Origin of the sequence: Streptococcus mitis (genome assembly GCF_001579045.1) — a bacterium.
In the GTDB taxonomy this organism is placed as follows: Bacteria; Bacillota; Bacilli; order Lactobacillales; family Streptococcaceae; genus Streptococcus; species Streptococcus mitis_D.
Genome location: NZ_KQ970263.1, coordinates 121853 through 168431, shown reverse-complemented (window position 1 = coordinate 168431; position 46579 = coordinate 121853). Strand labels below are relative to the sequence as shown.

At 41.4% G+C, this 46579-nt stretch carries 40 protein-coding genes, 1 pseudogene and 1 riboswitch; of the genes and pseudogenes, 35 read left to right on the top strand and 6 right to left on the bottom strand.

Annotated elements, in window-relative coordinates; all coding sequences use genetic code 11:
• Nucleotides 1-28 precede the first annotated feature (28 nt).
• Together SMIDD28_RS07025 and SMIDD28_RS07020 are read right to left on the bottom strand one after the other, a co-directional pair.
• A complete protein-coding gene (locus tag SMIDD28_RS07025) occupies nucleotides 29-769 on the bottom strand; it encodes an amino acid ABC transporter ATP-binding protein (protein WP_000189477.1) in 741 nt (246 codons plus the stop codon).
• Nucleotides 769-2334 (bottom strand): ABC transporter substrate-binding protein/permease, encoded by a 1566-nt coding sequence (locus SMIDD28_RS07020; RefSeq protein ID WP_061425415.1) that lies wholly within the window; start codon nucleotides 2332-2334, stop codon nucleotides 769-771. Before SMIDD28_RS07020 ends, SMIDD28_RS07025 begins: the two co-directional genes overlap by 1 nt.
• A 137-nt stretch (nucleotides 2335-2471) precedes the next feature.
• Here SMIDD28_RS07020 and SMIDD28_RS07015 point away from each other — a divergent pair, with 137 nt between their 5' ends.
• Complete coding sequence (locus SMIDD28_RS07015; protein ID WP_061425414.1) at nucleotides 2472-4361, top strand: DUF2207 domain-containing protein; 1890 nt, start codon at nucleotides 2472-2474, stop codon at nucleotides 4359-4361.
• Between the two features lie 61 nt (nucleotides 4362-4422).
• Nucleotides 4423-5268 (top strand): undecaprenyl-diphosphate phosphatase, encoded by an 846-nt coding sequence (locus SMIDD28_RS07010; protein ID WP_050242207.1) that lies wholly within the window; start codon nucleotides 4423-4425, stop codon nucleotides 5266-5268.
• A gap of 32 nt (nucleotides 5269-5300) precedes the next feature.
• Here SMIDD28_RS07010 and dinB read toward each other — a convergent pair whose 3' ends face one another.
• The gene (gene dinB / locus SMIDD28_RS07005) at nucleotides 5301-6362 is read right to left on the bottom strand and encodes a DNA polymerase IV (protein WP_061425413.1); all 1062 of its coding nucleotides are present in this window, start codon (nucleotides 6360-6362) and stop codon (nucleotides 5301-5303) included.
• A gap of 237 nt (nucleotides 6363-6599) precedes the next feature.
• On the opposite strand from dinB, the gene pflB reads away from it, so the two are divergent.
• Nucleotides 6600-8915, top strand: a complete 2316-nt coding sequence (gene pflB, locus SMIDD28_RS06995; protein ID WP_000260646.1) for a formate C-acetyltransferase — start codon at nucleotides 6600-6602, stop codon at nucleotides 8913-8915.
• Nucleotides 8916-9211: 296 nt separating this feature from the next.
• Here the strand turns inward: pflB and SMIDD28_RS06990 are convergent, their stop codons facing one another.
• Together SMIDD28_RS06990 and trkA are read right to left on the bottom strand one after the other, a co-directional pair.
• Complete coding sequence (locus tag SMIDD28_RS06990) at nucleotides 9212-10651, bottom strand: TrkH family potassium uptake protein (RefSeq protein ID WP_061425411.1); 1440 nt, start codon at nucleotides 10649-10651, stop codon at nucleotides 9212-9214.
• 3 nt (nucleotides 10652-10654) lie between these two features.
• Nucleotides 10655-12004, bottom strand: a complete 1350-nt coding sequence (gene trkA, locus SMIDD28_RS06985; RefSeq protein ID WP_061425410.1) for a Trk system potassium transporter TrkA — start codon at nucleotides 12002-12004, stop codon at nucleotides 10655-10657.
• 188 nt (nucleotides 12005-12192) lie between these two features.
• On the opposite strand from trkA, the gene SMIDD28_RS06980 reads away from it, so the two are divergent.
• From SMIDD28_RS06980 to SMIDD28_RS06905, 16 genes and pseudogenes are all read left to right on the top strand, one after another.
• Complete coding sequence (locus SMIDD28_RS06980) at nucleotides 12193-13041, top strand: SAM hydrolase/SAM-dependent halogenase family protein (protein WP_061425409.1); 849 nt, start codon at nucleotides 12193-12195, stop codon at nucleotides 13039-13041.
• 15 nt (nucleotides 13042-13056) lie between these two features.
• Nucleotides 13057-13602: an ECF-type riboflavin transporter substrate-binding protein gene (locus tag SMIDD28_RS06975; RefSeq protein WP_061425408.1), complete on the top strand. Its 546-nt coding sequence runs from the start codon at nucleotides 13057-13059 to the stop codon at nucleotides 13600-13602.
• 168 nt (nucleotides 13603-13770) lie between these two features.
• A complete protein-coding gene (locus tag SMIDD28_RS06970) occupies nucleotides 13771-15453 on the top strand; it encodes an ABC transporter ATP-binding protein (RefSeq protein WP_061425407.1) in 1683 nt (560 codons plus the stop codon).
• Nucleotides 15438-16268, top strand: a complete 831-nt coding sequence (locus SMIDD28_RS06965; protein WP_061425406.1) for an energy-coupling factor transporter transmembrane component T family protein — start codon at nucleotides 15438-15440, stop codon at nucleotides 16266-16268. Before SMIDD28_RS06970 ends, SMIDD28_RS06965 begins: the two co-directional genes overlap by 16 nt.
• Before the next feature lie 192 nt (nucleotides 16269-16460).
• Nucleotides 16461-16964: a tRNA (cytidine(34)-2'-O)-methyltransferase gene (locus tag SMIDD28_RS06960; protein ID WP_061425405.1), complete on the top strand. Its 504-nt coding sequence runs from the start codon at nucleotides 16461-16463 to the stop codon at nucleotides 16962-16964.
• 53 nt (nucleotides 16965-17017) lie between these two features.
• Nucleotides 17018-17236, top strand: a riboswitch (FMN riboswitch).
• 163 nt (nucleotides 17237-17399) lie between these two features.
• Nucleotides 17400-17963, top strand: a complete 564-nt coding sequence (locus SMIDD28_RS06955; protein WP_000185834.1) for an ECF transporter S component — start codon at nucleotides 17400-17402, stop codon at nucleotides 17961-17963.
• Nucleotides 17953-18603, top strand: a complete 651-nt coding sequence (locus SMIDD28_RS06950) for a phosphatase PAP2 family protein (RefSeq protein WP_061425404.1) — start codon at nucleotides 17953-17955, stop codon at nucleotides 18601-18603. The genes SMIDD28_RS06955 and SMIDD28_RS06950 overlap by 11 nt, the downstream gene beginning before the upstream one ends.
• Before the next feature lie 27 nt (nucleotides 18604-18630).
• Complete coding sequence (locus SMIDD28_RS06945) at nucleotides 18631-19050, top strand: hypothetical protein (protein ID WP_061425403.1); 420 nt, start codon at nucleotides 18631-18633, stop codon at nucleotides 19048-19050.
• A gap of 4 nt (nucleotides 19051-19054) precedes the next feature.
• Complete coding sequence (locus SMIDD28_RS06940; RefSeq protein ID WP_173276335.1) at nucleotides 19055-19504, top strand: GNAT family N-acetyltransferase; 450 nt, start codon at nucleotides 19055-19057, stop codon at nucleotides 19502-19504.
• A gap of 270 nt (nucleotides 19505-19774) precedes the next feature.
• On the top strand, nucleotides 19775-20821 hold the full coding sequence (gene pheS / locus SMIDD28_RS06935) for a phenylalanine--tRNA ligase subunit alpha (protein WP_061425588.1): 1047 nt from the start codon (nucleotides 19775-19777) through the stop codon (nucleotides 20819-20821).
• On the top strand, nucleotides 20821-21330 hold the full coding sequence (locus SMIDD28_RS06930) for a GNAT family N-acetyltransferase (RefSeq protein WP_061425401.1): 510 nt from the start codon (nucleotides 20821-20823) through the stop codon (nucleotides 21328-21330). The genes pheS and SMIDD28_RS06930 overlap by 1 nt, the downstream gene beginning before the upstream one ends.
• Nucleotides 21331-21406: 76 nt before the next feature.
• Complete coding sequence (gene pheT / locus SMIDD28_RS06925) at nucleotides 21407-23812, top strand: phenylalanine--tRNA ligase subunit beta (RefSeq protein ID WP_061425400.1); 2406 nt, start codon at nucleotides 21407-21409, stop codon at nucleotides 23810-23812.
• Nucleotides 23813-24048: 236 nt separating this feature from the next.
• Nucleotides 24049-24942 carry an ABC transporter ATP-binding protein gene (locus tag SMIDD28_RS06920; protein ID WP_061425399.1) on the top strand — a complete coding sequence of 298 codons (894 nt, stop codon included), beginning with the start codon at nucleotides 24049-24051 and terminating at the stop codon, nucleotides 24940-24942.
• Nucleotides 24939-26138: an ABC transporter permease gene (locus tag SMIDD28_RS06915; protein ID WP_061425398.1), complete on the top strand. Its 1200-nt coding sequence runs from the start codon at nucleotides 24939-24941 to the stop codon at nucleotides 26136-26138. The genes SMIDD28_RS06920 and SMIDD28_RS06915 overlap by 4 nt, the downstream gene beginning before the upstream one ends.
• 537 nt (nucleotides 26139-26675) lie before the next feature.
• Nucleotides 26676-26810: a 50S ribosomal protein L34 gene (rpmH, locus tag SMIDD28_RS06910; protein ID WP_000831905.1), complete on the top strand. Its 135-nt coding sequence runs from the start codon at nucleotides 26676-26678 to the stop codon at nucleotides 26808-26810.
• Nucleotides 26811-26948: 138 nt separating this feature from the next.
• Nucleotides 26949-28913, top strand: a pseudogene (locus tag SMIDD28_RS06905) (peptide ABC transporter substrate-binding protein).
• 91 nt (nucleotides 28914-29004) lie between these two features.
• Here the strand turns inward: SMIDD28_RS06905 and SMIDD28_RS06900 are convergent.
• Nucleotides 29005-30849, bottom strand: coding sequence for an APC family permease (locus SMIDD28_RS06900; protein WP_061425397.1), 1845 nt, complete (start codon nucleotides 30847-30849; stop codon nucleotides 29005-29007).
• Nucleotides 30850-31003: 154 nt separating this feature from the next.
• On the opposite strand from SMIDD28_RS06900, the gene SMIDD28_RS06895 reads away from it, so the two are divergent.
• From SMIDD28_RS06895 to pflA, 16 genes are all read left to right on the top strand, one after another.
• Nucleotides 31004-31774, top strand: coding sequence for a TatD family hydrolase (locus SMIDD28_RS06895; protein ID WP_061425396.1), 771 nt, complete (start codon nucleotides 31004-31006; stop codon nucleotides 31772-31774).
• Between the two features lie 2 nt (nucleotides 31775-31776).
• Entirely contained in the window at nucleotides 31777-32337 is a 561-nt protein-coding gene (rnmV, locus tag SMIDD28_RS06890) for a ribonuclease M5 (protein ID WP_061425395.1), read from the top strand.
• Between the two features lie 71 nt (nucleotides 32338-32408).
• The gene (locus SMIDD28_RS06885; protein ID WP_061425394.1) at nucleotides 32409-33320 is read left to right on the top strand and encodes a helix-turn-helix domain-containing protein; all 912 of its coding nucleotides are present in this window, start codon (nucleotides 32409-32411) and stop codon (nucleotides 33318-33320) included.
• A gap of 341 nt (nucleotides 33321-33661) precedes the next feature.
• The gene (locus SMIDD28_RS06880; protein ID WP_061425393.1) at nucleotides 33662-34141 is read left to right on the top strand and encodes a hypothetical protein; all 480 of its coding nucleotides are present in this window, start codon (nucleotides 33662-33664) and stop codon (nucleotides 34139-34141) included.
• A gap of 713 nt (nucleotides 34142-34854) precedes the next feature.
• Nucleotides 34855-36885, top strand: coding sequence for a bacteriocin-associated integral membrane family protein (locus SMIDD28_RS06875; RefSeq protein WP_061425392.1), 2031 nt, complete (start codon nucleotides 34855-34857; stop codon nucleotides 36883-36885).
• A gap of 1 nt (nucleotide 36886) precedes the next feature.
• Nucleotides 36887-37528: an ABC transporter ATP-binding protein gene (locus SMIDD28_RS06870; RefSeq protein ID WP_000565526.1), complete on the top strand. Its 642-nt coding sequence runs from the start codon at nucleotides 36887-36889 to the stop codon at nucleotides 37526-37528.
• Nucleotides 37521-37829: a hypothetical protein gene (locus SMIDD28_RS06865; protein ID WP_000333263.1), complete on the top strand. Its 309-nt coding sequence runs from the start codon at nucleotides 37521-37523 to the stop codon at nucleotides 37827-37829. Before SMIDD28_RS06870 ends, SMIDD28_RS06865 begins: the two co-directional genes overlap by 8 nt.
• A gap of 130 nt (nucleotides 37830-37959) precedes the next feature.
• Nucleotides 37960-38832, top strand: coding sequence for a 16S rRNA (adenine(1518)-N(6)/adenine(1519)-N(6))-dimethyltransferase RsmA (gene rsmA / locus SMIDD28_RS06860; RefSeq protein WP_061425391.1), 873 nt, complete (start codon nucleotides 37960-37962; stop codon nucleotides 38830-38832).
• Between the two features lies 1 nt (nucleotide 38833).
• Complete coding sequence (rsgA, locus tag SMIDD28_RS06855) at nucleotides 38834-39712, top strand: ribosome small subunit-dependent GTPase A (RefSeq protein WP_061425390.1); 879 nt, start codon at nucleotides 38834-38836, stop codon at nucleotides 39710-39712.
• Nucleotides 39713-39722: 10 nt separating this feature from the next.
• Nucleotides 39723-40379 (top strand): ribulose-phosphate 3-epimerase, encoded by a 657-nt coding sequence (rpe, locus tag SMIDD28_RS06850; protein WP_061425389.1) that lies wholly within the window; start codon nucleotides 39723-39725, stop codon nucleotides 40377-40379.
• Nucleotides 40342-41004 (top strand): thiamine diphosphokinase, encoded by a 663-nt coding sequence (locus tag SMIDD28_RS06845; RefSeq protein ID WP_061425388.1) that lies wholly within the window; start codon nucleotides 40342-40344, stop codon nucleotides 41002-41004. The genes rpe and SMIDD28_RS06845 overlap by 38 nt, the downstream gene beginning before the upstream one ends.
• Before the next feature lies 1 nt (nucleotide 41005).
• Entirely contained in the window at nucleotides 41006-42262 is a 1257-nt protein-coding gene (gene rmuC, locus SMIDD28_RS06840; RefSeq protein ID WP_061425387.1) for a DNA recombination protein RmuC, read from the top strand.
• Nucleotides 42252-43193 carry a 3'-5' exoribonuclease YhaM family protein gene (locus tag SMIDD28_RS06835; RefSeq protein WP_000703197.1) on the top strand — a complete coding sequence of 314 codons (942 nt, stop codon included), beginning with the start codon at nucleotides 42252-42254 and terminating at the stop codon, nucleotides 43191-43193. The genes rmuC and SMIDD28_RS06835 overlap by 11 nt, the downstream gene beginning before the upstream one ends.
• Before the next feature lie 105 nt (nucleotides 43194-43298).
• Complete coding sequence (gene purR / locus SMIDD28_RS06830) at nucleotides 43299-44126, top strand: pur operon repressor (protein WP_004255834.1); 828 nt, start codon at nucleotides 43299-43301, stop codon at nucleotides 44124-44126.
• Between the two features lie 66 nt (nucleotides 44127-44192).
• On the top strand, nucleotides 44193-45443 hold the full coding sequence (locus SMIDD28_RS06825; RefSeq protein WP_061425386.1) for a diaminopimelate decarboxylase: 1251 nt from the start codon (nucleotides 44193-44195) through the stop codon (nucleotides 45441-45443).
• 125 nt (nucleotides 45444-45568) lie between these two features.
• Nucleotides 45569-46363, top strand: a complete 795-nt coding sequence (pflA, locus tag SMIDD28_RS06820) for a pyruvate formate-lyase-activating protein (protein ID WP_001288288.1) — start codon at nucleotides 45569-45571, stop codon at nucleotides 46361-46363.
• The last annotated feature ends 216 nt before the right edge of the window (nucleotides 46364-46579 follow it).

Genomic DNA, 46579 nt, shown 5'->3' with positions numbered 1-46579 from the left:
TGGACTCCGGTTATGCAGCCTTTTCTTTTTATTTGAGATAGCGTTGAAGGAATTCTTTTGTTCGGTCTTCTTTAGGATTAGTGAAGAGGTCTTCTGGTTTGCCTTCTTCAGCGATCACGCCCTTATCCATAAAGATAACACGGTGAGAGACATCACGGGCGAATTCCATTTCGTGGGTTACAACAATCATGGTCAAGCCTTCCTGAGCCAGGTCCTGCATGATTTTAAGGACTTCTCCAACCATTTCTGGATCGAGAGCTGATGTTGGTTCATCAAAGAGAATAGCGTCAGGATTCATTGAAAGGGCACGAGCGATGGCCACACGTTGTTTTTGACCACCTGAGAGTTGTTTTGGTTTGGCTTGCCAGTAGCGTTCTCCCATTCCGACTTTTTCTAGGTTTTCTTTGGCAATTTTTTCAGCTTCTGTACGTTCGCGTTTAAGGACAGTCGTCTGAGCGACGATTGTGTTTTCGAGAACGTTGAGATTTTCAAAGAGGTTAAAGGATTGGAACACCATCCCCAACTTTTCACGGTATTGCGTGAGGTCATAGCCTTTTTCGAGGACGTTTTGTCCATGATAAAGGATTTGTCCATCAGTTGGTGTTTCAAGTAGGTTAATGGAGCGTAGGAAGGTTGATTTTCCGCTTCCAGAGCTTCCGATGATAGAGATGACCTCTCCCTTGTGGACGGTGAGAGAAATGTCTTTTAGCACTTCGTTTTGGCCATAGGATTTTTTGAGGTGTTTAATTTCAAGGATTGCTTGTGTCATTATTTCAATTCCTCCGTTTGCAATTGGTTAGCACCTGTAGTATAGGTATCCATGTCCATGTGGCGTTCGATGAAGCGTAGGATACGTGTTACGGTGAAGGTGAGGACAAAGTAAATCACGGCGATGATTGTAAATGTCTGGAAGTATTGATAGGTTTGAGTTGCCACGGTATTTCCTGAGAAATACAGTTCGACAACCGAGATAACGTTCAATACAGATGTATCTTTGATATTGATGACAAACTCATTACCAGTTGCTGGTAGGATGTTACGGACTACTTGAGGGAGGACAATCTTACGCATGGTTTGGTTATGAGTCATACCAAGAGCAGTCGCAGCTTCAAATTGTCCCTTGTCAACTGCTAGGATACCACCACGTACGATTTCAGTCATGTAGGCACCAGTGTTGATTGAAACGATGAAGATAGCAGCTAGTGTACGGTCAAGGTTGATACCGAAAGCTTGGGCAGTTCCATAGTAGATAACCATCGATTGAACAATCATTGGTGTACCACGGAAAATTTCAATATAGACATTGAGGATCCAGCCGACTAGTTTTTGTAGGCCATAAATGGCTTTATTTTCAGATAGAGGAGCAGTGCGGAAGACACCAATAGCAAGTCCAATAATGAGACCTATGATGGTTCCGACAATAGAGATTAAAAGAGTGATACCAGCACCACGCAAGAGTTGTTGCCAGTTTTCAGAAAGAATTTTAGCGACTTGGCTAAAAAAACTACTGCTAGTTTCTTCAGTTGTTGTAGCTTCGGCAGGTTGTTCCTTGATCATACGATCCATCAAGGCAACTTGATCGTCTTTTGAAATGGTTTCAATGCTGGCATTGATTTGGCTAATACGATTGTCATCTTTACGAAGTCCAATAGCGATAGCTGTATCTTCTTCCCCAGTTTTGAAACCTGGCTCTACTTGGACCATCTTAAACTTAGAGTTCGCAGCTTCAGCGGTCAGAGCTTCTGGTCGTTCAGAAACATAGGCATCGATGACACCAGCCTCAAGAGCTTGGCGCATTTGAGCGAAGTCTCCCATGGCTGTTTCTTTTTTAGCACCTGGGATTTGTGCAATCAAGTCGTAGAGGTAGACACCTTGTTGAGAAGTGATTTTTGCACCGTTAAAGTCATTCAAAGATTTAGCATTTGAATAAGTAGAATCTTTTTTGACAAGTAGAACTGGTTCGCTAGTGTAGTAACTGCTTGAAAAGGCAATTTCTTGTTTACGCTCGGCAGTAGGACTCATACCTGCGATAATCATGTCAATCTTACCAGAAGTAAGGGCAGGGACCAGACCTTCCCACTTGGTTTTAACAACCAAAGGTTCTTTACCTAAGTCCTTAGCGATTTTCTTGGCAATTTGGACATCGTATCCGTTAGCATACTGGTTGGTTCCATCGATTTTAACAGCTCCGTTGCTATCATCATCCTGGGTCCAGTTAAAGGGAGCATATGCTGCTTCCATCCCGATGCGTAAATATTCATCGGCTTGAGCAACATTGACAAGTCCCAGCATCAGCAAGAGACTTGTGAAAATAGATAAGTATATTTTTCTCATGATTTCTCCTATTCTAATCTATTAAAAAATAACTGTCTCCTATTTTATCGAAAAAAACTCTATTTTTCAATATAGGTAAGCCCTTACTTATGAAAAAATGATATAATGATAGCAAAGATAAAAAGGGGGCTTAGTTGATGAAAAAAACTTTTTTCTTACTAGTGTTAGGCTTGTTTTACCTTCTGCCATTCTCTGTTTTTGCCATTGATTTCAAGATAAACTCTTATCAAGGGGATTTGTATATTCATGCAGACAATACAGCAGAATTTAGACAGAAGATAGTTTACCAGTTTGAGGAGGACTTTAAGGGCCAAATAGTGGGACTTGGACGTGCTGGCAAGATGCCTAGCGGGTTTGACATTGACCCTCATCCAAAGGTTCAGGCTGCGAAAAACGGTGCTGAACTAGCAGACGTTACTAGCGAAGTGATAGAAGGAGCAGATGGTTATACTGTTAAAGTTTATAATCCAGGTCAAGAAGGCGACACAGTTGAAGTTGACCTCACCTGGAATTTAAAAAATTTGCTTTTTCTATATGATGATATCGCTGAATTAAATTGGCAGCCTTTAACAGATAGTTCAGGGGCTATTGGAAAGTTTGAATTTCATGTAAGGGGAGAGAAGGGGGCTGAAAAACTCTTTTTCCATACAGGCAAACTTTTTAGAGAGGGAACGATTGAAAAGAGTAGCCTTGATTATACTATTCGTTTGGACAATCTTCCGGCTAAGCGTGGAGTTGAATTGCATGCCTACTGGCCTCGAACTGATTTTGCTAGCGCTAGGGATCAGGGTTTGAAAGGGAATCGTTTAGAAGAGTTTAATAAGATAGAAGACTCGATTGTTAAAGAAAAAGAGAAAAGTAAACAACTCCTTACTTGGGTCTTCCCTTCGATACTTTCTATCTCCTTGTTATTGAGTGTCTGCTTTTATTTTATTTATAGAAGAAAGACCACTCCTTCGGTCAAATATGCCAAAAATCATCGTCTCTATGAACCACCAATGGAATTAGAGCCTATGGTTTTATCAGAGGCTGTCTACTCGACCTCCTTGGAAGAAGTGAGTCCTCTAACCAAAGGAGCAGGTAAATTTACCTTTGACCAACTTATTCAAGCTACCTTGTTAGATGTGATAGACCGTGGGAATGTTTCTATTATTTCAGAAGGAGATGCAGTTGGTTTGAGGCTAGTAAAAGAAGATGGTTTGTCAAGCTTTGAGAAAGACTGTCTAAATCTGGCTTTTTCAGGCAAAAAAGAAGAAACTCTTTCCAATTTGTTTGCGGATTACAAGGTATCTGATAGTCTTTATCGTAGAGCAAAAGTCTCTGATGAAAAACGGATTCAAGCAAAGGGGCGTCAGCTCAAATCTTCTTTTGAAGAAGTATTGAACCAGATGCAAGAAGGAGTGAGAAGTCGAGTTTCCTTCTGGGGGCTTCCAGATTATTATCGTCCTTTAACTGGTGGGGAAAAGGCCTTGCAGGTGGGGATGGGACTCTTGACTATCTTGCCCCTATTTATTGGATTTGGTTTGTTCTTGTACAGTTTGGACGTTTATGGCTATCTTTACCTCCTCTTGCCAATACTTGGTTTTCTAGGTTTGGTTTTGGCTGTTTTCTATTATTGGAAGCTTCGATTAGATAATCGTGATGGTGTCCTAAATGAAGCAGGAGCAGAAGTCTACTATCTCTGGACCAGTTTTGAAAATATGTTGCGTGAGATTGCACGATTGGATCAGGCTGAACTGGAAAGTATTGTGGTTTGGAATCGCCTCTTGGTCTATGCAACCCTATTTGGCTATGCGGACAAGGTCAGTCATTTGATGAAGGTTCGTCACATCCAAGTAGAAAATCCAGATATCAATCTCTATGTAGCTTATGGCTGGCATAGTATGTTTTATCATTCAACAGCACAAATGAGCCATTATGCCAGTGTCGCAAATACAGCAAGTACCTACTCCGTATCTTCTGGAAGTGGAAGTTCTGGCGGTGGCTTCTCTGGAGGCGGAGGCGGTGGCAGTATCGGCGCCTTTTAAAGAGAACTGCCATAGACTGAAAAAGTATGCTATAATGGAAGATAGAAAAAAGGAGTAATCTATGTATCTTATTGAAATTTTAAAATCTATCTTCTTCGGTATTGTTGAAGGAATTACGGAATGGCTGCCGATTTCCAGTACAGGTCACTTGATTTTAGCAGAGGAATTTATCCAATACCAAAATCAAAACGAAGCCTTTGTGTCCATGTTTAATGTCGTGATTCAGCTGGGTGCGATTTTAGCGGTTATGGTGATTTACTTTAATAAGCTCAATCCTTTCAAACCGACTAAGGACAAACAGGAAGTTCGTAAGACTTGGAGACTATGGTTGAAGGTCTTGATTGCGACCTTGCCTTTACTTGGCGTCTTTAAATTTGATGATTGGTTTGACACCCACTTCCATAACATGGTCTCTGTTGCTCTTATGTTGATTATCTATGGGATTGCCTTTATCTATTTGGAAAAGCGCAATAAAGCGCGTGCTATCGAGCCAAGTGTGACAGAGTTGGACAAGCTTCCTTACACGACAGCCTTCTATATCGGCCTCTTCCAAGTTCTTGCTCTTTTACCAGGGACCAGTCGTTCAGGTGCAACGATTGTAGGTGGTTTGTTAAATGGAACCAGTCGTTCTGTTGTGACAGAATTTACCTTCTATCTTGGAATTCCTGTTATGTTTGGAGCTAGCGCCTTAAAGATTTTCAAATTTGTAAAAGCAGGACAACTCTTGAGCTTTGGACAATTGTTCTTGCTCTTGGTTGCGATGGGAGTAGCTTTTGCGGTCAGCATGGTGGCTATTCGTTTCTTGACAAGTTATGTGAAAAAACACGACTTTACCCTTTTCGGTAAATACCGTATCGTGCTTGGTAGTGTCTTGCTACTTTATAGCTTTGTCCGTTTATTTGTATAAGAAAAACCTTGAAGGGGCAACTCTTCAAGGTTTTAAAATCCAGTCACGGTAATCCCCAACAGGCGGACACCTCTTTCTTTCTCGCTTAGTTCTTCATAGAGTTGCAGGGCTATTTGGCTTATCTGACTAGCATCCTGTGTTTTTTGATCCAGACTTTTTCGTTTAGTAAGGGTTGAAAAGTCTTCGTAGCGGATTTTCAAAATGACAATTTTTCCAGCTTTTTCTTGTTGACTGAGATTGAGAGCGACTCTTTCTGATAGAAGAGTCAGCTCTTTTTTGATATCTTCCTCAGCACGGAGAATCTTTCCATAGGTTTTCTCCTTCCCGATTGATTTACGGATGCGATTGGATTTGACGGGGGAATTGTGAATGCCACGAGCCTTTCGATAAAGATCATAGCCCAGTCTGCCAAAACGGTCTATTAGGGTCACTTCAGGGACGTCAAGTAAATCAGCGCCAGTAAAAACACCCATTTGATGAAGTCTTTCCACCGTCTTTTTTCCTACTCCATGAAACTTGGCAATATCCATTTGTTTGAGAAAATCCTCAGCTTGGTCAGGTAGAATCACTGTCAGACCATGTGGTTTTTGATAATCGCTAGCCATCTTAGCTAGGAACTTGTTGTAGGAAACACCGGCAGAAGCAGTTAGATGGAGTTCTTGCCAGATATCCTCTTGAATAAGACGAGCAATTTTGACCGCTGACTTGATACCGAGTTTATTTTCTGTCACATCCAAATAGGCTTCATCAATGCTCATGGGTTCAATCAAATCTGTATAACGCTTAAAAATCGCTCGAATCTGGAGGCCCACAGTCTTGTATTTTTCATAATTTCCTGAGATAAAGACGGCCTGGGGACAACGTTCGTAGGCTTCCTTGGAACTCATGGCAGAATGGACACCAAAAGCTCGTGCCTCATAGCTACAGGTAGAAACGACTCCCCGTCCACCTGTTTGCCGAGGGTCGCTTCCGATAATGACAGGTTTTCCTCTGAGTTTAGGATTATCCCTGATTTCCACCGCAGCAAAAAAGGCATCCATGTCAATATGGATGATTTTTCTTGACAAATCATTTAATAAGGGAAAAATCAACATGCCTAGCACCTTTTTACTGCTTATTTTCTTTTATTATACCCTTTTTTCTGAAAAAAAGAAAAAAGACTTTATTTTTTTCAAAAATATAATACAGTTTGACATAAAGAACGGTCTGTGTTATAAAAGAAAGTGTAAAAATAAGGAATTTTCGCTTGTTGAAATCGGTTACTGTATGGTATACTAGTTTCATAAATGTAACAGATGACTGTTACTAGAAAGAAAACAGAGGACATTAACATGGTTGTTAAAACAGTTGTTGAAGCACAAGATATTTTTGATAAAGCTTGGGAAGGCTTCAAAGGCGTAGATTGGAAAGAAAAAGCAAGTGTATCACGCTTCGTACAAGCTAACTACACACCTTACGATGGAGACGAAAGCTTCCTTGCAGGACCAACAGAACGTTCACTTCACATCAAAAAAATTGTAGAAGAAACTAAGGCTCACTACGAAGAAACTCGTTTCCCAATGGACACTCGTCCAACATCTATCGCTGATATCCCTGCTGGATTTATCGACAAAGAAAATGAAGTTATCTTTGGTATCCAAAATGACGAACTCTTCAAATTGAACTTCATGCCAAAAGGTGGTATCCGTATGGCTGAAACTACTTTGAAAGAAAATGGATACGAACCAGACCCAGCTGTTCACGAAATCTTCACTAAATATGTAACAACGGTTAACGACGGTATCTTCCGTGCCTACACTTCAAATATCCGTCGTGCTCGTCACGCACACACTGTAACTGGTCTTCCAGATGCCTACTCACGCGGACGTATCATCGGTGTTTACGCACGTCTTGCTCTTTACGGTGCAGATTACTTGATGCAAGAAAAAGTAAACGACTGGAATGCAGTCGAAGAAATCGATGAAGAAACAATCCGTCTTCGTGAAGAAATCAATCTTCAATACCAAGCATTGCAACAAGTTGTTCGCTTGGGTGACCTTTATGGAGTTGACGTTCGCAAACCAGCGATGAACGTTAAAGAAGCAATCCAATGGGTTAACATCGCCTTCATGTCTGTCTGCCGTGTTATCAACGGTGCTGCAACATCTCTTGGACGTGTGCCAATTGTATTGGATATCTTTGCAGAACGTGACCTTGCTCGTGGTACATTTACTGAATCAGAAATCCAAGAATTCGTTGATGATTTCGTTATGAAACTTCGTACAGTTAAATTTGCTCGTACAAAAGCTTATGACCAATTGTACTCAGGTGACCCAACTTTCATCACAACTTCTATGGCTGGTATGGGTAACGACGGTCGTCACCGTGTTACTAAGATGGACTACCGTTTCTTGAATACTCTTGACAATATCGGTAACTCTCCAGAGCCAAACTTGACAGTTCTTTGGACTGACAAATTGCCATACAACTTCCGTCGCTACTGTATGCACATGAGCCATAAACACTCTTCTATCCAATACGAAGGTGTAACAACAATGGCTAAAGATGGATATGGTGAAATGAGCTGTATCTCATGCTGTGTGTCTCCACTTGACCCAGAAAATGAAGAACAACGCCACAACATCCAGTACTTCGGTGCTCGTGTAAACGTATTGAAAGCCCTTCTTACTGGTTTGAACGGTGGTTATGACGATGTTCACAAAGACTACAAAGTATTTGACATCGAACCAATCCGTGACGAAGTTCTTGAATTTGAATCAGTTAAAGCCAACTTTGAAAAATCTCTTGACTGGTTGACTGACACTTATGTAGATGCTTTGAACATCATCCACTACATGACTGACAAGTACAACTACGAAGCTGTTCAAATGGCCTTCCTGCCAACTAAACAACGTGCTAACATGGGATTCGGTATCTGTGGATTTGCCAACACTGTTGATACATTGTCAGCTATCAAATACGCTACAGTTAAACCAATCCGTGATGAAAATGGCTACATCTACGATTACGAAACAATCGGTGAATACCCACGTTGGGGTGAAGATGACCCACGTTCAAACGAATTGGCAGAATGGTTGATCGAAGCTTACACAACTCGTCTACGTAGCCACAAACTTTACAAAGATGCTGAAGCTACTGTATCACTTTTGACAATTACATCTAACGTTGCTTACTCTAAACAAACTGGTAACTCACCAGTCCACAAAGGTGTATACCTCAACGAAGATGGTTCTGTGAACTTGTCTAAACTTGAATTCTTCTCACCAGGTGCTAACCCATCTAACAAAGCTAAAGGTGGCTGGTTGCAAAACTTGAACTCACTTTCTAGCCTTGACTTTGGTTATGCGGCTGACGGTATCTCATTGACTACTCAAGTTTCACCACGTGCTCTTGGTAAGACTCGTGACGAACAAGTTGATAACTTGGTAACAATCCTTGATGGTTACTTTGAAAACGGTGGACAACACGTTAACTTGAACGTTATGGACTTGAACGATGTTTACGAAAAGATTATGTCTGGTGAAGATGTTATCGTACGTATCTCTGGATACTGTGTAAACACTAAATACCTCACTCCAGAACAAAAGACTGAATTGACACAACGTGTCTTCCACGAAGTTCTTTCTATGGATGATGCATTGAGCTAATCAAGTTCTTGAATAATGAAAAGGAACCCTCGGTCAGTCGACTGGGGGTTGTTTTTTGGGATCTTAAATTCCTTAATACTCCGAAAATCAAAGAGCAAACTAGGAAGCTAGCAGCAGGTTACTCAAAACACTGTTTTGAGGTTGCAGATAGAGCTGACGTGGTTTGAAGAGATTTTCGAAGAGTATAAGTCAGTATCTGAAGTGTTTCGCTTTGTTTAAAAAGAGTTGGTTGAATTGAGGAGGTAGTCTGAAATAAAAACACCACACTTTGTAAGGAAACAAGGTGTGGTTGTATTTTATCTCTTAGACCAAGTCCTCTTCATAAAGAGAAGTAGGATTGGGTAGATCTCCAAGCGCCCTGCAATCATTGCAAAGGAGAGGAGAATTTTTGAGATGGGACTAAAGATTGCGAAGCTAGAAGTGGTTCCTAGGATAGGTCCGATATTATTGAAACAACTAAAAACAGCACTGGTAACAACTAGGAAATCATTGCTATCTAGGCTGACAATAAAGATAAGTGCTAGCAAAATCATAGTATAGATGACAAAGTACTTGAGAATCTTATGCTGGGTATCTTTGTCAATCACCGTTTTATTAACATGGAGGGTCAAAACACGGTGGGGCGATAGGATTGACAAAATTTGGTTTTTGGCAATTTTTGAAAGGATGAGGCCTCGAATAACCTTGAGTCCACCTGCGGTTGAACCAGCAGAACCACCGATTCCCATGAGGAAGAGAAGGATAAACTGGGAGAAGAGGGGCCAGTTGGTAATGTCTCCGTAACCAAAACCAGTAGTTGTAATGATATTGGAAACCTGGAAGAAGGCCATTTCAAAACTCTTTGAAAACCCTGGATAGAGATAGAGGGTATTGAGGCTAATCAAGCCTGTAGAAAACAGTACAATGATTAAGTAAGCTCGAAGTTCTTCATCTCCAAAGAAGGCCTTGACGCGACGGAGCATAAGGTAGTAGTAGAGATTGAAATTTACCCCAAAAACCAAAACTCCGATACTAACCAGATAGGTAATCAGTGAGCTACCATAGTGAGCAATCCCGTCGTTATAGACGGTAAAGCCTCCGGTACCTGCTGTTCCCATGGCAATGACAAAACTATCAAATAGGGGCATGCCAGCTAGATAATAGATGATGACAAAGAGGGAGAAGAGAGCTAGATAAAGGAGGTAGAGAATCTGGGCAGTGTTTTTTAGTTTGGATACAACCTTACCGAAGACGGGACCAGGAACCTCAGCCTTCATCACTTCTAGGTGGCTATTCTTGGCATTGTCCATAATAGCAAGTGCAAAAACAAGCACTCCCATTCCTCCAATCAAGTGGGTAAAACTTCGCCAAAAGAGGAGGGAACGGCTGAGAACCGAAACGTCATTCAGAATAGTTGCTCCAGTAGTTGTAAAGCCAGAGCTGATTTCAAAAAAGGCATCGATAAGGCTGGGAATTTGCTTAGCAAAAACAAAGGGGAGACCTCCAAAGAAAGACCAAAGGATCCAACAGAGGGCCACAATCAAGATTCCCTCCTTGGCATAAATCCGTTGATTTTTTGGCTTTTGTAAAATTCCTGAACCGCCTAGTAATACGAGAATCCCAATCGTTGTAAAGAGGGCTGTAAAGACTTGGCTCGATTCACGGTAATAGATAGCAACAGCCACAGGAACCAAGAGGAGAACGGCTTCAATCAAAAGTAACTTTGAAAGGAGGTAGCGAATCATACTTTTATTCATTTCTTACCTCGCGATCAAGTCATAAATCTTGGTGATGTTTGGCAACAAGGTTGTTACTAGGAGCTTGTCTCCAACTTCCAACATATCCTCCCCAGTAGGGAAAATAGTCTTGCCTTTTCGAATGATAGCTGCAATAAGAACCCCTTTTTTCAGTTTTAGTTGAGAAAGAGGTTTGGCAGTCATTTTATTAGCTTCCTTGATATGGAATTGCAGGGTTTCGATTTGGCCATTGGCTAGATGGTGCATGGCTTGAAGGTCTGAATACTGGGCATTAACACGACCACGAATAAAGTGCATAATCGTATCTACAGCGATGATTTTAGGTGTGATGATACTTGAAAAATCAGGCGCATGGATAATTTCAAGGAGACTGGTACGATTGACCTTGGTAATATTTTTCTGTACACCTACCCTGTCCAGGAACATCGAAGTAATCAGATTTTCTTCATCAACTCCTGTTAGGGTTGCTACTGCATCATAGTTTTGGGCACTTTCTTCCAGCAGGATATCTTTTGCGGTACCATCTCCTTGGACTATATGAAGATTTGGAAATTTCTCGCTAAAGAAGCTAGCGATTTCAGGATTGATTTCAATAACCTTGGTTTCGATACGACTATCTTTGAGAATACCTAGTAGATAATAGGCAATTCTACCAGCTCCAACAATAAGAAGACTCTTCACAGCACGAGACTTGAAATAATTATGGAAGAGCATCATGTCAACACGGTTACCAGTGACAAAGATTCTATCTTTATCTTGTACAGTCATGTCACCACTTGGGATGATAATTTGATGATCTCTTTCTATCGCACATACAATGACATTGCCAAATTTTTTACGAAAATCAGAAATGGGCATTTGGCAAAGACCGCTGGAAGATTTAACAGTGAATTCCATCAAGCTGACCCGTCCACCAAAGAAACGTTCGACAGAGAGGGCGTTGGGGAAGTCAATGATATTCGCGATAGCGCGAGCAGCCAAGAGCTCAGGGTTGACGATAAGAGAAAAACCGAGAATATTCTTTTCTTTGAAATAAGAGTTAGAGTATTCAGGATTGCGCACCCGAACGATGGTTTCTTTAGCTCCCATTTTCTTAGCGAGAACGGCTGCAATCATATTCACTTCATCGTACTCGGTCAGGGCGATAAAGATATCACAATCCTGGACACTTGCTTGCTCAAGGATGGTAAAATCGGCCCCGTTACCAAGGATACCCATGATATCAAAGCGATTAACAATATGATTGAGGACAGCTTCGTCTTGCTCAATCAGCAAAACATCGTGCTTTTCTGCAACCAAGGAGCGACAGAGGGCAAAACCAACTTTTCCCCCTCCGACAAGGATAATTTTCATAATAAAACCTACTTCTTCATGATGTAACTATCATACCTTTTTTCAAGAAAAAATGCACCTACTAGCTAATAACAATAGCTTTTAGTAGGAAATTTGCTATAAGGTAAAACTATACCCTAATCAATTGAAATAGCTATTAGCACCTTTCTCTGAAATATGGTATGATAAAGGATATACAAGGAGATAAAATGAATAATAATTTACTGGTATTACAATCAGACTTTGGTCTGGTTGATGGTGCGGTATCGGCTATGATTGGAGTGGCTTTAGAAGAATCTCCAACCTTAAAAATTCATCACTTGACGCACGATATCACGCCTTATAATATTTTTGAGGGGAGTTACCGTCTCTTTCAGACGGTGGATTACTGGCCTGAGGGAACGACTTTTGTATCGGTTGTTGATCCAGGTGTCGGCTCGAAACGTAAGAGTGTGGTTGCCAAGACTGCAAAAAATCAATACATTGTCACGCCAGATAATGGGACGCTTTCTTTTATCAAGAAACACGTTGGCATTGTAGCCATTCGTGAGATTTCGGAGGTGGCCAATAGGCGTCAAAACACAGAGCATTCTTATACCTTCCACGGTCGTGATGTCTATGCCTATACTGGTGCTAAACTGGCCAGCGGTCACATTAGGTTTGAGGAAGTGGGACCAGAGCTCAGTGTGGATCAGATTGTAGAGCTTCCAGTCGTAGAGACCATCATTGAAGATCATCTGGTAAAGGGAGCTATTGACATTCTGGATGTGCGTTTTGGTTCGCTTTGGACCTCTATCACGCGAGAAGAATTTTACAAGCTGGAACCAGAATTTGGTGACCGTTTTGAAGTGACTATCTATCACGCTGATATGCTGGTCTATCAAAATCAGGTTGTTTATGGCAAATCTTTTGCAGATGTGAGAATTGGGCAACCCATCCTTTACATCAATTCCCTCTATCGTTTAGGTCTGGCTATCAACCAAGGTTCCTTTGCCAAGGCCTATAATGTGGGTGTCGGTTCATCTTGGACCATTGAAATAAATAAAATAGAATCATAAAATAGGAGAATATAGATGAAAAATCAATCAATTAAACAAGTTGTTGCTATCGGTGTTGGAGCTGCGCTCTTTGTTGTTATCGGGATGATCAGCATTCCGACACCTGTTCCAAATACAAGCATCCAGCTTCAGTATGCGGTACAGAGCCTCTTGTCTATCATTTTTGGCCCTCTAGTGGGATTACTTGTTGGTTTAATTGGTCATGCAGTGAAGGACTCTCTTGCTGGCTACGGTCTTTGGTGGACTTGGATTATTGCTAGTGGTCTCTTTGGTCTAGCCGTCGGACTCTTTAGAAAATACATTCGAGTAACTCAGGGTATTTTTGAATTGAAGGATATTGTTTTCTTTAACCTCATTCAGATTGTCGCAAATGCTCTGGTTTGGGGTGTCTTGGCACCACTTGGAGACGTTGTGATTTATCAAGAAGCGGCAGAAAAAGTATTTGCCCAAGGGATTGTTGCAGGTATTGCAAACGCTGTAACTGTAGCTATCGCAGGTACCCTTCTTTTGATAGCTTATTCACGTACACAGACTCGTTCAGGAAGTTTGAAAAAGGATTAACATAAAGGAAAAGGCTGGGCAACCAGTCTTTTTCGATGTTTATAGATTAGTTAGGCAAGTAAGTTAGGATAGGAATCTTTTTGGCACTAAGATTTTAAGAGAAGAGACTGCAAGAAGGGGTAGATTTATGATAAAATAGAAGTCTAAGAAGCGAATGAAGAGAGTAAGATGAAAGAAGCTATAATTGAGTGGAAGGATTTCTCTTTCCAGTATGAAACGCAACAAGAACCGACCTTGCAAGGAGTGGACTTGACCATTTACAAGGGAGAGAAAGTCTTAATTGTTGGGCCATCTGGGTCAGGTAAGTCTACCTTGGGTCAGTGTTTGAATGGGATTATTCCCAATATTTACAAGGGTCAGACATCTGGAGAATTTTTGATCAAGGGGCAAGCAGCCTTTGATATGAGCATCTATGATAAATCTCATCTAGTCAGCACAGTTTTGCAGGATACAGATGGGCAGTTTATCGGTTTATCCGTGGCAGAGGATTTGGCTTTTGCCCTGGAAAATGATGTAACAGGTCTAGAAGAGATGAAAAATCGTGTTCATAAATGGGCTGAAAAGCTGGACCTTCTTGATTTACTAGCTCAGCGTCCCCAGGATTTGTCAGGTGGACAAAAGCAGCGGGTCAGTCTGGCTGGTGTCTTGATTGATGAAAGTCCGATTCTTTTGTTTGATGAGCCACTCGCCAATCTGGATCCCAAGTCAGGTCAGGATATTATCGAATTGATTGACCAGATTCATAAGGAAGAAGGAACGACGACTCTTATTATTGAGCACCGTTTGGAAGATGTTCTGCATCGCCCTGTGGATCGGATTGTCTTGATAAACGATGGTCGTATCCTCTTTAATGGGAGTCCTGACCAGTTACTAGCGACTGATTTATTGACTCAAAATGGAATTCGGGAACCCCTTTATCTAACTACTCTCCGTCAATTAGGTGTGGATTTAGCTAAGGAAGAACAATTAGCAAATTTGGACAACTTGTCTATCTCAAAAGGCCAGGTTCAGTTGCGGACGGAACTGGCAAAAGAGGCCCCAGAGTTGCAGTCACTCTTTAGACTAGAGGATGTGTCTTTTTCTTATGATGATAGACCGATTTTGAAATCCCTTCATCTGGATATTAAAAAGGGTGAAAAGATTGCCATTGTCGGAAAAAATGGAGCAGGGAAGTCAACCCTAGCCAAGGCCTTAAGTAGCTTTATTCAGACTGAAGGCCGCTATCTTTGGGAAGAGCAGGATATAAAAGGGGATTCGGTAGCAGAACGGGCGGAACGAGTAGGCTATGTGCTGCAAAATCCCAATCAAATGATTTCGACCAACATGATTTTTGATGAGGTGGCTCTGGGACTTCGTTTGCGAGGTGTGGGCGAGCAGGAAATTGAAACGAGAGTTTATGAAACCTTGAAAATCTGTGGTCTCTATGAATTTCGTAATTGGCCCATTTCTGCCCTGTCATTTGGTCAGAAAAAACGTGTCACTATTGCCTCGATTTTGGTTTTAGGAGCTGAAATTATCCTCTTAGATGAACCGACAGCAGGTCAAGACCAGAAGAATTATACTGAGATTATGGAATTTCTCGAAGAGTTGCATCAAAAAGGGCATACCATTGTCATGATTACCCATGATATGCAATTGATGCTGGATTATTCTGATCGTGCTCTTGTCATGGTTGATGGAGAATTGATTGCTGATACTGATCCAGCTAGTCTCTTGAGCAATCCTGAGCTGTTAGTAAAAGCCAATCTAAAAGAAACTTCAATCTTCAACTTGGCTAAAAAACTAGATGTGGATCCACTTGTTTTAACGGCATTTTACAAAGAAAGGAGAGAAGGATGCAAGCTAAATTAATTGGTTACCAGCATAGAGATACTGTGATTCATCGCTTGTCAGGAGCTGGGAAACTCCTCTTTTTCATCCTCGTGTCATTGGCGGCTATGATTAGCTATGATACCAGACTGCTCTTGCTGATTGCCATCTTTTCAGTCTTTCTCCTCTATTTATCAGAAATCCGCTTTAAAGATGTCTCCTTTGTAGCCGTTTTTGCGACGGTATTTGCCGTTTTAAACGTTTTGATGGTCTATCTCTTTTCTCCCGAGTATGGGGTTGGACTTTATGGAGAGAGAAGTGTGATTTGGCAGGGAATCGGTGTCTACACTCTAACCAGCCAGGAGCTCTTTTATCTGCTAAATCTGGCCATTAAGTACCTTTGCACGATTCCTCTGGCTATTATCTTTTTGATGACAACCCACCCTAGTCAGTTTGCTTCCAGTTTAAATCAAATCGGTGTGCCTTACAAGATTGCCTATTCAGTCAGCCTGACCTTGCGCTATATTCCAGATTTGCAGGAAGAATTCTTTACCATCAAGATGTCTCAGGAGGCGCGTGGGATGGAATTATCCAAGAAAGCTTCTCTTATGCAACGAATCAAAGGCAATCTGCGCATTATTACTCCCTTGATTTTTAGCTCGTTAGAACGTATTGATACCATCGCGACTGCCATGGAGCTTCGACGCTTTGGGAAAGAGAAAAAACGTACTTGGTATAGTTATCAGGCCTTGAAAAAAGGAGATTATATTACCTTGCTCTTGGCAGCCTTGTTTTTAGTAGCTAGTTTACTACTTATCTTGCAGAATCAGGGACGATTTTACAACCCTTGGAAATAGCTTGAAAAAATTGAAAAAATCAAGTCGTTTCTATTGACAATGATTCTGAAAGTGTTATACTAAGAAAGTAGTTTCGCTGATTTACTTCAAACCTGTTGTGAGGTAAGTTAACGATGCCTTAACCACGCTGTTTGCTGAGCTTGACTCCGGGCAGTGTGGCTATTTTTTTGCAATGGTGAAAGGAAGCAAGTCATGACAAATCACATTGTATTATTTGAACCACAAATTCCACAAAATACAGGCAATATCGCGCGTACTTGCGCTGCGACCAATTCTCCCCTCCATATCATCAAGCCAATGGGCTTTCCTATTGACGACCGCAAGATGAAGCGAGCTGGATTGGATTATTGGGATAAGCTAGAGATTTATTTTTACGAGAGTTTGAAGGATTTCATGTCTCAGATGAAGGGAAAACTCTATCTGATTTCGAAATTCGCGGAAAAAGTCTATTCTGAGGTGGATTTATCGACTAATGAGGACTATTATTTTCTCTTTGGACGTGAAGACAAGGGCTTGCCTGAGGACTTTATGCGAGAACATCCTGAGAAAGCTCTCCGCATTCCTATGAATGATGAACATGTCCGCAGTCTCAATGTGTCTAATACCGTCTGTATGATTGTCTATGAGGCTCTTCGCCAGCAGAACTTTGTAGGTCTTGAGCTTGTTCATACCTATGAAGTGGATAAATTGAAATAAAAAATGAAAATGAACAAAATGCTTGCGCTTGCAAGCGTTTTTTGTTATGATAAAAGAGTCTTCAGGGCTGGGTGTAATTCCCGACCGGCGGTAAATTTGACTATCTATTTTAGCTTTCTCGTCGTTGTCTTGTCTCGATATACTTTAAGTATTATCTTCGACTGCGACGCCTAGATAAATCTAAAATATCTTAGCCAAATAAGTCCGCGAGCGTAAGCTGATGTGGTGAGATTCCACAACCGACAGTATAGTCTGGATGGGAGAAGACGAAAGAATAGCTTTGTCTGTTCTGATAGATTTATAGCTAAACTGTAACCGCTTGCTTGAATTTCCTTAATAGAGTGAGAAGGAACTTTTGGGATATAAAAAGTGAGAATAGATAGAGGAATCCTTTCTAACTTCTTCTGATTTTATAGAAAATTGGAGGAACCTGTTATGACAAACACACGTCGACTTTCGACCATTGCAATTCTATCAGCCATCTCATTTGTGCTGATGTACTTTGACTTTCCGCTCTTGCCAGCGGCATCCTTCCTCAAGATCGAATTTAGTATCTTGCCAGTCCTTGTGGGCTTGGTGGTCATGGATTTGCCTGCTGCTCTAGGAGTTCTCTTGCTTCGATCACTCTTGAAACTGCTTCTTAATAGTCAGGGAGTGAATACCTACATTGGTTTGCCGATGAATATCGTAGCTTTGGGAGTTTTTGTCATCGTATTTGCTTTGATTTGGAAAAAGGAACGGACAACCCTTCGTTTCCTACTAGGCTCTCTAGCTGGGACTATTGGTTTAACCGTGGCAATGTTGGTTCTCAACTATGTTTATGCTGTTCCTTTGTACGCTAAGTTTGCTAACTTTGATATTGGAAAAATTTTGGGACTTTCCAACTACCTAATGACTATGGTGTTGCCTTTTAACTTGATTGAGGGTGTAATCTTTTCCGTTTCATTCTGGTTGTTGTATGTTCTCTTGAAACCAACTTTAAAACATTATGAGAGATAAACAAACATTTTTAATGAAGGGCAGTTTTGCCCTTTTACTTTTCGTTATTCTTGGCTACATGGTCAAATTTTACCCTGAAACGTTGGTAAATTTTGACCAACCGATTCAGACGGCCGTTCGAGGAGACTTACCAGATTATTTGACTATTCTTTTCCGAGCCATCACACGCCTGATTGATATCCCAGTGATTATCACTTGGGTTGTTATTACAGCTTTTGTCTTTTATCGTAAGCGATGGAAGATAGAAAGTTTCTTCATGCTGGGAAATCTGGCTTTGGCAGGTCTTTTAATCGTGACCTTTAAAAATATCTACCAGCGCCCACGACCAGATATCTTACACTTGGTTGAGGAGAAGGGATTTTCTTTCCCAAGCGGCCATTCTCTGGCTGTAACCTTGATGGTCGGCTCTCTGATTATCATTCTCAGTCAACGGATGAAAGATTCAGTCTGGAGAAAAATCGTGCAAATCGTCCTTGCTCTCTACCTAGTTAGTGTGCTGGTATCAAGAGTCTATCTGGGAGTTCATTATCCATCAGATGTCCTTGCCAGTCTCTGTGTGGGCTTGGGAGTCCTGTTTATCGAGTTTCCCTTCTATGACAAGCTCCGCTTCCAATGGCGATTTAAAGGCAAGCAGAAGTGAGTATCAAATTCCCTTGAGGAGAAAGAAATGAAAGTCAATATAGCAGATTTTCATCCGACTCAACTATACTTATCAGAAAAGAAGTTGCAAGATATTCAGATGCTTTACCAGTCGGCAGAAACAATCCAAGTCGATCCAATCAGTATTCTTGCCTTTGGAGATTACTTGCTGATTACAGATGGGCATCACAGGGCTTATCAGACTTTATTGGCAGGTCGGGAGACGATTTCTGCTGAGTTTGATAGAGACGGCGGTGATGAACTATATCATCTCTATGCGCAAGCTTGTGAGAAAAGAAAGATTTACTCTGTTCTGGATTTAAAAAATCATATCTTACCTCAAGATGAGTATGAAGCAAAATGGTATAACTGGTGTGATGGTTTTAATCAAGCAGCAACTCTTTTGTTGAAAAGGAAAGCAGATGAAACAGGCCCTACAAATAGATAATGCACTGCGTCTTGTTCCTTATTATAAGGTCAATCATTGTGAAGAAGCTTTTGCTTGGTATCAGGATGTGAACTTGGTTCACCTCGTAGATGGTGTGAAGAGACCTTATAGTCAAGAAACTTTGGAAGCTATGTATTCCCATTTGGATCAGCATGGTGAACTTTTTTGGATTGAAGTCAAGGAGAAGGGAGAATGGTTTCCAATTGGGGATGTCACACTATCTCAGGATAATCTCCCTATTGTGATTGGGAATTCCGCTTACCAACATCGAGGACTTGGGAAAAAGATTCTAAGCGCTTTGATTGAATTGGCTCGAGTAAAAGGATGGAAAGAATTGAGAGTCAAGGAAATCTACACCTACAATCATGCTTCTAGGAGGTGTTTCAAGTCGCTTGGATTTGTGGAAAATGGAGCAACAGAAAAAGGAATGAGTTTTATATTGAAATTAGTCTAATCTAACTTGTTTTTTAACTAAAAATCTGATAAACTATGTAGTAATTGAATAGAAATCTGCAAGACTAGTAGCCCAAGAGAAGTATATCAGGGAGGAGAGCCGTGACTGCAAGCTCTCTATATGAAAGCTGGGTGAATTCACTTGCGCATGGATTTAGAAATGAAGGTCTGACTCGTCAGATGAAAACGGATGGTACCGCGTGTCAACGCTCCGAGTGGAGTTTTTGGCATGTGGTTTTCTTTTTATCTACGAGAGACTGATGGAGGAATTATGTCAACTATTGAAGAACAATTAAAAGCGCTTCGTGAAGAAACGCTGGCTAGCTTGAAGCAGATTACTGCTGAAAATGAAAAAGAGATGCAAGATTTGCGTGTCTCTGTCCTTGGTAAAAAGGGTTCGCTCACTGAAATCCTCAAAGGGATGAAAGATGTTTCTGCTGAGATGCGTCCAATCATTGGGAAACACGTCAATGAAGCTCGTGATGTCTTGACAGCTGCTTTTGAAGAAACAGCTAAACTCTTGGAAGAAAAGAAAGTTGCAGCTCAACTTGCTAGCGAGAGCATCGATGTGACACTTCCAGGTCGTCCAGTTGCGACGGGTCACCGTCATGTCCTCACACAAACCAGTGAAGAAATCGAAGATATTTTCATTGGGATGGGTTACCAAGTCGTGGATGGTTTTGAAGTAGAGCAAGACTACTATAACTTTGAGCGTATGAACCTTCCCAAAGATCATCCGGCTCGTGATATGCAGGACACATTCTATATCACAGAAGAGATCTTGCTCCGTACTCATACATCTCCAGTTCAGGCGCGTGCCATGGATGCCCATGATTTCTCTAAAGGTCCTTTGAAAATGATCTCACCAGGGCGTGTCTTCCGTCGTGATACGGACGATGCAACCCACAGTCACCAGTTCCACCAAATCGAAGGCTTGGTTGTTGGGAAAAATATCTCTATGGCTGACCTTCAAGGAACCCTTCAGTTGATTGTTCAAAAAATGTTCGGTGAAGAGCGTCAAATCCGTCTGCGTCCCTCTTACTTCCCATTCACAGAGCCATCGGTTGAAGTGGACGTTTCTTGCTTCAAATGTTGTAGAGCGGGATGTAATGTCTGTAAGAAAACAGGTTGGATCGAAATTATGGGTGCCGGTATGGTTCACCCACGTGTCCTTGAAATGAGTGGTATCGATGCGACTGTTTACTCTGGATTTGCCTTTGGTCTTGGACAAGAACGTGTAGCTATGCTCCGTTACGGAATCAACGATATCCGTGGATTCTACCAAGGAGATGTCCGCTTCTCAGAACAGTTTAAATAATGATTAGAAAAGTAGAAATCGCAGATGTTGAGGTGTTGGCTAAAATAGCCAAACAAACCTTTCGTGAAACATTTGCGCATGATAATACGGAAGAGCAGTTACAGGAATACTTTGAAGAGGCTTATAGTCTGAAAACTTTGTCAACTGAGTTGGAAAATCCTGACTCCGAAACCTATTTCATTATGCATGAAGAGGAGATAGCTGGTTTTCTCAAAGTCAACTGGGGAAGTGCTCAGACTGAGAGAGAATTAGAGGATGCTTTTGAAATTCAACGCCTCTATGTGCTACAAAAATTCCAAGGATTTGGATTCGGTAAGCAACTGTTTGAATTCGCTCTTGAACTTGCTACAAAAAATAGTTTTTTCTGGGCTTGGCTAGGTGTTTGGGAACATAATACAAAAGCTCAAGCGTTTTATAATCGATATGGTTTTGAAAAATTTAGCCAACATCATTTTATGGTTGGTCAAAAAGTAGATACGGATTGGTTACTGAGAAAGAAATTAAGGTAAGAAGATGATTCTTCTATTGAAATGATAGGAAAGGAAAAGAACTAGAGTGATAACTGTCATTCTGGAAAACTAAATTATGCTTGTATCTTATAAATGGTTAAAAGAATTGGTGGACATTGATGTTCCATCACAAGAGTTGGCTGAAAAAATGTCAACTACAGGGATCGAGGTAGAGGGTGTCGAATCACCAGCTGCTGGTCTCTCAAAAATTGTCGTCGGTGAGGTCTTGTCTTGCGAAGATGTGCCAGAAACTCACCTCCATGTTTGTCAGGTTAACGTTGGCGAAGAAGAAGCCCGTCAAATCGTTTGTGGTGCCCCAAATGTGCGTGCTGGTATCAAGGTTATGGTGGCTCTTCCAGGAGCTCGCATCGCTGACAATTACAAGATCAAAAAAGGGAAAATCCGCGGTCTTGAGTCACTTGGGATGATCTGTTCACTTGGTGAATTGGGAATTTCTGACTCAGTTGTGCCTAAGGAATTCGCAGATGGCATCCAAATCTTGCCAGAAAATGCCGTTCCTGGGGATGAAGTCTTCTCATATCTAGACTTGGATGATGAAATCATCGAACTTTCTATCACACCCAACCGTGCGGACGCTCTTTCTATGCGTGGGGTGGCTCACGAAGTGGCAGCTATCTATGATAAGGCAGTCAACTTTAAAGAATTTACTCTTTCAGAAACTGACCAAGCTGCAGCAGATGCTCTTTCTGTGGGCATTGAGACAGACAAGGCACCTTACTATGCAGCTCGTATCTTGGACAATGTGACTATCGCACCAAGTCCACAATGGTTGCAAAACCTTCTCATGAATGAAGGAATCCGTCCAATCAATAACGTAGTGGACGTGACCAACTACATCCTTCTCTACTTTGGTCAACCTATGCATGCCTTTGACTTGGATACCTTTGAAGGGACTGACATCCGTGTGCGTGAAGCGCGTGCTGGTGAAAAATTGGTGACTTTAGATGGTGAAGAACGTGACTTGGACATGAATGACTTAGTTATCACTGTCGCAGACAAGCCAGTAGCTCTTGCAGGTGTCATGGGCGGTCAAGTAACAGAAATCTCTGAGAGATCTAGTCGTGTCGTCCTTGAAGCTGCAGTCTTCAATGGAAAATCTATCCGTAAGACTAGCGGTCGTCTCAATCTTCGTTCTGAATCATCTTCTCGCTTTGAAAAAGGTATCAATGTGTCAACTGTTAACGAAGCCCTTGATGCGGCGGCTAGCATGATTGCGGAACTTGCAGGTGCGACGGTGCGTAAAGGCGTCGTTTCAGCGGGTGAGCTTGACACCTCTGATGTGGAAGTTTCTTCAACCCTTGCAGACGTTAATCGTGTCCTTGGTACGGAGCTTTCATATGCTGATGTCGAAGATGTCTTCCGTCGTCTTGGCTTTGGTCTTTCTGGAAATGCAGATAGCTTTACAGTCAGCGTCCCACGCCGTCGCTGGGATATCACCATCGAGGCAGACCTCTTTGAAGAAATCGCTCGTATCTATGGATATGACCGCTTGCCAACCAGCCTTCCAAAAGACGATGGGACAGCTGGTGAATTGACTGCGACACAAAAACTTCGCCGTCAAGTTCGTACCATTGCTGAAGGAGCAGGTTTGACAGAAATCATCACCTACGCTCTGACAACTCCTGAAAAAGCAGTTGAGTTTACGGCTCAACCAAGTAACCTTACTGAACTCATGTGGCCAATGACTGTGGACCGTTCTGTCCTCCGTCAAAATATGATCTCAGGTATCCTTGATACTGTTGCCTACAACGTGGCTCGTAAGAACAAAAACTTGGCCCTTTACGAGATCGGAAAAGTCTTTGAACAAACAGGCAATCCAAAAGAAGAACTTCCAAATGAAATTAATAGCTTTGCCTTTGCCTTGACAGGCTTGGTTGCTGAAAAAGATTTCCAAACAGCAGCAGTTCCAGTTGATTTCTTCTATGCTAAAGGAATCCTTGAAGCAGTATTTACTCGCTTGGGACTAGAAGTGACCTATACAGCAACATCTGAAATCGCTAGCCTTCATCCAGGTCGTACAGCAGTCATTTCACTCGGTGACCAAGTTCTTGGTTTCCTTGGTCAAGTACACCCAGTCACTGCTAAGGCCTACGATATTCCAGAAACGTATGTGGCTGAGCTCAACCTTTCAGCCATCGAAGCTGCCCTTCGACCAGCTGCTCCATTTGTGGAAATCACGAAATTCCCAGCAGTTAGCCGTGACGTTGCCCTTCTCCTCAAGGCAGAAGTCACTCACCAAGAAGTTGTGGACGCTATCCAAGCTGCCGGTGTGAAACGCTTGACAGATATCAAACTCTTTGACGTCTTCTCAGGTGAGAAATTGGGACTTGGTATGAAGTCAATGGCCTATAGCTTGACCTTCCAAAATCCAGAAGATAGCTTAACGGACGAAGAAGTCGCACGCTATATGGAAAAAATCCAAGCGTCTCTCGAAGAAAAAGTCAATGCAGAAGTGCGTTAACTCATCAATCCATCCTCCAGGGTGGATTTTTCTTTTCACATAACAATTCAGGACCAAAAATAGACAGTTGAGGAGCAGAGTGGATAAATTAACTTTACTACTGTATAATGGATTTATCACTAAAAACGCTCCATGCCATATTTTACATAGCATTAGTCTTCTAAAAATGGACGGAAAGCATTGTAAAGGCTATCAAAAAGGAGTATAATGAGTGCAAGACATTTCGGAGGTGAAAGATGCTAGAAGTAAGAAGTCTAGAGAAAAGTTTTGGACCTAAGCAAGTTTTGTTTGGTATTGACTTTCAAGCGCGACCAGGTCGTATTTTGGGACTAGTCGGGAAAAACGGTGCTGGGAAGACAACGATTTTCCATAGTATTTTGAAGTTTTTAGAATATCAAGGAGAAATCAGTCTGGATGGTCAGGATATTCGTCAGGAGACCTACGCTCGGATTGGCTATCTACCTGAAGAACGCAGTCTCATGCCTAAATTGACAGTCCTTGAACAAGTTCGCTACTTGGCGACTCTAAAAGGTATGGACGCTAAGGAAATCAAGGAAAAACTCCCTCAATGGATGAAGAGGTTGGAAGTGAAAGGAAAGCTGACAGATAAAATTAAGAGTCTTTCAAAAGGAAATCAGCAGAAGATTCAGCTCATCATAACTCTGATTCATGAACCAGACTTGATTATCTTGGATGAGCCTTTCAGTGGATTGGACCCAGTCAATACAGAATTGCTCAAGCAAGTCATTTTTCAGGAAAAAGAGCGAGGGGCAACCATTATCTTCTCCGACCATGTCATGACCAATGTTGAGGAACTTTGTGACGATATTCTGATGATTCGAGATGGCCGTGTGGTCTTGCATGGACCAGTTCAGGATGTCCGCAATCAATACGGGAAAACGCGTCTCTTTGTTTCAAGTGAACGAAGCAAGGAAGAATTGGAAAATCTTCCTCATGTTAAACAGGTGAGCTTGACCAAGCAAGGCAGTTGGAAATTAATCCTAGATGATGAGAGTGCTGGAAGAGAACTCTTCCCAATCTTGACTCAGGGGCAATATATCGCAACCTTTGACCAGCAAGCGCCAACAATCGATGAAATCTTTAAACTAGAATCAGGGGTGGAAGTATGAGAAATATGTGGGTTGTAATGAAAGAAACCTATCTTCGACACATCAAGTCGTGGAGTTTCTTCTTTATGGTGATTTCACCATTCTTATTTATCGGTCTATCTGGGGGAATTGGCTATCTTCAAGGCTCTTCTATGGCTAAAAATGATAAAGTGGCAGTAGTGACAACAGTGCCATCTGTAGCAGAAGGACTGAAGAATGTAAATGGTGTTAACTTTGACTATAAAGACGAAGCAAGTGCCAAAGAAGCGATTAAAGATGAAAAATTAAAAGGCTATCTGACTATTGATCAAGAAGATAATGTTCTAAAGGCAGTTTATCATGGCGAAACATCGCTTGAAAATGGAATTAAATTTGCAGTTACAGGTACACTCAATGAACTGCAAAATCAGCTTAATCGTTCAACGGCCTCCTTGTCTCAAGAGCAGGAAAAACGCTTAGCGCAGACAATTCAATTCACAGAAAAGATTGATGAAGCCAAGGAAAATAAAAAGTTTATTCAAACAATGGCAGCAGGCGCCTTAGGATTCTTTCTTTATATGATTCTGATTACCTATGCGGGTGTAACAGCTCAGGAAGTTGCTAGTGAAAAAGGGACTAAAATTATGGAGGTGGTCTTCTCTAGTATCCGAGCTAGTCATTATTTCTACGCTCGCATGCTGGCTCTGCTTCTTGTGATTTTGACCCATATTGGCATTTACGTCGTGGGTGGACTTGCTGCTATTCTTCTCTTTAAAGACCTACCAATCTTGGCACAATCTGGTATTTTAAACCATATAGGAGAGGCTTTCTCGCTCAACACCTTATTGTTTGTCTTGGTTAGCCTCTTTATGTACGTTGTTTTAGCAGCCTTCCTAGGTTCTATGGTTTCTCGTCCTGAGGATGCAGGAAAAGCCTTGTCGCCTTTGATGATTTTGATTATAGGTGGTTTTTTTGGAGTGACAGCTCTAGGTGCAGCTGGTGACAATCTCATCTTGAAGATTGGTTCTTATATTCCCTTTATTTCGACTTTCTTCATGCCGTTTAGAGCTATTAATGGTTATGCAAATGGGTTAGAAGCTTGGATTTCACTTGCTATTACAGTGATTTTTGCAGTGGTAGCAACCGGATTTATCGGACGCATGTATGCTAGTCTCGTTCTTCAAACGGATGATTTAGGGATTTGGAAAACCTTTAGACGTGCCTTATCTTATAAATAGAAGAGCCTCGCGAAAGCGAGGTTTTCGAGAGGTAAAAAGAGTGGAATTAAAACTAAAAAGTTTTGTACTTTTCCTTAGACAGTAGATAAATCCTTGATACAACTGGGTTAAAGGCGTAATGTAAACTCTTTGAAAAATGTACTGTCAATCGAAAGTGATTATGTTCCCCAAAAATGGAGATATTGAGGGCAATTATTTTGATTTCATTTGACACGAGGCCCCCTTGAAGCTGTTTTGTTAGCTAAATCAAGACTAGTCTTAGCCTTGGCTCGCCAGCCTAACAGATCCAAGCCTCTTATCAAATGAAATCGAGGACTAGCTATCAGCTATAGTTGAACCATCTAATTTTTAGGAGAGCTGGGTGGCTAACTTCATTATAGAACTTTCATATCACATTCGAATCACAAAAAGCTGGAAACATTTACCTAGAGCTATTGACAAAAGTGAAAGAATCAGATAGAATAGTAAAGTATGTTTAGTAACTGATCACTTTATAGCCGGCTAAACGAATACAAAATCTATGAGGAGGTATTCATCGTGAAACGTACTTATCAACCAAGTAAACTTCGTCGTGCGCGCAAACACGGATTCCGTAACCGTATGTCAACTAAAAACGGTCGTCGCGTATTGGCAGCTCGTCGTCGTAAAGGACGCAAAGTTTTGGCTGCATAATCCAAACGAATTAGAACAAAAATCAGTAGGAACTCGAGTCTACTGATTTTTATTTTTGTAAAAAAGTTCAAAAGACTTTATATTTTTGCTCAAATGGTGTATAACATTTCACATACTGTAAAAAAATGGAGAATAATCATGAAGAAATCAAAAGTTATGCTTTTTGGAGCTATGGCTTTGACAGCAGGTCTAGCTTTAGCGGCATGTGGGTCTTCCCAATAAAGTAATGCAGACAAGACTTACTCTTATATCTTTGTCAGCAACCCTGATACCTTGGATTATATTACCTCTACACGAGATTCTACATCTAGTATCACAACCAACTTGATTGATGGGTTGTTGGAAAATGACCAGTATGGCAATCTCATCCCATCTATGGCTGAGTCATGGATAGTGTCAAAAGATGGTTTGACTTACACTTATAAGATTCGTCAGGGAGCTAAATGGTACACTTCTGAAGGAGAAGAGTATGCGGACGTAACATCTCATGACTTTGTGACTGGTCTCAAGTATGCGGCTGATAAAAAGGCTGAAAACTTGTACTTGGTACAAGACTCTATCAAGGGTCTAGCAGACTATGTTGAAGGGAAATCATCTGATTTTGGAACTGTTGGTGTGAAGGCAGTGGATGATTACACTCTACAATACACTCTCAACTGACCTGAGACTTATTGGAACTCTAAAACAACAGCAAGTATCCTTAATCCTGTAAATGAAGCCTTCTTGAAGTCTAAGGGGGATGACTTTGGAAGCGTAACACCATCAGGTATCTTGTCAAATGGCCCTTACTTGTTTAAATCTTTCTCATCAAAATCTTTGATTGAGTTTGATAAAAACCCTAATTACTGGGATAAGGACAATGTTAAAATTGAGAAAGTGAAACTTTCTTTCTTTGACGGTTCTGACCAAGACAGCATTGCAAGAGGTTTCTTGGATGGTAACTATACAGACGGCCGTATTTTTCCAACTAGCTCAGTCTTTGCTGAACTCAAGAAGTGAAATGAGGACAAGATTACCTACACACCACAAAACTCAGTTACTTTCTACTATCTTTTCAACGTCAACCGCCAAAGCTACAAGCAAACTATGAAACAGTCTGATAAGGAAAAGACAGATTCACGCGCAGCTATGCAGAATAAAGATTTCCGTAAGGCCATCAACTTTGCCTTTGACCGTCATGCTTATGCAGAACAGACAAATGGTGAAGATGGAGCAGACCGTATCTTGCGTAACACAGTTACACCAAGTAACTTTGTCCAAGTTGGCGATAAGAACTTCGGTGATATTGTCAATGAGAAAATTGTCAATTACGGTAAAGATTGGGCAAATATCAACCTAAACGATGGTAAGCAAGACTTCTTAAATCCTGACAAGGCCAAAGAGAAATTTGCTAAGGCCAAAGAAAGTCTGCAAGCACAGGGAGTAACTTTCCCAATTCATTTGGATATGCCAGTTGACCAGACTGCTAAATTAGATGTGCAACAGGCCGGCTCTTTCAAACAAACAGTGGAGGAAACCCTTGGTAAGGAGAATGTGGTTATCGATGTTATCCAACTTTCTCAAGACGAGAAGGATCAAGCTACATTCTTTGCAGATACAGCAGAGCAAAAAGACTACAATATCGACATCTCGGGATGGGGTGGAGACTACTCAGATCCTAAGACTTACCTAGCCATCCCTGATCCAGAGACAGGTTCTCAGTTGAAAAACATGGGCTTGTCTGAAGGAAAAGATAAGGAAGTGAAGGACAAGATTGGTCTTGCTGACTACAAGAAACTCTTGGATCAGGCAGACGCGGAAATCACAGATACTCAAGCTCGCTATGAAAAATATGCTGAAGCCCAAGCTTGGTTGACAGATAGCGCCCTCTTCCTACCAGTTCAAAGTGGTGGAGCCAACCCAATCTTCCGTAAGACTGTACCGTTTACAGGCCCATTTTCATTCGTTGGGAATAAAGGAAATGCTGACAACTACAAATATGTTGAATTGCAAAAAGAGGCAGTAACTGCTAAACAGTACCAGGAACTTTATGAAAAATGGCTAAAAGAAAAAGCTGAGTCAAATAAAAAAGCTCAGGAAGGTTTAGCTAACCACATTCAATAATATGCCTAGTCATGCTTTTCAGTTAAGCATAGTGATAGGATTCAGAAAAAGGCCTTACCAGACGCTTTTTGGTTCTGGTAGGGCCTTTTCTTTATTCTTTTAAGTGATAGGAGTAGCTAGCGACAACGACGTCTTGATGCCAACGAAGGGCGTATTTGAGTTTGAGACTCATCTGATTGTGCAGGATATTTTGCCAAGGTTTATTAGGGATAAACTGGGGGACGAGGACAGTAACCGTGTAGTTCTTTTTCTGGGCTTCCTCGGAAATCCGTTTGACATACTTGACGGTAGGGGTGATAATGTCGCGGTAGCTGGTCTTGATATTTTTCAGAGTAATGGTTGGGAAGTAATCGGCAAATTCTTGGAGAATTTCTTGGTCTTTTTCTGATGTTTCCTTGGTAGAAATATGCATGGCTAGGACTTCGTCACCGATACTTTGAGCGTAGTTAATGGCCCCGACGCTGACTCGGGTGACATTTCCTACTAGTACCAGAACCAGATTGCCGTCGTAAGTACGTTTTTCGATGCCTTCATAGAGTCGTAGTTGTTGGGCTACTTTTTGGTAATGACTGTGAATTGCCAAAAAGAGTAGGGTGAGTACGAGAATAATCGGGAAGAAAGGCCAGATATCACTGAGACGGAAAAAGAGCAGGATTAGCACAATCGCGTAGCAAATGATTGCTCCAAGGATATTGGCAAGAGCAGGTTTTAAGAAGTTGGCCCCTTTTTCCTTTTTCCAATGACGAATCATCCCAGTCTGAGATAGGGCGAAGGGAACGAAGACCCCGATAGTATAAAGAGGAATCAAGCGTTCTGTATTGCCATTAAAAATGAGAAGAAGAATCATAGCCCCAAAAGCCAGAGTTAAAATTCCATTGGAGTAGCCTAGGCGGTCTCCTTTTTCCATAAAGAGATGGGGCATGTATTTGTTTTTAGCCATATTGTAAGCCAGCATAGGGAAGGCCGAAAAGCCTGTATTTGCAGCTACGGCCAAAATCAAGGCTGTGGAGAATTGGAAGGTATAATAACCAAGGTGGCCTAAGAAGGAATTACCAAGGATGCCTTGAGCCATCTGTGAAAGAATAGTTTCTCCGTGTTGAGGCATAATCCCCATCCAGTAGTTTAGGAAGGTGATACCAGCAAAAAGAAAACCTAAAATCAGTGACATAATGGTCAAGGTTTGAGCGGCATTCTTTTCTTTTGGAGCCTTGAAAAAGGGAACGGCATTTGAAATAGCTTCAACCCCTGTCAGAGAGGCAGATCCGCTGGTAAAAGCTCTTAGAATGAGAACGATAGATAGGCTTGGAACAGCATGCCCGATAGGTGAAGTTGCCTGATAGCTGAGAGAACCTGTCATTAGTTGAAAGATTCCATAGAGCAAGAGAAAGACAGTACTGATGATAAAGAGATAGACAGGAATCATCAGTGAGCTGGCAGATTCTTTTAAGCCCCGTAAGTTCAGGAGCATGAGCAAGCAAACCAGAAAAATGGAGATGTGGAGGTTGTAAGGGTGAAGAGCAGGGAGAGCTGCTGTGATAGCGTCAGCTCCAGATGCAACAGATACCGCTACGGTCAACATATAGTCAACCAGAAGACTACCTCCAGCGATCAAGCCAAGTTGGGGAGATAGATTTTCTCGAGTAACCATATAGGCCCCTCCCCCTTGAGGGTAGGCGTGGATGATTTGACGGTAGGAAACGGTCAGACTAGCTAGGAGCAGGAGGACAAAGAGGCCGATAGGAAGGCTCCACCATATAGCTAGAGGAGAGAGACTAGCCAAGACCAGGACTACTTGCTCAGGTCCATAGGCGATGGAGGACAGAGCGTCGCTTGACAACATGGCCAGTGCCTGCATTTTTCCCAGTAGCCCCCCTTCGCCTTCGGTTAAGGACTTAAGAGGACGACCGATAAAGGTCTGTTTTATTTTTGTAAACATAGTTGTTTCCTTTGTTGAAAAATTCAATAAGTGTTATTATACTACTTTGGAAAAAGAGCGTCAAGAGATGGTGGGTTTTAGAATATTTTTTTCAGATGAGGAGAGAGGTCAGTTTTTTTGCTATAATAGTAGATAGAAAACGAGGTTAGAAGAGATGATTTTTGATACACATACACACTTGAATGTAGAAGAATTTGCAGGTCGTGAGGCAGAAGAAATTGCCTTGGCTGCTGAGATGGGTGTGACACAGATGAATATTGTGGGTTTTGATGAATCAACGATTGAGCGTGCTTTGGAGCTGGTAGATGAGTATGACCAACTTTACGCGACTATTGGTTGGCATCCGACAGAAGCAGGGACTTACACAGAGGAGATTGAAGACTATTTGCTTGATAAGCTCAAGCATCCAAAGGTTGTTGCTTTAGGTGAGATTGGTTTGGATTATCATTGGATGACAGCGCCAAAAGAGGTGCAGGAGCAGGTTTTTCGCCGTCAGATTCAGTTGTCTAAGGACTTGGATTTACCTTTTGTTGTCCATACCCGTGATGCGTTGGAAGATACCTATGAGATTATTAAGAGTGAGGGCGTTGGCCCTCGAGGTGGCATTATGCATTCTTTCTCAGGAACTCTTGAATGGGCAGAGAAGTTTGTCGCGCTTGGTATGACCATTTCCTTCTCAGGAGTGGTGACTTTTAAGAAAGCAACTGACATCCAAGAAGCAGCTAAAGAGTTACCTTTGGACAAGATTTTGGTGGAAACGGATGCGCCTTACTTAGCACCTGTACCCAAGCGTGGTCGTGAAAATAAAACAGCCTACACTCGCTATGTAGTGGACTTTATCGCTGACTTGCGTGGCATGACGGCAGAAGAGCTAGCGGCGGTAACGACTGCAAATGCAGAACGAATTTTTGGATTGGAAAGTTAATTATGAAAGAGAAAATTTCCCAAGTCGTCGTGGTCGAAGGGCGCGATGATACGGCTAATCTCAAACGCTATTTCGATGTAGAGACATATGAGACACGAGGTTCTGCCATCAATGACCAGGATCTAGAACGGATTCAGCGCCTGCACCAACGTCATGGAGTCATTGTCTTTACAGACCCAGATTTTAATGGGGAGCGGATTCGTCGCATGATTATGACGGCCATTCCAACAGTTCAGCATGCCTTCCTCAAACGAGACGAAGCTGTTCCCAAGTCCAAGACCAAGGGACGTTCCCTGGGAATTGAGCATGCCAGCTATGAAGATTTGAAAACAGCTCTAGCTCAGGTTACAGAACAATTTGAACATGAGAGCCAGTTTGATATCAGTCGTAGCGACTTGATTCGCCTTGGTTTTTTAGCAGGGGCAGACAGCCGTAAGCGCAGAGAATATCTGGGAGAGGTTCTCCGAATCGGCTATTCCAATGGCAAGCAACTCCTCAAGCGCTTAGAGTTGTTTGGAGTTACCTTGGCAGAAGTGGAAGAAGCTATGAAATTTTATGAGTAGGAAAGATGTAGCCGTTACAATTTTTTAAGTTTCACAATATTTTTCGAAACAGGTAGAAGAGGAGGCATCTGATGTTAATTGGTCAAAAAATTAAAGAGATTCGGATAGAAAAAGGAATTAGTCGTCCAGATTTTTGTGGAGATGAGCAAGAACTGACAGTTCGTCAACTGTCGCGAATTGAAAGTGGAGCTTCGCAACCGAGTTTACCCAAGTTAGACTATATTGCTCGTCGTTTAGGAGTTCCAGCTTATAGCCTTATGCCGGATTTTTCAGCTCTTCCTTCTGCTTATTTAGAATTGAAATACCAGATTTTACGTGAACCAATCTATGGTAAAGAAGAGGAGTACGATAAGAAGGAAGCGTGTTTGGAAGAGATAGAGGATTTATTTTATGAGCAACTTCCTAATGAGGAAAAAGTATGGTTTGAAGCTACTAGAGCAACGATAGATGTTATTCGAAGCGGACGACCAGAATATGGAGAAACCGTACTGGACGATTATTTTAAAACAATTTATGATAAGGAATTGTTTTTGATAAATGAATTAGAAGTTATCAACTTATATTTTGCTATAGTGCTTACAAAGATAAAACAAGGTCAAAGTCAGATTTCAGAAATTGAAAGAATTCATTCGTTTTTAGTTCGTTTGGCAAATCATGTAGAATTAATTGCACCAGAATATCTGTTTGCTTTAAGTAACACTTTGTTTTCGGGTCTTGCCTGTTTGGATAATTTATCGACTTATGATTCACTAGAAACCTATATATTTAGCCTTAATCACATAATGGAAAAAACACAAGATTTTCAGAAGAAACCAATTATATTAATGTTGGAGTGGAAATTATCCCTAATAATAAAAAATGATTATGTCTCTGCCGAACAGTTCTATCAGAAATCGAAGCTATTTGCTGATATAATAGAAAATTCTTATTTAGTTACTATGTTAGAAAAACAATGGCAAGAAGATTTAAAAAAATATTTATAAATATCGTGAAGCAATGACAAAAATGTCCTTGTTCTAGTATTGAAATAGTTCTAAAGTTCGTCTTTAGGACTGTTTTTTTATATATAAGCTAAAAATGACACGAAATGGTTCTATTTTAAGGACATTGATGTCCTTTGAGTTTATTTAAGAATAATTTATAATTAATTAAAACGTGAAAGGAGATTACAATATGAACTTTTTTAGTTTATTTTATTTAGTTACTTGGTGGTTTAAATAAAATTTAGTTATGTCTACTTAGTTTCAAAATAGATTCTTTAGGGCAAAGTGTCAGTTTATTAGGATGGTTATGATAAAAATGTATATTTCGAGGAGAAAATAAAATGAAAAATAAGATTTTAACAAAAACAGCAATTGTTTTAAGTTGCTTTTTAACATTAAGTACTGTTGCTCTCCCATCTGCAACTGCTTTTGCTTCTACATATTCAGTTTCGGATAAAGCAACTCAAGTTTCAAAACGTTCTACGGCAACTAATGGTGAAGGAAAACATATCTACGTAGATAACGGACGTATATTAGAATTTGATAAAGATACTGTTTCGCAAGAGGATATCCAAGCTGCTAAAATGGACAGAGGAAAGTGGTCTTTTTCAGTTACAGCTATTCGAAAAGGTTATAGTAAACTCCCTTCGAATGTTAAAAGATGGATAAATCAATATATAGGATTGAATGCCATATTGAGTACACTAGAACACTTTACTGGTTGGATTGAAGATGGAATCTACCAGGCTTGTAAGCGTGCAGGTATGCCAGATTGGATGGCTTGGACAGTAGCTAAGGCTTTGACCTTGATAGCACTATAGTTTATGAAAAAATTAAAAAAATACCTTCCATTCTTTTTCTGTCTACTATACCTAATACACGGAATACTTGATTTATCAACTTTAAATATTTTAGGTGCAATCTTTAAAATTATAATTAGTACTTTGGGTATAATAGTTACATATCCGTTTTATAAAGAAAGAAACGAATAATTTAAAGAAATAATTCTGTACTCAGTCTTATTTAGTTGTTCTCATAGTAGTAGGAATAATCCGTGTTTACCATTTGCGAGTAATAAACAATAATCCTAAAAAAAGTCTCTGACAACTAGTGATTGATTTTTCTCGGATTAGTTTCACACAATTGTTTATACGAATGATTGGAGATTATGTTAAATTTACTTTGTGGTATTTTGCAATCAGAGTACATCAAATAGGCACCTTTTTATGTGTCCTTCGTTTTACAATATGGTAAGAATATTTATAAACATAGCGAAACAATGACAAAAATGTCCTTGTCCTCGTATCAAAACAGTTCTAAAGTTCGTCTTTAGAGCTGTTTTTTTAGATATAAGCCAAAAACAATATGAAATGGTTAGATTTTAAGGACGTTGACGTCCTTGATAGTTCTTGAAAAAACGGATATAATATATTTGAAGATGTTGCTAGTAGAAAGAACTTAATAAACTTCTTAACATCGCAGTGACTGTGGTCATCTTCTCACTAAGTGACCAAGTAACTTTTTGGAGGAAATGATGAAACGTTTATTTATTTTGATTTCAATGGTATTGGTATCGCTTTATATGGTGATAACTTCCGTTGACCATCGAGAAGAGATTTTATTTGGTAACTATCCCTCTGTTGATGTGACAGGAATGGTGATAAATCAACCAGTAGCTGGTCGCGAAGAGGTGACAGAGGCTTTGAGTCACTTGGCGGTAGAGCATAACAGTCTCATCGCCCGTCGGATCGTTGAGCCAAATGAAGCTGGAGAAACACGCTTTACCTATGCCACTTATGGTCAGGGAGAGCTTCCAGCAGGTCTGACCATTTCCTCCAAGGAGAGTGCAGAAACGAGTGATTTATTAGGGTCTTACTTGATTGTGTCAGGGAGTTTGGATGGAGTGAGTTTACAGACTACCTTGAAAGAACTTGGTTATCAAGGCTTTGTTTCGAATGGAGAAGATCCATTTTCGATAGTCTTACTATTGGCTGTCACCCCTATGGTGCTACTGAGTTTAGCTATTTTTCTGCTGACCTTTATGAGTTTGACTCTGATTTATCGGATAAAATCCCTTCGTCAGGCAGGGATTCGATTAATCGCTGGTGAGAGTTTGTTTGGGGTTGCTCTCAGACCAGTATTAGAAGATATGAGACAGCTTATCTTCTCGGTGCTAGTATCCAGTTTTTTGGGATTGGGGATTCTCTGGTATCAAGGTGCCTTGTTTATGGCAACGGTGCAACTGGTCATCATTGGTCTTTTGCTTTATGGATTGGCCTTGGTAGGGATTTCTACCTTATTAAATGTCGTGTATCTACTTGGTTTACAGGAAAATAGTCTGGTGGATCTATTGAAAGGGAAACTCCCTCTCAAACGTATGATGACATTGATGATGGTGGGGCAACTCTTGGCCATGCTGGTGGTCGGCTCGAGTGCGACTGCTCTCCTACCCCACTACCGTGAAATGCAAGAAATGGAGAGAGCTAGCGATAAATGGAGTCAGTCCTCAGATCGTTACCGTCTATCCTTTGGTTGGTCTAGTGCATTTGCCGATGAAGAAGGAATGCGTAAGGAGAATCGCGAGTGGCAGACATTTACTGAAGAACGGTTAGCCAATACAGACTCTTTTTATATCATGAGCAATGTTGACAATTTCTCAAATGGCGCAGAAGTGGACCTAGATGGCAATCGTCTCAGTGACTATACACCGTCAGGAAATGTCATCTATGTCTCACCGCGCTATCTGATAGAAGAAAAGATTACCGTTTCTTCAGAGTTTATGGACAAGATGCAAAACTTGTCTGAGGGAGAGTTTGGGCTGATCTTACCTGAGAGCTTGAGAGAGCAGTCTTCCTACTATCAAGGATTATTTACAGATTACCTGCAAAATTTTTCATCTGAAAGTGTAGAAGTGACGAGTCAGAAACACTACCTCCCACAGGTAAGGCTAGCTTTTACAGAAACAGGACAGGAACGCTTCCTCTATAACGATGGGTACAAGACGACACGTCAATATTTAAAAGATCCGATTATTGTGGTTTTAACGCCACAAGCGACTGGAACAAGACCTATTGCAGGAATGTTATGGGGAACTACGGCTAATAGTGCCTTAAAACTAGATCGATATAGCGACAGCATCACAGCTCTAAAAGAGCAAGGTTTGTATCACAAGGTTTCTTACTTGGTAAAAAGCCAGCTATTTTTTGCCAAGGTACTAAATGACAAACGGATGGAGTTTTACTCTCTCCTTATTGGGACTGTTTTGACTCTGTCTACGGCTATTTTGTTATTTGATTCCATGAATCTTCTCTATTTTGAGCAGTTCAGACGGGAGATCATGATTAAACGTCTTTCTGGTATGACAATCTATGAGCTTCATGGCAAGTACTTACTGGCGCAAGGAGGGGTTCTCTTGCTTGGCCTAATCCTATCTAGTGTTTTGACAGGAGATAGCTTGATTAGCGCTCTAGTTGTAGCTTTATTTACGCTTAACGCTCTGTTGATTTTAGTTAGACAGGATAAAAAAGAAGAAGCTGGTAGCATGGCAGTATTGAAAGGAAAATAAGATGATTGATATTCAAGGATTGGAAAAGAAATTTAATGACCGTGCGATTTTCTCTGGTTTAAATCTCAAGCTGGAGAAGGGCAAGGTTTATGCCTTAATCGGAAAGAGTGGAAGCGGAAAGACGACTTTGCTTAATATCTTAGGAAAGCTAGAAAAGATAGATGGTGGAAGGGTTCTTTATCAGGGGAAAGATTTAAAAACCATTCCCACTCGTGAGTATTTTCGAGACCAGATGGGCTATCTCTTTCAAAATTTTGGCCTTTTAGAAAACCAATCAATCAAAGAGAATTTGGATTTGGGCTTTGTTGGTCAGAAAATCTCAAAAGTAGAACGTTTGGAAAGGCAAGTGGAGGCTTTAGAAAAAGTTAATCTAGGGTATTTGGATTTAGAACAAAAAATTTATACTTTATCTGGGGGAGAGGCTCAACGAGTTGCCCTTGCGAAGACTATTTTGAAAAATCCACCCTTGATTTTGGCAGATGAACCAACAGCAGCTCTTGATCCTGAAAATTCAGAGGAGGTTATGAATCTCTTGGTGGACTTGAAAGATGAAAATCGAATGATTATCATTGCGACCCATAATCCCCTAGTCTGGAATAAGGCCGATGAAATCATTGATATGAGGGAGCTTGCTCATGTGTGAAAAAATCCGTATTCGCAGGGTATCTGATTATCCTAGTGCCAGAGGTGGTTTAGAAGATATTCTCATCATGGAAAATATGACCAATCATCTTCTTTTGGTTCAAATCCGAGTAAATGGATATTTGCTTGATTTTGCTAGCATTGAAGGTCAAAGGCAAAAGCATTATCGTTTGAAAAATTTACCTCAAACGGTTGAACTGACAGTGGACGATGTGGAGGAGGATGTAGATTTGACCCTACCTGAAAATAGAAGTTATCAAGAAGCTGATTTTTTTGAACGTATGTTTCGCGAGAAGCGCTAAGTCCACCTTTAAAGATTTTCAAGACTATCTTTCTTCATGAGGAAAGATAGTTTTTTGGTATGATTTTCACCCCCAAAATACAAGGGGAATGTGTTACAATAGTAGTAACAGATAATAGAAAAGAGAATAGATGAGAATTGCAGATTATAGCGTGACTAAGGCAGTGCTGGAGCGTCACGGTTTTACTTTTAAAAAGTCCTTTGGGCAAAATTTCTTGACGGATACCAATATCCTTCAAAAAATTGTGGATACGGCTGAAATTGATGACCAGGTCAATGTCATTGAAATCGGGCCAGGGATTGGTGCCTTGACGGAGTTTCTGGCTGAGCGTGCAGCAGAAGTTATGGCCTTTGAGATCGACCATCGTTTGGTACCGATTTTGGCAGATACCTTGCGTGATTTTGATAATGTGACCGTAGTCAACGAGGACATTCTCAAAGTCGATTTGGCGCAACATATCCAGAATTTCAAAAATCCTGACCTGCCAATCAAGGTAGTGGCTAATTTGCCTTACTACATCACAACGCCTATTCTCATGCACTTAATCGAGAGTGGGATTCCTTTTAGTGAGTTTGTTGTTATGATGCAAAAAGAGGTAGCTGACCGCATTTCAGCCCAGCCGAATACCAAGGCTTATGGCAGTTTGTCAATCGCTGTGCAGTATTACATGACTGCCAAGGTTGCCTTTATCGTGCCTCGTACGGTCTTTGTGCCAGCGCCAAACGTGGACTCTGCTATTTTGAAAATGGTGCGTCGTCCAGAACCAGCCGTAGTAGTAGAAGATGAGAACCTCTTCTTTAAGGTTTCCAAGGCAAGTTTCACCCATCGCCGTAAAACCTTGTGGAACAATTTGACAGGTTACTTTGGCAAGACTGAAGAGGTCAAAGACAAGCTGACCAAGGCTTTGGACCAAGCAGGCTTGTCACCAAGTGTACGTGGGGAAGCTCTCAGCTTGGCAGAATTTGCTAGCCTAGCAGACGCACTTAAAGGGCAAGGACTCTAAGATGCAGGGACAAATCATTAAAGCCTTGGCGGGGTTCTACTATGTAGAGAGTGAGGGTCAGGTCTATCAAACACGCGCGCGTGGGAATTTCCGTAAAAAAGGCCATACCCCTTACGTTGGGGATTTGGTCGACTTTTCTGCCGAGGAAAATTCAGAAGGTTATATCCTCAAAATTCATGAACGGAAAAACAGTCTGGTCCGTCCGCCTATTGTCAATATTGACCAAGCTGTGGTGATCATGTCTGTCAAGGAACCTGATTTTAACAGTAATTTACTGGATCGTTTCTTGGTTCTTTTAGAGCATAAGGGTATTCATCCCATCGTCTATATTTCCAAAATGGATTTGCTGGAAGATAGGTCAGAATTGGATTTTTACCAACAAACCTATGGTGCTATTGGTTACGATTTTGTGACCAGTAAAGAAGAACTTTTGCCTTTGTTAACAGGCAAGGTTACGGTCTTTATGGGGCAGACGGGTGTTGGGAAATCAACTCTTCTCAACAAAATCGCGCCTGACCTCAATCTTGAAACAGGAGAAATCTCAGACAGTCTGGGTCGTGGGCGCCATACCACTCGAGCTGTTAGTTTTTACAACCTCAATGGGGGTAAAATCGCAGACACACCAGGTTTTTCATCACTGGATTATGAAGTATCAACAGCTGAAGACCTCAATCAGGCATTTCCAGATATTGCTAGTGTTAGCCGAGATTGTAAGTTCCGTACTTGTACACATACCCATGAGCCATCCTGTGCTGTCAAGCCAGCTGTAGAAGAAGGAATTATTGTCACCTTCCGTTTTGACAACTACCTGCAATTCCTCAGTGAGATTGAAAATCGCAGAGAAACCTATAAAAAAGTCAGCAAAAAAATTCCAAAATAAGGAGAAACCTATGTCTCAATACAAGATTGCTCCGTCAATTCTGGCAGCAGATTATGCCAACTTTGAACGTGAAATCAAACGTCTAGAAGCAACTGGGGCAGAATATGCCCATATCGATATCATGGATGGCCATTTTGTCCCGCAAATCAGTTTTGGTGCGGGTGTGGTCGAGAGTCTTCGTCCTCATAGTAAGATGGTTTTCGATTGCCACTTGATGGTGTCAAACCCTGAGCATCATTTAGAAGATTTTGCGCGTGCGGGAGCAGATATCATCAGTATCCATGTGGAAGCGACACCTCATATTCATGGCGCCCTCCAAAAAATTCGTTCACTCGGTGTCAAGCCATCAGTTGTCATCAATCCTGGTACGCCTGTTGAAGCTATCAAGCACGTCCTTCATCTAGTTGACCAAGTTTTAGTCATGACAGTTAACCCAGGCTTTGGTGGACAAGCCTTTCTACCAGAGACCATGGATAAGGTCCGTGAGTTGGTTGTACTTCGTGAGGAAAAAGGTTTGAAATTTGAGATTGAAGTGGATGGTGGGATTGATGACCAAACTATTGCTCAAGCCAAAGAAGCTGGTGCGACCGTTTTTGTAGCAGGTTCCTATGTCTTTAAGGGAGATGTCAATGAGCGAGTACAAACTCTCAGAAAACAACTGGACTAGGGTTGCCGTTTTTGCAGGCGGAGACCGCGGTCACTATCGGACAAATTTTGATTGCTTTGTCGGTGTAGATCGAGGCTCGCTCTGGGTCTTGGAAGAAAACCTTCCTCTTGCTCTAGCAGTTGGAGATTTTGATTCTGTCACTGCAGAAGAATGTCAGTTGATTCAAAAACGTGCCCAACATTTTGTCCAAGCCCGACCAGAAAAGGATGATACAGATCTGGAATTGGCTCTCTTGACTATTTTTGAGAACAATCCTCAGGCTCAGGTTACTATTTTCGGTGCCTTGGGAGGCCGTATTGACCATATGCTGGCCAATGTCTTTCTGCCTAGCAATCCCAAGTTGGCGCCCTATATGCGCCAGATAGAGATTGAAGATGGACAAAATTTGATTGCCTATTGTCCAGAAGGGACCAGTCAGCTTCAACCTCGTTCAGACTACGACTATCTAGCCTTTATGCCAGTTCGGGATAGCCAACTTACCATTCTCGGAGCCAAGTATGAGTTGACAGAGGAAAATTTTTTCTTTAAAAAAGTGTACGCTTCTAACGAATATATAGATAGGGAAGTTTCGGTGACTTGCCCAGATGGCTATGTGGTCGTGCTGCATAGCAAGGACAGGAGGTAGGATGGAAAGTTTATTAGTTCTATTATTGCTTGCCAACCTAGCTGGTCTCTTTCTAATTTGGCAAAGGCAGGATAAGCAGGAAAAACATCTCAGCAAGAGCTTGGAGGATCAGGCAGATCACTTGTCAGACCAGTTGGATTACCGCTTTGAACAAGCCAGACAAGCCAGCCAGTTAGATCAAAAAGACTTGGAAGTAGCTGTCAGCGACCGTTTGCAAGAAGTTCGAATCGAGTTGCACCAAGGCTTAACTCAAGTTCGTCAAGAAATGACTGAGAATCTCCTCCAAACTAGGGATAAGACTGACCAACGTCTCCAAGCCTTGCAGGAATCAAATGAGCAACGTTTGGAACAAATGCGCCAAACGGTCGAAGAAAAACTAGAAAAGACCTTGCAGACACGCTTGCAGGCTTCCTTTGAGACAGTTTCCAAACAACTGGAGTCTGTCAATCGTGGTCTTGGAGAAATGCAGACAGTTGCCCGTGATGTCGGAGCCCTCAACAAGGTTCTCTCTGGCACCAAGACACGAGGAATTCTGGGGGAATTGCAATTGGGGCAAATCATCGAAGACATCATGACTCCTGCCCAGTATGAACGAGAATATGCAACAGTTGAAAACTCTAGTGAGCGAGTGGAGTATGCCATCAAGTTGCCCGGACAAGGAGACCAGGAATACGTCTACCTACCGATTGACTCCAAGTTTCCACTGGCAGATTATTACCGCTTAGAAGAAGCCTATGAAGCAGGTGACAAGGATGAGATTGAACGCTGTCGTAAGTCGCTCTTAGCAAGCGTCAAGCGCTTTGCCAAGGATATCAAGAGCAAGTACATAGCACCGCCTCGGACGACCAATTTTGGAGTTTTGTTTGTTCCGACAGAAGGTCTCTACTCAGAAATTGTACGCAATCCGGTCTTCTTTGATGATTTGAGACGGGAGGAGCAGATTATTGTCGCAGGGCCAAGTACCCTATCAGCTCTTCTTAACTCCCTATCAGTTGGCTTCAAAACTCTCAATATCCAAAAGAGTGCCGACCATATCAGCAAGACTCTTGCCAGTGTCAAGACCGAGTTTGGCAAGTTTGGTGGCATTCTGGTTAAGGCACAAAAACACCTCCAACATGCCTCTGGCAATATTGATGAATTATTAAACCGTCGTACCACAGCCATCGAGCGGACGCTCCGTCACATTGAGTTATCAGAAGGTGAGCCTGCGCTTGATCTACTCCATTTCCAAGAAAATGAGGAAGAATATGAAGATTAGTCACATGAAAAAAGATGAGCTATTTGAAGGCTTTTACCTAATCAAGTCAGCTGACCTGAGGCAAACTCGAGCTGGGAAAAACTACCTAGCCTTTACCTTCCAAGATGATAGTGGCGAGATTGAAGGGAAACTCTGGGATGCCCAACCACATAACGTTGAGGCCTTTACCGCAGGTAAGGTTGTCCACATGAAAGGACGCCGAGAAGTTTATAATAACACTCCTCAAGTCAATCAAATTACCCTTCGCCTGCCTCAGCCTGGTGAACCCAATGACCCAGCTGATTTCAAGGTCAAGTCGCCAGTTGATGTCAAGGAAATCCGTGACTACATGTCGCAAATGATTTTTAAAATTGAAAATCCTGTTTGGCAACGGATTGTCCGAAAGCTCTACACCAAGTATGATAAGGAATTTTACTCCTATCCAGCTGCCAAGACTAATCACCATGCCTTTGAAACGGGTTTGGCTTATCATACGGCGACCATGGTGCGTTTGGCAGATGCTATTAGCGAAATCTATCCTCAGCTCAATAAGAGTCTGCTCTATGCAGGGATTATGTTGCACGACTTGGCCAAAGTCATCGAGTTGACGGGACCAGACCAGACGGAGTATACAGTGCGAGGTAATCTTCTTGGACATATCGCTCTCATTGATAGCGAAATTACCAAGACAGTTATGGAACTCGGCATTGATGATACCAAGGAAGAAGTCGTTCTGCTTCGCCACGTTATCCTCAGTCACCACGGCTTACTTGAGTATGGAAGCCCAGTCCGTCCACGCATTATGGAAGCAGAGATTATCCATATGATTGACAATCTGGATGCAAGCATGATGATGATGTCAACAGCTCTTGCTTTGGTAGATAAAGGAGAGATGACCAATAAAATCTTCGCTATGGACAATCGTTCCTTCTATAAACCAGATTTAGATTAATAATTTAAGAAAAATGAGCATTTTTTAGGATAAGAATGTTCGTTTTTTTATGTGAATATGGTATAATAGATAAAATATCAAAATTAAATGAAGTGGGAAATAGAAATGAAATTAAGAAGAAGTGATCGGATGGTTGTCATTTCCAACTATTTGATTAATAATCCTTATAAGCTAACTAGTCTCAATACTTTTGCTGAAAAGTATGAATCTGCTAAATCATCCATCTCAGAAGATATCGTCATTATCAAACGCGCCTTTGAGGAAATCGAAATCGGTCATATTCAGACTGTGACTGGGGCTGGTGGAGGTGTCATTTTCACACCATCAATCTCAAGCCATGATGCCAAGGAAATGGTTGAGGACTTGCGTGCCAAGTTGTCAGAAAGTGACCGTATCTTGCCAGGTGGTTACATCTACCTGTCTGATTTGCTTAGCACACCAGCCATCTTGAAAAATATTGGTCGCATTATTGCGAAGAGCTTTATGGACCAAAAAATTGATGCGGTTATGACAGTAGCGACTAAGGGTGTTCCACTTGCAAATGCAGTTGCTAATGTCCTCAATGTTCCTTTTGTTATTGTGCGCCGTGACCTGAAAATTACCGAAGGTTCAACTGTCAGCGTCAACTATGTATCCGGTTCAAGTGGTGACCGTATTGAGAAAATGTTTCTTTCAAAACGCAGTCTCAAGGCAGGAAGCCGTGTCTTGATTGTGGACGACTTCTTGAAAGGTGGTGGAACTGTCAATGGGATGATCAGCCTCTTGCGTGAGTTCGATTCAGAATTAGCAGGTGTAGCCGTCTTTGCGGACAATGCCCAAGAAGAACGCGAAAAGCAGTTTGACTACAAGTCACTCTTGAAGGTAACCAATATTGATGTCAAGAATCAAACCATCGATGTTGAGGTTGGCAATATCTTTGACGAAGATAAATAGGAGATAGAACTAAAGGTTGGAACGATTGTCCCAGCCTTTCTTTGCAAATAGAATAGAAGGAAACTTATGAAAACACCATTTATCAATAAAGAAGACTTAGAAGCGATTGTTGCCGAGTTCCCAACTCCCTTTCACTTGTATGATGAGAAGGGGATTCGTGAGAAGGCAAGAGCCGTCAACCAAGCCTTTTCGTGGAACAAGGGCTTTAAGGAATATTTTGCAGTTAAGGCTACTCCAACACCAGCTATTTTAAAAATTCTCCAAGAGGAAGGTTGCGGTGTGGACTGCTCTAGTTATGTAGAGCTTTTAATGAGCCATAAATTGGATTTTCCAGGTTCTGAGATTATGTTCTCTTCAAACAACACGCCAGACAAGGAATACGCCTATGCGCGTGAATTGGGTGCGACCATTAACTTGGATGCCTTTGAAGATATTGAACATCTGGAGCGTGCAGCAGGCATTCCAGAAATCATTTCTTGTCGTTACAATCCTGGTGGTGTTTTTGAACTGGGGACCGACATTATGGACAATCCTGGAGAAGCCAAGTTTGGCATGACCAAGGACCAGCTCTTTGAAGCCTTTGCTATCTTGAAGGAAAAAGGCGCTAAGACCTTTGGAATTCACTCCTTTCTAGCATCCAATACCGTCACCCATCTCTATTATCCAGAATTGGCGCGTCAGCTCTTTGAATTGGCTGTTGAAATCAAGGAAAAGTTGGGCATTTCGCTAGACTTTATCAATCTTTCTGGCGGTATTGGTGTTAATTATCGTCCAGACCAGGAGCCAAATGATATTGCCTTGATTGGTGAGGGAGTTCGTAAGGTGTATGAAGAGGTTCTTACGCCAGCAGGTCTTGGTCAGGTCAAGATTTTCACAGAATTGGGTCGTTTTATGTTAGCCCCTCATGGAGCTTTGGTCACAAAAGTTACCCATAAGAAGAAAACCTACCGTACCTATCTAGGTGTGGATGCTTCAGCAGTCAATCTCATGCGTCCAGCTATGTACGGAGCCTACCACCATGTTACTAACGTGACCCATCCAGATGGACCAGCTGAGGTAGTGGATGTGGTTGGTTCACTCTGTGAAAACAATGATAAATTTGCAGTGAATCGCGAACTGCCTCATACAGAAATCGGTGATTTGCTGGTAATTCATGATACAGGTGCCCACGGTTTTTCAATGGGCTACCAGTACAATGCCAAACTTCGTTCTGCGGAAATCCTCTATACTGAAGAAGGAAAAGCCCGTCAAATTCGCCGTGCAGAGCGCCCTGAGGACTATTTTGCAACCTTGTATGGTTTTGATTTTGAAGAATAAAATGATAAGTAATTGAAAATGAAATTGAAAAACAGATTGCTTTCTAAAAAATAGGCAAAAATCTTGTTTTTCTTTCAAGTCATGATATAATAAAACTATAAAACGTTTTCAAGGAAGGTAACGATATGTCTGAAGAAACAATTGATTATGGACAAGTGACAGGAATGGTGCATTCGACAGAAAGCTTTGGGTCAGTAGATGGGCCTGGTATTCGCTTTATTGTCTTTTTGCAGGGCTGTCACATGCGTTGCCAGTATTGCCACAACCCGGACACTTGGGCTATGGAGTCCAATAAGTCACGTGAACGGACGGTAGATGATGTCTTGACAGAGGCCTTGCGCTACCGCGGTTTCTGGGGAAATAAGGGCGGTATTACAGTCAGTGGAGGAGAAGCCCTCTTGCAGATTGATTTCCTGATTGCCCTCTTCACTAAGGCTAAGGAACAAGGAATCCACTGTACCTTGGATACCTGTGCCCTTCCTTTCCGTAATAAACCACGTTACCTTGAGAAGTTTGACAAACTCATGGCTGTCACTGACTTGGTCCTCTTGGATATCAAGGAAATCAACGAAGAACAGCACAAGATTGTCACTAGCCAAACCAATAAAAATATCTTGGCTTGTGCCCAGTATTTATCAGATATTGGAAAACCTGTCTGGATTCGTCACGTGCTAGTTCCAGGATTGACAGATAGAGACGATGACTTGATTGAACTTGGTAAATTCGTCAAGACCCTTAAAAATGTTGATAAGTTTGAAATTCTGCCTTATCACACTATGGGTGAGTTCAAATGGCGTGAATTGGGAATTCCTTATTCCCTCGAAGGGGTTAAACCACCAACAGCAGATCGCGTCAAGAACGCTAAAAAACTCATGGATACCGAAAGTTATCAAGACTATATGAAACGTGTACATGGATAAAAAAGAAGCCTGATGGAAACATCGGGCTTTTAAGTTTATATAAATATCTATAGATGAATAGAATAGACTTAGTGACTGAAATTCTAGTAGATTAAAATAGAATGTGAACAAATCAATTAGAGAATTTAAAGCAATTCTTAACTGAAAGCAGATTTTCTATTCTAGGCATTTCAGCAGAAAAAATTAACATTTCAGAGAAATTTTTAATATAGACAT

Coding starts and splice junctions, on each gene's coding strand:
- SMIDD28_RS06915 (WP_061425398.1), top strand. CDS start 24,939: ATGAGAAATATGTGGGTTGTAATGAAAGAAACCTATCTTCGACACATC.
- SMIDD28_RS06970 (WP_061425407.1), top strand. CDS start 13,771: ATGAAAGAAGCTATAATTGAGTGGAAGGATTTCTCTTTCCAGTATGAA.
- SMIDD28_RS06875 (WP_061425392.1), top strand. CDS start 34,855: ATGAAACGTTTATTTATTTTGATTTCAATGGTATTGGTATCGCTTTAT.
- SMIDD28_RS06955 (WP_000185834.1), top strand. CDS start 17,400: ATGACAAACACACGTCGACTTTCGACCATTGCAATTCTATCAGCCATC.
- SMIDD28_RS07010 (WP_050242207.1), top strand. CDS start 4,423: ATGTATCTTATTGAAATTTTAAAATCTATCTTCTTCGGTATTGTTGAA.
- trkA (WP_061425410.1), bottom strand. CDS start 12,004: ATGAAAATTATCCTTGTCGGAGGGGGAAAAGTTGGTTTTGCCCTCTGT.
- SMIDD28_RS06980 (WP_061425409.1), top strand. CDS start 12,193: ATGAATAATAATTTACTGGTATTACAATCAGACTTTGGTCTGGTTGAT.
- pheS (WP_061425588.1), top strand. CDS start 19,775: ATGTCAACTATTGAAGAACAATTAAAAGCGCTTCGTGAAGAAACGCTG.
- SMIDD28_RS06920 (WP_061425399.1), top strand. CDS start 24,049: ATGCTAGAAGTAAGAAGTCTAGAGAAAAGTTTTGGACCTAAGCAAGTT.
- SMIDD28_RS06930 (WP_061425401.1), top strand. CDS start 20,821: ATGATTAGAAAAGTAGAAATCGCAGATGTTGAGGTGTTGGCTAAAATA.
- purR (WP_004255834.1), top strand. CDS start 43,299: ATGAAATTAAGAAGAAGTGATCGGATGGTTGTCATTTCCAACTATTTG.
- dinB (WP_061425413.1), bottom strand. CDS start 6,362: ATGTTGATTTTTCCCTTATTAAATGATTTGTCAAGAAAAATCATCCAT.
- rsmA (WP_061425391.1), top strand. CDS start 37,960: ATGAGAATTGCAGATTATAGCGTGACTAAGGCAGTGCTGGAGCGTCAC.
- SMIDD28_RS06865 (WP_000333263.1), top strand. CDS start 37,521: ATGTGTGAAAAAATCCGTATTCGCAGGGTATCTGATTATCCTAGTGCC.
- SMIDD28_RS06975 (WP_061425408.1), top strand. CDS start 13,057: ATGAAAAATCAATCAATTAAACAAGTTGTTGCTATCGGTGTTGGAGCT.
- SMIDD28_RS07025 (WP_000189477.1), bottom strand. CDS start 769: ATGACACAAGCAATCCTTGAAATTAAACACCTCAAAAAATCCTATGGC.
- SMIDD28_RS06960 (WP_061425405.1), top strand. CDS start 16,461: ATGACAAATCACATTGTATTATTTGAACCACAAATTCCACAAAATACA.
- SMIDD28_RS06885 (WP_061425394.1), top strand. CDS start 32,409: ATGTTAATTGGTCAAAAAATTAAAGAGATTCGGATAGAAAAAGGAATT.
- SMIDD28_RS06895 (WP_061425396.1), top strand. CDS start 31,004: ATGATTTTTGATACACATACACACTTGAATGTAGAAGAATTTGCAGGT.
- SMIDD28_RS06880 (WP_061425393.1), top strand. CDS start 33,662: ATGAAAAATAAGATTTTAACAAAAACAGCAATTGTTTTAAGTTGCTTT.
- SMIDD28_RS06825 (WP_061425386.1), top strand. CDS start 44,193: ATGAAAACACCATTTATCAATAAAGAAGACTTAGAAGCGATTGTTGCC.
- SMIDD28_RS06990 (WP_061425411.1), bottom strand. CDS start 10,651: ATGAATAAAAGTATGATTCGCTACCTCCTTTCAAAGTTACTTTTGATT.
- SMIDD28_RS06965 (WP_061425406.1), top strand. CDS start 15,438: ATGCAAGCTAAATTAATTGGTTACCAGCATAGAGATACTGTGATTCAT.
- SMIDD28_RS06900 (WP_061425397.1), bottom strand. CDS start 30,849: ATGTTTACAAAAATAAAACAGACCTTTATCGGTCGTCCTCTTAAGTCC.
- SMIDD28_RS06835 (WP_000703197.1), top strand. CDS start 42,252: ATGAAGATTAGTCACATGAAAAAAGATGAGCTATTTGAAGGCTTTTAC.
- SMIDD28_RS07020 (WP_061425415.1), bottom strand. CDS start 2,334: ATGAGAAAAATATACTTATCTATTTTCACAAGTCTCTTGCTGATGCTG.
- rmuC (WP_061425387.1), top strand. CDS start 41,006: ATGGAAAGTTTATTAGTTCTATTATTGCTTGCCAACCTAGCTGGTCTC.
- rpe (WP_061425389.1), top strand. CDS start 39,723: ATGTCTCAATACAAGATTGCTCCGTCAATTCTGGCAGCAGATTATGCC.
- SMIDD28_RS06945 (WP_061425403.1), top strand. CDS start 18,631: ATGAAAGTCAATATAGCAGATTTTCATCCGACTCAACTATACTTATCA.
- SMIDD28_RS06845 (WP_061425388.1), top strand. CDS start 40,342: ATGAGCGAGTACAAACTCTCAGAAAACAACTGGACTAGGGTTGCCGTT.
- pflA (WP_001288288.1), top strand. CDS start 45,569: ATGTCTGAAGAAACAATTGATTATGGACAAGTGACAGGAATGGTGCAT.
- SMIDD28_RS06950 (WP_061425404.1), top strand. CDS start 17,953: ATGAGAGATAAACAAACATTTTTAATGAAGGGCAGTTTTGCCCTTTTA.
- pflB (WP_000260646.1), top strand. CDS start 6,600: ATGGTTGTTAAAACAGTTGTTGAAGCACAAGATATTTTTGATAAAGCT.
- rnmV (WP_061425395.1), top strand. CDS start 31,777: ATGAAAGAGAAAATTTCCCAAGTCGTCGTGGTCGAAGGGCGCGATGAT.
- rsgA (WP_061425390.1), top strand. CDS start 38,834: ATGCAGGGACAAATCATTAAAGCCTTGGCGGGGTTCTACTATGTAGAG.
- SMIDD28_RS07015 (WP_061425414.1), top strand. CDS start 2,472: ATGAAAAAAACTTTTTTCTTACTAGTGTTAGGCTTGTTTTACCTTCTG.
- pheT (WP_061425400.1), top strand. CDS start 21,407: ATGCTTGTATCTTATAAATGGTTAAAAGAATTGGTGGACATTGATGTT.
- SMIDD28_RS06870 (WP_000565526.1), top strand. CDS start 36,887: ATGATTGATATTCAAGGATTGGAAAAGAAATTTAATGACCGTGCGATT.